This is a genomic window from Variovorax jilinensis, from assembly GCF_030316885.1.
Classification (GTDB): Bacteria; Pseudomonadota; Gammaproteobacteria; order Burkholderiales; family Burkholderiaceae_C; genus Variovorax; species Variovorax jilinensis.
Genome location: NZ_JASZYQ010000002.1, coordinates 561274 through 615760 on the forward strand (window position 1 = coordinate 561274; position 54487 = coordinate 615760).

The window sequence follows — 54487 nt, forward strand, 5'->3', positions numbered from 1 at the left end:
AGCGCCTTCGGGCGGCCGGGCGGCGCTCATGGCGCCGGCTCCGCGAGGAAGGCCTTCACGATCGGCGCCAGGATCGCGACGATCTCGTCGGCCTCGGCCACGCTGAGGATCAGCGGCGGCACCAGCCGGATCACGCTGTCGGCCGTGACGCTGAGCAGGAGGCCGGCGTCGCAGGCGCGGTTCAGGATCACGCCGCAGGGCCGGTCGAGCTCGATGCCGAGCATCAGGCCCTGGCCGCGCACTTCCTTCACGCCCGACAGGCCCGCGAACTCGCGCTCGAGCGCCGCCTTGAGGTGGGCGCCGACCTTGGCCGCGTTCTCGAGCAGGCCCTGCTCTTCCATGATGCGGATGGTCTCGATGCCGGCGCGCATCGCCAGCGGGTTGCCGCCGAAGGTGGTGCCGTGGTTGCCGGGGCCGAAGATGTTGGCGGCCTTGGGGCCGGCCACCACCGCGCCGATCGGCACGCCCGAGCCCAGGCCCTTGGCCAGTGGCATGACGTCGGGCTTGATCCCGGCCCACTGGTGCGCGAACCACTTGCCGGTGCGGCCCATGCCGCACTGCACCTCGTCGATCATCATGAGCCAGTCGCGCTCGTCGCAGAGCGCGCGCACCTGGCGCAGGTATTCGAGCCGCATCGGATGGATGCCGCCTTCGCCCTGGATGGTCTCGAAGAACACCGCGACCACGTTGGGATTGCCCTCGGTGGCCTTCTTGAGCGCCTCGATGTCGTTGAGCGGCACGCGGATGAAGCCCTCGACCAGCGGGCCGAAGCCGGCCTGCACCTTGGGATTGCCGGTGGCCGACAGCGTGGCGATGCTGCGGCCATGGAAGGCGGCCTCGTAGACCACGATCTCGGGCCGCTCGATGCCCTTGTCATGGCCGAACTTGCGCGCCAGCTTGAGCGCCGCCTCGTTGGCCTCCAGGCCGGTGCAGCAGAAGAAGGCATTGGTCAGGCCCGAGAGCTCGGTCAGCTTGGTGGCGAGCTTCTCCTGGCCGGGCACGTGGTAGTAGTTCGAGCTGTGGATCAGCTTGGAGATCTGGTCCTGCAGGGCAGGCACCAGTTCGGGGTGGTTGTGGCCCAGCGTGTTGACCGCGATGCCGCCCAGGCCGTCGAGGTAGGCGCGGCCGTTGGTGTCCCAGACTCGGCAGCCCTGGCCGTGCGACAGCGCGATCGGGAGGCGACCGTAGGTGTTCATGACGTGGGGCGACGAGGGGGCGGCAGGGGCGCTCATGCGGATCTCCGGAAAAGGGAACGCGGATTCTAGGCGGCCGGTCTCCCCGCGGCGGTGAGGATTCCGCATCACTGCAATGCCCCCTGGCCTGTCGCCCGGGGGACCGCCGGATAGAATTGTTGTGCGGCGCAGCATCTGCCCTGCACACTTCACGTATCCGATGGTTTCTCCCACCGCCAAAGAAATATTCATCCAGGGCATCACCCAGGATGGCCGCACCTTCCGTCCGAGCGACTGGGCCGAGCGCCTGGCGGGCGTGATGTGCTCTTTCCGGCCCGGCGGGCCGCAGCCCGGCAGCCACCTGAACTACTCGCCGTGGTGCGTGCCGACGGTCATCAACGGCATCAAGTGCGTGGTCGTGAACAGCGAACTGCGCAATGCCGAGCCGATGGCCTGGGATTTCTGCGTCAATTTCGCGCGAGACAACGGGCTGCAGGTGGCCGAGGCCTGCCTGGTGCCTGAAGATCCGACCCGGAAATAGGGCAGAAACCCGGCGGCACGCGCGACCCGCGCACCCAGCCCTGAATCGGGCGCCCATGAAAAAACCGCCCGAAGGCGGTTTTTCACTTTGCTGCAGCGCACCCCGATCAAACGGCGGACTGGAGAACCAATCCGTGCTTAATGCCTGAAAACGTCAGGCGGCGGCCTTTTCGGGCGCGAGGGCCAGGGCCTTGACCTTGGCCGACAGGCGGCTCTTGTCGCGGGCTGCCTTGTTCTTGTGGAAGATGCCCTTGTCGGCGACGGTGTCGACGATGCTCTGGGCCTTCGCGAAGAGTTCTGCCGCCTTGGTCTTGTCGCCGGCCAGCACGGCCTTCTCGACATTCTTCACGGCGGTACGGTATTTGGAGCGCAGCGAGGTGTTCGCGGCGTTGAGCTTGACGTCCTGGCGGACGCGTTTACGGCCCGACGCGAGGCGCGGGTTCTTCTTCTTGGGCTTGGCGGATGCCATGTTCAGTGTTCCTTGAGGGTTTGGGGATGATGCAGCAAAGCCCTCCATTATAGGCGAGCCGCGCGGGTCCGCCAGCGGGGCCCCGGCTTACACCCTGCGGCACATACACTTCTGCCCCGTGTCCCTGTTCAAATCCGCCTCCACCGTCTCGCTGCTGACCCTCGCCTCGCGCGTGACCGGCCTCGTGCGCGACGTGCTCATGACCTCGGTTTTCGGCGTCAGCGCGATGACCGACGCCTTCTACGTCGCCTTCCGCATCCCGAACCTGTTCCGGCGCATCTTCGGCGAGGGCGCCTTCAGCCAGGCCTTCGTGCCGGTGCTCGCGTCCAGCAAGGCCGAACATGGCGATATCGGCGCCAAGGCGGTGGTCGACCACGTCGCGACCCTGCTGACCTGGATCCTCGTGGTGGTGTGCGTGCTCGGCGTGGTCGGCGCGCCGCTGCTCGTCTGGTCCATGGCCAGCGGCCTCAAGCAGGACCCGCACGGCTTCGAGGCCGCGGTGGTGATGACGCGCTGGATGTTCCCCTACATCGGCTTCATGTCGCTGGTGGCGCTGGCCGGCGGCATCCTCAACACCTGGCGCAGGTTCGCGGTGCCGGCGGTCTCGCCGGTGCTGCTGAACCTGTGCCTGATCGCGGCCATCGTCTTCGGCGCGCCGCTGTTCGGCCGCTGGGGCATCGAGCCGATCTACGCCCAGTGCGTCGGCGTGATGGTCGGCGGCCTGTTGCAGCTCGCGATCCAGATTCCGGCGCTGCGCGGCCTGGGCATGCTGCCGCGCATCGGTGCCAGCTTCGGCGCCCTGCGCGCGGCCTGGGCCGACCCGACCACCCGCCGCGTCGGCCGGCTCATGCTGCCGGCGCTGATCGGCGTCAGCGTGGCCCAGATCTCGCTGTTGATCAACACCCAGATCGCCTCCCACCTGGCCACCGGGAGCGTCAGCTGGATCACCAACGCCGACCGCCTGATGGAGTTTCCGACCGCCATGCTCGGCGTCGCGCTCGGCGTGGTGCTGATGCCGCAGCTCGCGGGAGCCCGCGCGGCCCGGGACGACGATCGCTATTCGGCCATGCTCGACTGGGGCCTGCGGATCGTGGTGCTGCTGTCGGTGCCGTGTGCGCTGGCGCTGCTGGTGTTCTCGCGCCCGCTGGTGGCGGTGCTGTTCCACAACGGCGCCTTCGATGCGACCAGCGTGCAGCGCACCAGCGTGGCGCTGATGGGCTACGGCGTGGGCTTGGTGGGCCTGGTGGCGATCAAGGTGCTGGCGCCGGGCTACTACGCCAAGCAGGACACGCGCACGCCGATGCTGATCGCGGTCGGCGTGCTGGTGCTGACGCAGGTGCTCAACGTCTTCCTCGTGCCGCTCCTGCAGCATGCGGCGCTCACGCTCACGATCAGCATCGGTGCGCTGGTCAATGCGCTCTGGCTGCTGTTCGGCCTGATCCGGCGCGGCAGCTACCGCCCGGCGCCGGGCTGGGGCCGCTTCGTGCTGCAGGTGCTGGTCGCCACCGCGGTGCTCGGTGCGCTGCTGGTCTGGGGCGACCGACACTTCGACTGGATCGGCCTGCAGGCGCACCGGCTGCAGCGCATCGGGCTGCTGGCGGCGCTGATCGCGGGCGCCGGGCTGCTCTATTTCTCGGTGCTGGCGCTCACGGGACTGAAGCTGCGCAGCTTCATGCGCCGATGAGCGGATCGCGCCGCTCGCGCTCTCGCCTTGACGGTCCCTGCGCGCTCCTCTACAAAGCCACATGACGTTCAGCTACTCGACGCCCACCGCCCTGGAGTATTTCGAATCGCTCGTGAAGAGCGACGAGCAGTTCCCGCTGCTCGAGGCGGCCGCCAGCCTGGCGCAGGACGAATACCCCGAGCTCGACGTCCAGCAGGTGCTCGGCGATGTCGACCAGTTGCTCGCGCGCCTCAAGCGCCGGCTGCCGGCCGACGCGGCGCCGCTGCACCGCCTGCGCTCGCTGAACCAGTTCTTCTTCCACGACCTGAGCTTCGGCGGCAACGTCAACGACTACTACGACCCCGACAACAGCTATCTCAACGCGGTGCTGCGCACGCGGCGCGGCATCCCGATCTCGCTCGCGGTGCTGTGGATGGAACTCGCGCAGGGCCTCGGGCTGCAGGCGCGCGGCGTCGGCTTCCCGGGCCATTTCATGCTCAAGGTCACGCTGCCCAAGGGGCAGGTGGTGATCGATCCGTTCACGGGCAAGTCGCTCTCGCGCGAGGAGCTCGGCGAGCGGCTCGAGCCCTACAAGCGCAGCAGCGGCCTGGTCGGCGAGTTCGACGTGCCGCTGGGCCTGTACCTGCAGCCGGCGACGCCGCGCGAGATCATCGGCCGCATGTTGCGCAACCTGAAGGAAATCCACCAGGCCCAGGAAGACTGGCCGCGCGCCATCGCGGTGCAGGACCGCCTGATCGCCTTGCTCCCCGAGGCCTGGGGCGAGCACCGCGACCGCGGCCTCGCGCATGCCGAGCAGGGCAACAGCGCGCTCGCGGTGCGCGACCTCGAGACCTACCTCGCTCATGCCGAGGAGGCGCTCGACCTCGATGCGATCGCCGAGAAGGTCGCCGTCCTGCGTCGGGCGGCATCCTGATGGAGCCGGTCAAGGCGCCGCTGGCCGACCTCGGGACCCTGCACCAGTTTCACGGTGTCCAGCCGGTGCTGCCGGTGGCCGACGCGGCCCGTGCCGCGCGCTACTTCTGCGACGTGCTGGGCTTCGAGCTCGATTTCATCGCGGGCGAGCCGCCCAGCTACGCGCGCGTCAAGAAGGGCGACCGCAGCTACGGCGACCCGGTCTACCTGCGCCTGTGGCAGTGCGGCCGGCGCGAGGCCAGTCCCTGGCGTGGCGAGATCGTGATCCACGTCGGGCAGGACGTCGACGGCCTGCACGAGGCCTACGTCAAGCGCGGTGTCGCCGTGGTGGAGCCGCCCACGTCCCAGCCCTGGGGCCTGCGCGAGTTCGCCATCCGCGAGCCGGACGGCCACATCCTGCGCTTCTGCGGATATCTCTAGCTCGGCGCCGACGGCGACCCCGCCAGCCCGAACTGCCGCCACGCGCGGCGCAGCTGCGTATCGGAACCGAAGCCCGACATCTCTGCCGCCCGCGTGACGTTGGCGCCCGACTGCAGCGCGAGCTGGGCGGTCGCCAGCCGCAGCCGACGCAGGTAGGCCAGCGGCGCCACCCCGGCATGCTCGACGAACAGCCGCGTCAGGTGCCGCGGCGAGGTGTGGGCGAGCTCGGCCATGCGCGGCACGGTCCATGCGGCCTGGGGCTGTTCGCTGACCGCGTCCTGCACCCGGTGCAGCGCTGCATGCAGATGGTTGCGATGGGCCAGGAAGGGCGACAGCTCGGGATCGTTCGGCCCGCGCCGCGTCGCCACCACCATGGTCTGCGCCACGCGGGCCGCCATCGACTCGCCGCAGACCTCCCCGATGCGGTGCAGCATCAGGTCGATGCCGGTGGTCACGCCGGCGCTGCTGTAGAGCGGCGAATCGCACACGAAGACCCTGTTGGCGACCACGTCGCAGCGCGGCTCGACCTGCCGCAGCTCGTCGAGGTGGTGATGGTGCGTGGTGGCGCGGCGGCCCGCGAGCAGCCCCGCATGCGCCGCCAGCAGCGTGCCGGCGCAGACCGTGACCAGCTCGAGCCGTCCGGCCTCGAGCCGCAGGCCGCGCAGCCAGTGCAGCAGGGCCCGCGCGGGCGCGCCGTCGACCGCGATGCTGCTGCCCGGCAGGCCGACCAGCACCACCCACGTCGGGCCGACCTCGGCCGCCGGCAGCGGCTGCAGCCCGGCGAGCCGCACGCCGACCGAGGTGGTCGACTCGGGTTCCGGGCTCGCGAACACCAGCTCGAAAGGTGGCGGTAGGCCGGCCGCCGCGCGCAGCTGGTTGGCGATGCGCAGCGCTTCGGCCGGGCCGGCCCAGTCGAGGATCAGGCTGTGGGGCAGCAGCGCGAAGACGACCCGGATCGGGACGGCGGCATGGCCCCCGCGCTCTCCCGCTGCGTGGGGGTCGCTGCCCCCAGAGGGTGCAGGCCGCCCGGGGGCGGCCCGGCGCCAGCCTAGGCCCGCGTCCATGCGAAGTCCATCTGCCGCGCGGTGCGCAGCGCGAGCGCCTCGCCGGCCAGGCGGGCCACCAGGTGCAGGCTCATGTCGATGCCCGCCGTGATCCCGGCCGAGGTGACGATGCGCCCCTCGTCGACCCAGCGCGGGCCTTCCTTCACCGCGAGCGCGGGAAAGCGCCGGCGCAGGTCGGCGATGTCTTCCCAATGGGTGGTGACCGCCTCCCGCTGCAGCAGGCCGGCGGCCGCCAGCAGGAAGGCGCCGGTGCAGACCGAGGCGGTGATGCGGGTTTCGCGGCCCGCGGCGGCGATCCAGGCCAGCGTCTCGCTGCACGCCATCTCGGCATCGACCACGCCGCCCGGGACGACCAGCACATCGGCGGTCGGCGCGGTGGCGAAATCGTGGTCGGGCATCACCGTGAGTCCGGCTCGCATGCGGACGGGCGTCACCGTGCGCGCGACGCAGATCACCTCGAAGGGTGGCGGTGCCTCCGGCGCGCCGCGCAGCGCCATCCGGCTCGCGGTCGTGAAGACCTCGTAGGGGCCCGCGAGATCGAGCGCCTCGACCTCGTCGAAGGCGAGGATGGCGACGCGCAGCGGCCGATCGGCGTTCATTGCGCGGCCTGCGGGCCGTCGAGCAGTCGCTCCAGCGCCCGTTCGACGCCGCACACCGTCGCGAAGCGGCCATCGAGCACCGTGGCGGTTCGGGCCCGGATGTCGGCCGCGGAGAGCGGCCGGCCGTCGGGCTGAACCATGTCGAAGGTGAGCGTGGCGTCGGTCACGTAGTCGACCTGCCAACCCAGGTCCGAGGCGTGGCGCGCCGTGGTCTCGCAGCACTGCTCGGTGCGGATGCCGCTGATCGTGACCCGTTCGATGCGCTGGCGCGTGAGCCAGACGTCGAGTCCGGTGCCCACCAGCGCGCTGTGGCGGCTCTTGGTGAAGCTGGCCGTGGCATCGAAGGCGGCCAGCCCCTCGATCGGCCGAACGTGGCCGGATTCGACCGCGAAAGGGTTGCCTGCCACCGTGGGACCGTCGACGTGGAAGACCCGCACGATCGGTGCGCCGGCGGCCGCGAAGCCATCGATCAGCGCGTTCTGCGCCGCCAGATAGTCGTTGGCGAGCCGGTCGTCGAAGTAGGGGCGGTGGCGGAACGACTCCTGGGCGTCGATCACAATCAGACAGCTCTTCATGGGTGCAGGCTCCTTGTCGAGAGAGGGATGATGCGCTCGATTGTCAACGCACGCCGCCGTACCGTCCGGCCCTGCCACGGACCGGAATCGATCAATTCAAGACATGAAACCGCGCTAGACCAGCGCGGCTGCCTTCAATTCCTTCTTGAGGTAGGCATAGAAAAGCGGCGCTGCCACCAGCCCGGCCGGGCCGTACACGGCCTCGGCGACGAACATCACGGCCAGCAGTTCCCAGACCGACATCTGCGTGCGGCTGCCGACCACCTTGGCGTTGATCAGGTATTCGGCCTTGTGGATCAGGATCAGGAAGGCCAGGCAGACCGCTGCAGTGAGCGGCGACACCGACAGGCCGACCAGCGTGATCACGGCGTTGCAGATCAGGTTGCCGACGATCGGCACCAGCCCGGCGACGAAGGTGAGCGTGATCAGCGCCGGCGTGTAGGGCAGCTCCATCTGCCACAGCGGCAGCAGGAACAGCAGGAAGATGGCGGTCAGGAAGGTGTTGAAGGCCGCGATCCAGAACTGCGCCGCCACGATCTGGCCAAAGGCCTCGCCGAACAGCACGATGCGCGCGCGCAGCTCGCGCGCCAGCGGCCGGCGCGAAGGCGGCTGGATGGCCACCGCCGCGAGCGAGCCGACGATCAGGCCCACGTAGGCGAACAGCAGGCCACCGAGCCAGGCGCGGCCGGTCAGCGCGAGGGAGCCGGCCTGCGCGCGCAGGTAGCCCGCGACGACGCGCTGCACCTCGGCCGAGCCCTCGGGCAGGTAGGCGCCGATGTCGGGCGGCAGCTTGAGCCGCAGCTCGAGCACGGTGCGCGCGATGTAGTCGAGCAGTTCCTTGTACTGCTCGGGCGCATTGAGAACGAACTCGCGCGCCTCGGAGAAGCCCAGCACCAGCAGCCCCACGGGTGCCAGCATCACGAGCGTGGCGGCCACCACGCGCGGAAAGGGCGCGGCCGCGGACCAGGTCGGGTCGTTGGCGCTGAGCTTGCGGCGCCGGCGCAGGCCGGCGTCGAGCAGCCGCACGATCCAGCGCGTGCCGAGGAAGCCGATGCAGACGCACAGCAGCCCCGGCAGCAGCCCCTGCCACATGACGAGCAGCAGCGCCCCGGCGATCAGCAGGTAGCTCGCCGTGACGATGGAACGCGAGGTCGGGGGGGCGGTGGCGATCACGCGGCGGGGCGCTTCAGCCGACCACCACCGCGGCGCCGGCACCGCGCTCGGCAATGACGCCGATGCGATGCACCGATTCGCCGGCCGCCCGCAGCGTCGCTGCGCAGGCCTCGGCCTCGGCTTCGGAAATGACGACCACCATGCCGATGCCGTTGTTGAAGGTGCGGTTCATCTCGATGTCGTCGATGCCGGCCACCTTCTGCAGCCAGGCGAACAGTTCGGTCTGCGGCCAGCTGCCCTTGCGGAGGTGGGCAGCCGTGCCTTCGGGCAGCACGCGCGGGATGTTCTCGAGCAGGCCGCCGCCGGTGATGTGGGCCAGCGCCTTGATCGGGTGCTTGCCCAGCGCCTCGAGAACCGGCTTCACGTAGAGGCGGGTCGGTGCCATCACCGCGTCGCGGAAGGGCTGGCCGTCGAGCGTGGCGGGGAGGTCGGCGCCGGCGCGTTCGATCACCTTGCGCACCAGGCTGAAGCCGTTGGAATGCACGCCGGACGAGGCCAGGCCCAGCACCACGTCCCCGGGCTTCACGTCCTTGCCCGTGAGGATCAGCGACTTCTCGACCGCGCCCACCGCGAAGCCGGCCAGGTCGTATTCGCCGGCCGGGTACATGCCGGGCATCTCGGCGGTCTCGCCGCCGATCAGCGCGCAGCCGCTGAGTTCGCAGCCGCGGGCGATGCCGCCGACCACCGCCGCTGCGGTGTCGACGTCGAGCTTGCCGCAGGCGAAGTAGTCGAGGAAGAAGAGCGGTTCGGCGCCCTGCACCAGCACGTCGTTGACGCTCATGGCCACCAGGTCGATGCCGACCGTGTCGTGCTTGTTCCATTCGAAGGCCAGCTTGAGCTTGGTGCCGACGCCGTCGGTGCCGCTCACCAGCACCGGCTCCTTGTAGCGCTTGGGCACCTCGAACAGCGCGCCGAAGCCGCCGATGCCGGCCAGCACGCCCTCGCGCATCGTCTTCTTCGCCAACGGCTTGATGCGGTCGACCAGCGCGTCACCCGCATCGATGTCGACGCCGGCGTCCTTGTAGCTGAGCGGGGTTTGGGAGTTGGAGTTCATGGGCGGGCCGGGCTGAATGGCTGGGGGCTGAAGAAGGGGGAGGGCGAAGGAGGAGGACAATGAGGCCGGCAACCGATCTGGGCGGGCCGATAGAATTCGACACGATTTTAAGGGTGCCGCCAGCCCCCGCCCGGCTTGCCACTCCGTGTCCTGCGCCATTTCTTCATGAACCCTTCCTTCGCGTCGTCCGCGCTGTCCCTGCCGCCCCCGGCGGCCGCGGCATGAAGCAGCTCGCGCTCGACATCGGCCTGGCGACCGGGCCGAGCCTCGCGGGCTTCTTCGCCGGCCCGAACGAGCCGGCGCTGCGCCACCTGCAGCTGTGGGTCGGCGACGGACGCAGCCCGACCCTGCATTCGCCGGTCCCGACCTACCTGTGGGGCGAGGGCGGCAGCGGCAAGACGCACCTGCTTGGCGCGGTGCGCGGTGCGCTGCGGGAACAGGGTGCGAGCGTCGGCTGGCTCGATCCCGCCGCCGTCGACCCACCCGAGTTCGACGAACGCTGGAGCGCGGTGCTGCTCGACGACGTGCACCAATACAACGCGATCCAGCAGCACACGGCCTTCAACTGGTTCGTCAATGCCCAGAGCCTGCAGCGCGGCGTGGTCGCTGCCGGCGCGCTGCCGCCGGCCGACCTGCCGCTGCGCGAGGACCTGCGCACCCGGCTCGGCTGGGGTCATGTGTTCCACTTGCAGGTGCTGAGCGAGGCCGAGAGGCGCGCGGTGCTGCGCCAGGCGGCCGACGACCGCGGCGTGCTGCTGTCCGACGAGGTGCTCGACTACATGCTGCACCGCTTCAGCCGCGACCTCGGGAGCCTGATGGAGCTGCTGGCGCAGCTCGACGGCTATGCCCTGCAGACCCAGCGCGCCATCACCATCCCGCTGATCCGGTCGATGCTCGAAAACGAATAGGGCGATGCCCACTCTCCAATGATCAAGACTTTCATCGACAAACTCCTCGGCAAGTCCGGGGGCGCGGCCGCCACCGGCAAGGCCCGCTTCGGCAAGCGCCAGGAAGTGGCGGCCTCCGTGCACGGCATCGATCCCGCACTGGTCGACGAGCGCGCCAAGAACGTGGTGACCACGCTGCAGCAGGCCGGCTACGAGGCCTACGTGGTCGGCGGCGCGGTGCGCGACCTGCTGCTGGGCCTGCGGCCGAAGGATTTCGACGTCGCCACCAACGCCACGCCCGAGCAGGTCAAGAGCCTGTTCCGGCGCGCCTTCATCATCGGCCGGCGCTTTCGCATCGTGCACGTGGTGTATGGCCGCGGTCGCGAGCACGAGGTGATCGAGGTCTCGACCTTCCGCGCCTACATGGACAACGCCGGCGCCGAGCAGGTGGCCGGCAACGAGCGCACCAGCAAGGGCGAGCTCGCGGGCATGAAGCACGCGGTCGATGCCAGCGGCCGCGTGCTGCGCGACAACGTCTGGGGTCCGCAGGAAGAAGACGCGGCGCGCCGCGACTTCACGGTCAACGCGATGTACTACGACCCGGCCAGCCAGGTCGTGGTCGACTATCACAACGGCATCAAGGACGCCAAGAAGCTCACGCTGCGCATGATCGGCGACCCGATCACCCGCTACCGCGAAGACCCGGTGCGCATCATTCGCGCCATCCGCTTCTCGGCCAAGCTGGCGGCGCTCGGCTTCAAGCTCGAGCCCAAGACCGCGGCACCGCTGGTGGCGTCGGCCCGGCTCCTGTCGGACGTGCCGCAGAGCCGCCTGTTCGACGAGATGCTCAAGCTGCTGCAGACCGGTCATGCGGTGGCCACGGTCGCGCAGTTACGCAAGCTCGGCCTCGCGACCGGCATCTATCCGCTGCTCGACATCGTGGTCGAGCGCGCCGACCAGCCCTTCGTGCAGGCCGCGCTGCAGGACACCGACCGCCGCGTCGGCGAGGGCAAGCCGGTGGCGCCGAGCTTCCTGCTGGCCTGCGTGCTGTGGGCCGACGTGCGCGACGGCTGGGCCCAGCGCCTCGAGGGCCGGCACGGCCAGCGGCCGCAGGCCTCGTTCCCGGCGCTGCAGGACGCGATCGACGACGTCTTCAATGCGCGCATCGGCGACGTCTCGGGCCGCGGCAAGCTGGCGGGCGACATGCGCGAGATCTGGATGATGCAGCCGCGCTTCGACAAGCGCAGCGGCGCCACGCCCCACAGCCTGGTCGAGCAGGCGCGCTTCCGGGCCGCCTTCGACTTCATGCGGCTGCGCGCCGACGTCGGCGAGGTGAGCGAGGCGATCGCCGAGTGGTGGCAGGAGTTCAGCACCGCCGACGACCTGCGCCGCCAGGACCTGATGGACCAGGTGCGCGACGAGCAGCACAAGAAGACCCGCCAGCGCGTGCCCGCGCGCGCGCCGTCCGAGGCGCAGCCGGCCCCGCGCCGCGCCGCGGCGGCCGCGCCGGCCTTCGGCGATGAGGGCGAGGCCGATGACGACACCCGCGCCGTGCCGCCCGATGGCGAGGCCGTCGATGCGCCGCGCAAGCGTCGGCGTCGCCGCAAGCCGCGCACCGGTGGCGGTGGCGGCGGCGGCGGTGGCGCGGAGGGTGGCGAGGCCGGCGCAGCGGCCGGCGAATGAGCCTCCGGAGCGCCTTCGTCGCGGTGGGCGCCAACCTCGGTGAGGCCCGCGCCGCCGTGCTGCAGGCGATGGATGCGCTGGACGCCTTGCCGCAGACCCGCGTGGCCCGGCGTTCCTCGCTCTACCGCAGCGCGCCCGTGGATGCGGGCGGGCCCGATTTCATCAACGCCGTGGTCGAACTCGAGACCGGGTTGGCACCGCTGGCGCTGCTGGCCGAGCTCCAGCGGCTCGAGGCCGAGGCAGGGCGCGAGCGCCCCTACCGCAACGCGCCGCGCACGCTCGACCTCGATCTGTTGTGCCACGGCGACACGGTGCTCGACAGCGCCACCCTGACGCTGCCGCACCCGCGCATGAACGAGCGTGCCTTCGTGCTGCTGCCGCTCGCGGAAGTCGCGCCCGCTCAGGTCACGGCCCACCAGCTCGCACAGGTGGCCGGCCAGCGGATCGAGCGGCTGTAAGGGCGGCGGACGGCCCGCCCAGTACACTTGCGCGGATTTTTCACGATGGCGTCACAAGCATGTGCTTGGGGCTGCCGGGAACCCAGGAGAGCGCCATGTTCGGCAAGCTGCTGCCCCGCGAGGGGAATTTTTTTGAGATGTTCAACCAGCACGCCGACCGCATCGTCGAGGCCGCGCGCGCTTTCGAGCAACTGGTCGCCAACTACAACGACCTGCATCTTCGCGAGCAGTACAACCGCGACGTCGACAACGCCGAGCGCGCCGCCGACCGGGTCACGCACGACGTCAACCGGCTGATCCACAAGACCTTCATCACGCCGATCGACCGCGAGCAGATCCACAAGCTCATCAACACCATGGACGACGTGGCCGACCTGATCCAGGATTCGGCCGAGACCATGGCGCTGTACGACGTGCGCCACATGACGGACGAGATCACGCGGCTCACGGCGCTCAGCGTCAAGTGCTGCGAGCGGGTGAAGGACGCGGTCAAGTTCCTCGCGAAGATCGCCGACCCGGCCACGGCCGAGGCCGTGCTCAAGACCTGCGAGGAGATCGACCGCCTCGAATCCGACGCCGACCGCGTGATGCGCAGCGCCATGAGCAAGCTGTTCCGCGAGGAGCCCGACGTGCGCGAGGTGATCAAGCTCAAGGCCATCTACGAGCTGCTCGAGACCATCACCGACAAATGCGAAGACGTCGCCAACGTCATCGAGGGCATCGTCCTCGAGAACTCCTGATCCCCGGACGCTCGAATGGCAACGGTTCAGGTCGCCCTCTGGGTGGTGGTGGGGTTGGTCGTACTGGCGATCGCCTTCGACTTCATGAACGGCTTCCACGACGCGGCGAACTCCATCGCCACCGTCGTCTCGACCGGGGTGCTCAGGCCCGGCCAGGCCGTGGTCTTCGCGGCCTTCTTCAACCTGATCGCCATCTTCGTGTTCCACCTGAGCGTGGCGGCCACCATCGGCAAGGGGATCGTTGCGCCCGGCGTGGTCGACGTGCACGTGGTCTTCGGCGCCCTGATCGGCGCCATCAGCTGGAACCTCGTCACCTGGTACTACGGGATTCCGAGCAGCTCGTCGCATGCGCTGATCGGCGGCATCGTGGGCGCCGTGCTCGCCAAGGCGGGCTCCGGCTCGCTGATCGCCGCGGGCATCTGGAAGACCGTGGCCTTCATCTTCGTCTCGCCGCTGCTGGGCTTCCTGCTCGGCTCCTTCATGATGATCGTGGTCGCCTGGGCCTTCAGGCGCGCCACACCCTCGCGCGTCGACCGCTGGTTCCGCACGCTGCAACTGGTCTCGGCGGGCGCCTACAGCCTGGGCCACGGCGGAAACGACGCGCAGAAGACCATCGGCATCATCTGGATGCTGCTGATCGCGACCGGCTACACAGCCGCCGATGCCGCGCTGCCGCCGACCTGGACCATCGTCACCTGCTATGCCGCGATCTCGCTCGGCACCATGTTCGGTGGCTGGCGCATCGTGAAGACGATGGGGCAGAAGATCACCAAGCTCAAGCCCGTGGGCGGCTTCTGCGCCGAGACCGGCGGCGCGCTGACGCTGTTCCTGGCCACTGCGCTGGGCATCCCGGTGTCGACCACCCACACCATCACCGGCGCGATCGTCGGCGTCGGCTCGGTGCAGCGCGCCAGCGCGGTGCGCTGGGGCGTGGCGGGCAACATCGTCTGGGCCTGGGTGCTGACGATTCCGGCGTCCGCGTTCGTGGCTGCAATTGCCTACTGGCTGGGGCTGCAGATCTTCTAGGGCCAGCCAACGCCATTTCCGGCGATCGCGATGTCAGGTGGCGCCAACGGCCCCGACCGACGCGGCTATTGCGAGATCTTCCGCCCCTCTTCCACCTGGTGCTCGAAGTAGCGCTGGAAGCTGAAGGCGATGCTGGCCATGAGGATCGTGCTGCCGAAGAACAGGGAAAGCACCACGGCGCCAATCGTGAGCCAGCCGGTGTTGCCGGCCGCCGTGTCGGCGCCCGCGCCGGCGTTGTAGCGGGCATTCCATTTCTCGGGCGTCATGAGGCCGTAGACGATGGCGGTGAGGGCGCAGCCTGCGATCGTGAAGCCCAGCAGCGGGATCAGCGCCCAGCTGAGGCCATCGTCGACGCCGTGCAGGCGCACGCGCTCGATGCCGTAGAGGCCGAGCGCAGTCGGGATCGGAAGCAGCCAGCCCAGCATGCTGCCGAAACCGCGCAGGTAGAAGCAATGCAGGCCCAGCGGCCCGCCCAGGAAGGCCAGCCAGGCCGCGATGGTCTTGTTCTTCATTCCGGTCGCGTGGTGCTGCCTTCGCCCAGCGTCTTCTCCATCAGCACGACATCGCGCCATTCGCCGAACTTCCAGCCGCAGTCCTTGAAGACCCCGACGTGGCCGAAGCCCTGGGCGCGGTGCACGCCGATCGAGCCCGCGTTGGCGGAGTCGCCGATCACCGCGATCAGCTTGCGCACGCCCGCCGCCTCGGCCGCGTCTGCGAGCGCCGCCAGGAGCCTGGCGCCCAGGCCCTGGCCGCGCGCAGCCTCTGCGAGGTAGATCGAGTCCTCGGCCGAGAAGCGGTAGGCCGGGCGCGGCTTGAACCAGTTGCAGTACGCGAAGCCGAGCAGTTCGCCGTCGCGCTCGGCGACCAGGTAGGGCAGGCCCTTGGACAGCACGTCGGCGCGGCGCGAAGCCATGTCGGCAGCGCTCGGCGGCTCGGTCTCGAAGGTGCCTGTGCCGTGCAGCACGTGGTGGGCGTAGATGGAGGCGATGGCGGCGACGTCTTCGTCGCGGCTGGGACGGATCTGGATCATTCGGGGGCCTGGCGAGGCCAGAAATTGGGGAAAACGGGACTGCGGGCTATAATCGTGGGCTTTTCAGCGTGCGCTGGCCGGGTGGCCATGTCGCGTGTCTCGCGCTGGAAGAACACTGTGGGGCAGGCCTCTATCGGGTTTGCTGCACCCCCAAGGATAAATCATGGTCGTCATTCGACTCTCCCGCGGCGGTTCCAAAGGCCGTCCGTTCTTCAACATCGTCGTGTCGGACAAGCGCGTTCGCCGCGATGGCCGCTTCATCGAGCGCCTGGGCTTCTACAACCCGACCGCCAAGGAAAACGAGGAAAGCATCCGCATCGCGCAGGACCGCCTGACCTACTGGAAGAGCGTCGGCGCACAAGCCTCGCCCACGGTCACGCGCCTGATCAAGCAGGCCGCTGCCGCGGCCCCCAAGGCTGCGGCCTGAGCCTGCAAGCCAGGCGATGCTGCCCACGCTCGAAGCCGCCGAACTGCCGGCGGACGCGATCGAAGTAGGGCGCATCGCCGATGCCTGGGGCATCAAGGGCTGGTTCAAGGTCCTGCCCCACAGCGCCGAGCCCGAGGCGCTCTTCTCTTCCAAGCGTTGGTTGCTCCAGCCTCCGGGCGCCGCCGGCAACCAGGCGTTCAGGCTCGCGATCCGCGAAGCCAAGGAACACTCCGACGTCATCGTCGCCTCGTCCGAGGCGGTGCCCGACCGAAATGCGGCCGAGGCGCTGCGCGGGGCGCGCGTGTTCGTGCCGCGCTCCAGCTTCCCGACGGCCGGCGTCGACGAGTTCTACTGGGTCGACCTGATCGGTCTCGCGGTGGTCAACCGTGAAGGCGTGGCGCTGGGCAGCGTGCGCGAGCTGCTGGCCTCGGGGCCGCAGACCACGCTGGTGCTCGACGCCGTCGAGGACGGCAAGCCGGTCGAGCGCATGGTGCCGTTCGTCTCGGTGTTCGTCGACAAGGTCGACCTGGCCGGCCGCCTGATCACGGTCGACTGGCAGCCCGACTACTGAGCGCGACCGCGCTCCCGCTCCTTCCTCCGGCGCCCATGCGCTTCGACGTCCTCACGCTATTCCCCGAACTGTTCGCGCCCTTCCTCGCGAGCGGCGTCACGCGCCGCGCCTTCGAATCGAAGCAGGTCGAGGTCGTGCTGTGGAATCCGCGCGACTTCGCCGAGGGCAACTACCGGCGCGTCGACGACCGGCCCTTCGGAGGCGGTCCCGGCATGGTCATGATGGCCGAGCCGATGTCTGCCTGCCTCGATGCGGCGCTGGCGGCGCGTGGAGGTCCCGCGCCCGTGGTGCTGTTCTCGCCGACCGGCGAGGTGCTGCGCCACGCGACGGTCGAGCAGTGGTCGGCCGGCGACGGCGCGGTGCTGGTCTGCGGCCGCTACGAGGGCATCGACCAGCGCTTCATCGACGCCCGCGTCACCCACCAGCTGAGCCTGGGCGACTTCGTGCTCTCGGGCGGCGAGATCCCGGCCATGGCCTTGCTCGATGCGGTCGCGCGGCTGCAGCCCGGTGTGCTGGGCGACGAAGCCAGCCATGTGCAGGACAGCTTCAACCCGGCGCTCGACGGCCTGCTCGACTGCCCCCACTACACGCGGCCCGAGCAATGGCGCGGCGTGGGCGTGCCGGCGCCGCTGCTGTCGGGCCACCACCTGCAGATCGAGCGCTGGCGTCGCGACCAGCGGCTCGCGATCACGCAGGACAAGCGCCCCGAACTGATCGCGGCCGCCCGCCTCGCCGGCGCCCTGAACGCCGACGACGAGCGGGCGCTCAAAAAAAAGCTATAATCGTCGGCTCCCCGATCCTCTGGCCGGCCGCGCCCCATTTGCCACGCTCATGCATGGCGGATTCCCAGGGCGCCTTTTGTGTAGCGCGGACAAGATCGAATCCAGGAAAACATGAACCTCATCCAGACTCTCGAGCAGGAAGAAATCACCCGGCTCAACAAGCAGATCCCCGACTTCATGCCCGGTGACACGGTCATCGTCAGCGTGAACGTGGTCGAAGGCACGCGCAAGCGTCTGCAGGCCTACGAAGGCGTCGTGATCGCCAAGCGCAACCGCGGCCTCAACAGCGGCTTCATCGTGCGCAAGATCTCGAGCGGCGAAGGCGTGGAACGCACGTTCCAGACCTACAGCCCCCTGATCGCCAAGATCGAAGTCAAGCGCCGCGGCGATGTCCGCCGTGCCAAGCTGTACTACCTGCGCGAGCGCAGCGGCCGTTCGGCGCGCATCAAGGAAAAGCTGCCGGGCAAGGCCCCGTCGGCAGCGGCAGCCAAGTAAGCAGGGCGCCCCTTGGACATGCAGAAAGCCGCCGATCGAGGCGGCTTTTTGCATTGGTGCCGAAAATGCGGCCCCGCTTCGTGACTTTGTTCGACACCCCGCGGCGCGATGGCGGGGTTTTTGCGTTTTACTCAAGGGAACACCTGTCTTGAAGACCACCCCACCGCCCGCCATGCGCGCTTCGCCCGTCGAAACCATCAATGCCGTCGTCACGCCGGCATTGCGGTCCTTCGACCCGCGCTCGGTGCCCGCGACCGGGGTCGACAGCCACCTGCCCCCCGTCGATTCGCAGCGCATGGCCCCCAAGGCCCTGCGTGCGCGATTCGCCATGCCGCCCGTCTGGACGCCTGAACTGCGCAGCGAGCCGCGCATGTTCGACCGCGCGCCCGCGCAGGCCGCGGTGCTGGTGCCGATCGTGATGCACGACGAGCCGACCGTGCTGCTGACCGAGCGCAGCACGCAGATGACGAACCATTCGGGCCAGGTCGCGTTCCCGGGGGGGCGGGTCGATCCCGAGGACGCCAACATCTGTGCCGCGGCCCTGCGCGAGGCCTGGGAAGAGGTCGGCCTGTCGGCGACCTACATCGAGGTGCTGGGCAGCCTCTCCACCTACACCACGGTCACGGCCTTCGTCGTGACGCCGGTGGTGGCGCTGGTGCATCCGGGCTTCGAGCTCAAGCTCAATCCCTACGAGGTCGGGGACGCCTTCGAGGTGCCGCTGTCCTTCCTCATGAACCCGGCCAACCACCACCGCCATGCCTTCGCCGACCTCGAAGGCAGGTCGCGCGAGTGGATCTCGATGCCCTATCGCGACGGCCCGCACGAGCGCTACGTGTGGGGCGCCACGGCCGGCATGCTGCGCAATCTCTATCGCTTCCTGAGCGCCTGAAGCCGGTCCCCGACGGGGTTCTAGAATCCGCCGATGAGCTTCTTTGCGATTCTCTGTGCGCTGTTGATCGAGCAGGTCCGGCCGCTGGCCTACAACAATCCGGTGTATGGGGGCGTGCTCGCCTGGACGCGCTGGACCAGCCGCAACTTCGACGCCGGCAAGCCGCACCACGGCTGGATCGCGTGGAGCATCGCCGTGCTCACGCCGACGGCGCTGGCGCTCGGCGTGCACTGGCTGCTGATCTACACGCTCGGCCTGCCGTTCGCGGTGCTGTGGAGCATCGCGCTGCTCTACGTCACGCTGGGCTTTCGCCAGTTCAGCCACCATTTCACGGGCATCCGCGACGCACTCGACGAAGGCGACGAGGCCCTCGCGCGTTCCTTGCTGGCCCACTGGAAGCAGGTCGATGCCGCGGGCCTGCCGCGCAGCGAGATCGTGCGCCACGTGATCGAGCATTCGGTCATCGCGGCCCATCGCCACGTGTTCGGCGTGCTGGCCTGGTTCTCCATCCTCGCGGCGATCGGCCTCGGCCCGGCCGGCGCGGTCTTCTATCGCATGAGCGAGTTCGTCTCGCGCTACTGGGCCCACAAGAACGGTGCCTCGATGCAGCCGTCGAGCGTCTGGGTGCAGCAGGCGGCGGCGCGGGCCTGGAACGCGATCGACTGGCTGCCGGCGCGCATCACGGCGCTGGGCTTCGCGGTGGTCGGAAGCTTCGAGGAAGCCATCGACTGCTGGCGCAACGATGCGCGGCGCTTTCCGAACGGCAACGACGGCGTGATCCTCGCGGCCACCTCGGGCGCGGTCAACGTGAGCCTCGGCGGGGGCACGCTCAGCGCCGTGCCGGTCTCCGACGCGCTGTCGCGCGCCCAGGCCGGCGAATCCTTCGCCGGCGGCGCCGCGGTGGATGGCGGCAGCACGCCGGGGCGCGAGCCCGAGCCCTTCCACCTGCGCAGCGTGGTCGGCCTGGTGTGGCGCTCGGTCGTGATGTGGATGGTGCTGCTGGCCCTGCTGACGCTCGCCCGGCTGCTCGGATGAGCACCCGCTTCTGGAGCCCGCGGATCGCGGCGCTCGAGCCCTACGTGCCCGGCGAGCAGCCGCGCATCGCGAACCTGGTCAAGCTCAACACCAACGAGAACCCGTACCCGCCATCGCCGCGCGCGATCGATGCGATCCGGCGCGCCGCCGAGCAGGGCCTCGAGCGCTACCCCGATCCGGAGTCCACCGCGCTGCGCGAGACGATCGCCGCGCACCATGGCCTCGAATCCGCGCAGGTCTTCGCGGGCAACGGCTCCGACGAAGTGCTCGCGCACGCGTTCTTCGCCTTCTTCCAGCATGCGGGCGAGCCGCTGCTGATGCCCGACATCACCTACAGCTTCTATCGCGTCTATGCGCAGCTGTATCAGATCGATTGCGAACTGCAGCCGGTCGACGAAGCGCTGCGCATCGATGTCGATGCGCTGGCCGCGCGCGCCCGCGCGGGCCGCTGTGCCGGCATCGTGATCGCCAATCCCAATGCGCCGACGGGTATCGGCCTGCCGCTCGAGCGCATCGAGGCACTGCTCGAGGCCAACCCCGAGCGGGTGGTGCTGGTCGACGAGGCCTATGTCGACTTCGGTGGCCGGAGCGCGGTGCCGCTGATCGCGCGCCACCCGAACCTGCTGGTGGTGCAGACGCTGTCGAAGTCGCGTTCGCTGGCCGGCCTGCGCGTGGGCTTCGCACTCGGCCAGTCGCATCTCGTCGATGCGCTGCAGCGCGTCAAGAACAGCTTCAATTCCTACCCGCTCGACCGGCTCGCGAGCGCCGGTGCGGTCGCGGCGCTGGAAGACGAGGCCTGGTTCACCCAGACCCGCGACGCCGTGGTCGACACCCGCGAAGGGCTCGCATTGCAGCTCGAGGATCTCGGTTTCGAGGTGCTTCCTTCAGAGGCCAACTTCCTGTTCGTGCGCCATCCCGCGCACGATGCGGCCGCGCTCGCGGCCGGGTTGCGCACGCGCGCGGTGCTGGTCCGGCACTTTGTGCAGCCGCGCATCGCTCAATATCTGCGCATCAGCGTGGGCACGCGGGACCAGTGCGGGGTGCTGGTGGCGGCGCTCGGCGATATCCTGGCCGGCGCGTAGTCAATACCGCGTCTGGCTCAGCTCCGCGAACAGCTCGCCGTAGATCCGGTAGCGCGAGGCGCTGATGCTGCCTTCGTGCGTGGCCGTGGACACCTGCGCGATCACGCCGCAGCCCGGTTCATGCAGGTGGGTGCAGTTGTAGAACTTGCAGGCCGTGGCCTCGGCCGCGATGTCGGGCATCAGCTGCGCGAGCTGCATCGGCGCGATGTGGTGCAGACCGAATTCCTGGAAGCCCGGCGAATCGATCAGCGCCGTGCTGCGCGCCGCATCGACCCAGTACCAGGTGGTGCTGGTGGTCGTGTGCTTGCCCGAGTTGAGCGCCTGCGAGATCTCGCCCGTGAGCGCGCTGGCGCCCGGCACCAGCAGGTTGATCAGCGTGCTCTTGCCGGCGCCCGAGGGGCCCAGCACCAGCGTGACCTTGCCGGCCAGCAGCGCGTCCAGTTCGGCCCGGCCCGCGCCGACCTCGGCGCGCAGCGACATCGGCAGCACGCGATAGTCCATGCGGCGATAGGGCGCGAGGCGGCTCCAGGCGCGTTCGAAGGGCGTCGCCAGATCGCTCTTGTTGAGCGCGATCACCGGCGTGATGCGTTCGGCCTCGGCTGCGATCAGGGCGCGCGTGAGCTGTGTCTCCGAGAATTCCGGCTCGGCCGCGATCAGGATAAGGACCTGGTCCAGGTTGGCTGCAAAGGACTTGGTGCGGATCTCGTCGCGGCGGTAGAACAGATTCCTGCGAGGCAGCACCTTCTCGATCGTGCCCTCGTCCTCGGTCGCCTGCCAATGCACGCGGTCGCCGACCAGCGCCTGGCTCTTCTTGCCGCGCGGATGGCAGATCAGGCGCTCGCCTTCGGGCGTCTCGACCATGCAGTGGCGGCCGTGACTCGCGACCACCAGGCCCTCGCGCAGGGCGGCGCCGGCGTTGCCGCCGGGCTGCTGCTTAGCCAAGGCGGTGGCCCGCGCAGGCAAGGGGGTTCATGACAGGAGCGCGTCGGCCTGGGCCGCGCACTCGAAATCGGTCGCCGACAGGCCCTTGACGTCGTGGGTGTTGAAGCGCACGACACAGCGGTTGTAGTGCACCGACAGATCGGGGTGGTGGTCCTGCCGGTGCGCCACCAGCGCCAGCGCGTTGACGAAGGCGATGGTCTCGAAGTAGTTGGCGAAGGCGTAGGTCTTTTCGATCGCCACGTCGGCGCCGTCGCCCGTGAGCTTCCAGCCGTCGAGCCGGGCCAGGCTGGCCACGATCTCGGTGGCGCTCAGCGCGCGGCGCGGATGGCCCTTCCAGTCCTGGATCTTCAGCATGCTGCTCATGGTCGGCTCCGGTATCAGGCAGCCTGCATCCGGGCGAGGCGCTCGGAGGCGGGCGGATGCGAATAGTAGAACTTCACGAAGACCGGGTCGGGTGTGAGGGTCGAGGCGTTGTCCTTGTAGAGCTTGAGCAGCGCGGCCGAAAGGTCGGCCCCGCTGGTCTGGGCGATCGCGTAGGCGTCGGCCTCGAACTCGTGCTTGCGCGAGATCCGCACCGGCAGCGGTGCGATGAAGAAGCCGAACACCGGCATCACGAGCATGAACAGCAGGATCGCGAGCGCATCGTTCGGCGCCGCGAGGTTCGGCTGCACGCCCAGGCCGGTGTAGAACCAGGTGTGGGCCGAGAGCCAGCCCAGCAGCGCGAAGCCCGCCAGGCTCAGCGCGAACATCGCGGCCATGCGCTTCATCACGTGCTTGTGGCGGAAATGGCCGAGCTCGTGCGCGAGCACCGCCTCGACCTCGCCGGCATCGAGCTGGCGCAGCAGCGTGTCGTAGAACACCACGCGCTTGCTGGCGCCGAAACCCGTGAAGTAGGCGTTGGCATGCGCGCTGCGCCGGCTGCCGTCCATCACGAACAGGCCCTTGGCCGCGAAGCCGCAGCGCTGCATCAGCGCGTTGACCCGTTCCTTGAGCGCGATGTCGTCGAGCGGCTTGAACTTGTTGAACAGCGGCGCGATGAAGGTCGGATACACCAGCATCAGCAGCAGGTTGAAGCCCATCCAGGCGGCCCACGCCCACAGCCACCAGAGCTGGCCCGCGGCGCCCATGAGCCAGAGGATCAGCGCTGCGATCGGCAGGCCGATCAGAACGCCGAGCAGCACGCCCTTGACCGAATCGGCCAGCCACAGACGCCAGGTCATCTTGTTGAAGCCGAAGCGTTCCTCGAGCCTGAAGGTCTGCCAGAGCGTGAAAGGCAGTTCGGCCAGCGCGCCGATCAGCGTGAAGGCGGCCAGCAGCGCGAGCTGCTGCCACATGCCGCCGCCGAGCCAGTCGAGCAGCACGCGGTTGAGCAGGTCGAGGCCGCCGAACAGGGTCCAGGCCAGCAGCACGGCTGCGCCCCAGGCCATCTCGATCAGGCCGAAGCGGGTCTTGGCGACCGTGTAGTCGGCAGCCTTCTGGTGCGCGGCCAGCGTGATGGCCTGCTCGAAAGGCGCCGGCACCGCGTGCCGGTGGCGCGCCACATGGCGCACCTGGCGGCTGGCGAGCCAGAACTTGACGGCCAGGCCCGCGACCAGCGCGAGCGCGAAGGCCATCGTGAGGATGAGGGGAGCGGCAAGGGGCGTCGGCATGGCGGTCGAGTTTAGCCCCGGCCTCCGCGCGAGCGGCCGGCAGAGTCCCTGCCGGGCCATCGACGACAATCGACCGATGCCTGAATCCACCGACACGACCGCGCCCGCCACGCTCAAGAAGAGCGATCAGAACCTCGTCTGGCTCGATTGCGAGATGAGCGGCCTGGACCCCGAGAAAGAGCGCCTGCTCGAGATCGCGGTGGTCGTCACCGGCCCCGACCTGACCCCGCGCATCGAGGGACCGGTGCTCGTGATCCACCAGAGCGATGCCGTGCTCGACGCCATGGATGCCTGGAACAAGGGAACGCACGGGCGCAGCGGGCTGATCGACAAGGTCAAGGCCTCGGAGATCGACGAGGCCACGGCCGAGCGGCAGCTGATCGATTTCATCTCGCGCTACATCCCGAAGGGCGGTTCGCCGATGTGCGGCAACACCATCGGCCAGGACCGGCGCTTCCTGGTCAAGTACATGCCCAAGCTCGAGGCCTATTTCCACTACCGCAACCTCGACGTCAGCACGCTGAAGGAGCTGGCCAAGCGCTGGAAGCCGGCCGCCTACAACGGCTTCAAGAAGCAGCAGGCCCATACGGCGCTGGCCGACGTCCATGAGTCGATCGAGGAACTGGCCCACTACCGCGATACCTTCCTTCGTTTGCAGGATTAGGTAAAAACCCGAGTTCGTGCCATAATCGCAGGCTACGCTGAACAAGAGATTTTTATTCAGCGTTTTCTTGCATCTCCCTATCTTGCACATCGCGCCTGAGGTTTGAGGGCTTCCACTCGTTGGAACCCCACCCGAAAAGGCCGCAGCGAAGACGAAAGTCGAATGCTGAACGTCGTTGGATGGTTGATGTTTTTCACCACCCGACGGAGCGCCGCCCACGGCAGCGCTTGCGTTTGAGATTGAACAAATGACCGACGCTTTTGAAGCGCAGGGCGAATTCGCGCCTGTGCAATCCGATGATTTCGCAGTTTCCCCCGTGACCGACGTCGCGGGCGAATCGAACGCCGCCCCGGTGGCCACCGACACGTCCGTGCTCGAGGCCCTGGATGCGGTGGATACCACCCCCGCCGAACCCAAGCTGCCGAACGGCTTCGTGAAGCTGGGCCTCGCGCCCGAGCTGATCGCCGCCGTGGAAGACCTGGGCTTCACCCAGCCGACCACCGTGCAGGAGCAGGTGATCCCGCGCGCCATGACAGCAAGCGGCGGCGCCGGCCGCTTCGTCGACCTGATGGTCTCGAGCCAGACCGGCAGCGGCAAGACCGCCGCCTTCCTGCTGCCCGTGCTGCACACCCTGCTCCAGCGCCAGGCCGAAGCCGAAGCCGCCGCCAGGGCCGAGTTCCAGCGCCTGGCCGCCGAAGCCGCCGCCCGTGGCGAAGCGCCGCCCAAGAAGGCCAAGCGCAAGGACCCGACCAACACGCGCAACTTCAAGGCCGCCACGCCCGGCGCCCTGATCCTGTGCCCGACGCGCGAACTCGCGCAGCAGGTCGCCCATGATGCGATCGACCTGGTCAAGCATTGCCGCGGCCTGCGCATCGCGAGCGTGGTGGGCGGCATGCCCTACCAGCTTCAGATCGCCAAGTTGCAGAACGCCGACCTGGTGGTTGCCACGCCGGGCCGCCTGCTCGACCTCCAGCGCTCGATGCAGATCAAGCTCGACCAGGTCAAGTTCCTGGTCGTCGACGAGGCCGACCGCATGCTCGACCTCGGCTTCGCGGACGACCTCGCCGAAGTCAACCAGCTCACGATCGAGCGCCAGCAGACCATGATGTTCAGCGCCACCTTCGCGCCGCGCATCCAGCAACTGGCCCAGCGCGTGATGCGCGAGCCGCAGCGCGTGACCATCGACAGCCCGCAGGAAAAGCACGCCAACATCAAGCAGAGCCTGTTCTGGGCCGACAGCATGCAGCACAAGCGCAAGCTGCTCGACCACTGGCTGCGCGACACCACCATCAACCAGGCGATCGTCTTCGCGAGCACGCAGGTCGAGTGCGACGGTCTCGCCAACGACCTGCAGCAGGACGGCTTCAGCGCCGTCGCGCTGCACGGCGCGCTGAGCCAGGGCCTGCGCAACCGCCGCCTGATGGCGCTGCGCCAGGGCCAGGTGCAGATCCTGGTCGCGACCGACGTGGCCGCGCGCGGCATCGACGTGCCGACCATCACGCACGTCTTCAACTACGGCCTGCCGATGAAGGCCGAGGACTACACGCACCGCATCGGCCGCACCGGCCGTGCTGGCCGCGATGGCCTGGCGATCACCTTCGCCGAGCAGCGCGACCGCCGCCGCATCTTCGACATCGAGGCCTACACGCGCCAGCAGTTCAAGTCCGAGGTCATCCCGGGCCTCGAGCCGCAGCAGCGCGCGCCGCAATCGCGCCCGCAGGGCGACTTCGGTGGCCGTGGTGGCCGCGACAACTTCTCGCGCGATCGCAAGTTCGGCGGCGCCGGTGGTCATCGCGGTGGCAACGCGGGCGGCTACGGTGGTGGCGGCAGCAACTACGCGGGCGCCAGCGGCTTCAACGACCGCAATGCACGCGGTCCGGGCGCCGGCGCGCCGCGCGGCTTCCAGAACCCGGCCAACGCCGGTTTCGGCGGCGGCCGCGATGAAGGCGGCTACGGCCGCAAGCCGGGCTGGGGCGACAACGCGCCGCGCGGCAACTTCGGTGGCGGCCGTGGCGAGGGCTTCGCCCCGCGCGGCGGCGACGGCTTCGCACCGCGCGGCCATGCCGGTGGCCACGCCGGCCATGGCGGCGGCGGCAAGGTGTTCGTGCCGCGCGATGCGCAGAAGCCGCGCGGCTTCAAGCCCACGCGCTGACATTCAGGCGCGCGGTTCGTTCCGGACCGCATGGCGACAAAGATCGAGGCCCGCATTCGTGCGGGCCTTGTCGCATCTGAAGCCCGATAAGGGCTGGGAGGCTGCGGGAGATCGATCGCCGCCGTGCCCGCCCACGCACGCATGCAGGACCCGAACCCACCGATCGAGCGCACGGCTAAAATGTTTAGTTGTCAACTTTATCGGGAGAAGACATGAATCCAGCTTTCGAGGGACGCCATGCGGTCGTGACCGGCGCTGCGCGCGGCATCGGTGCCGAGATCGCGCGCACGCTGGCCGCGCAGGGCGCGCGGATCGGTCTGCTCGGGCGCGACCGCGCGGCGCTGGAGCGCGTGCGCGAGACGCTGCCGGGCGGCGGGCACGGCGTTGCCGCTGCAGACGTGGCGGACCCGGCCTCGGTGGCCGCGGCCTTCGAGGCGCTGCGGACGGACTGCGGCCCGGTGGCCATCCTCGTCAACAACGCGGGGCAGGCCGAGAGCGCGCCCTTCATGAAGACCTCGGTCGAGCTCTGGCAGCGCATGCTGGCGGTCAACCTCACGGGCAGCTTCCTGTGCGCGCAGGCCGCGCTGCCCGACATGCTCGACGCCGGCCGGGGCCGCATCGTCAACATCGCGAGCACTGCGGGCCAGAAGGGCTACGCCTACGTGGCCGCCTACAGCGCGGCCAAGCACGGTGTCATCGGGCTCACGCGCTCGCTGGCGCTCGAGCTGGCACGCAAGGGCATCACGGTGAACGCGGTGTGCCCGGGCTACACCGACACCGACATCCTGCGCGCCAGCGTCGCCAACGTGGTCGGCAAGACCGGGCGCAGCGAGGCCGATGCGCTGGCCGAATTCGCGGGAGTCAATCCGCAGCGGCGCATCGTGCAGCCGGCCGAGGTCGCGGATGCGGTGCGCTGGCTCTGCGGCGAGGCCGCCGCATCGGTGACAGGCCAGTCGATCTCGGTCGCCGGCGGCGAAGTGCAATGAGCGACGACCCGCACGATCCCTCGCGCGCGGCGCTCAGCGACGCCGAGGAGCTGGGCCACGAGGCCCGCGCCGGTCACGACGACCACGCGGTACTCAAGCTGTGGCTGCGCATGCTGGCCAGCACGACGCAGATCGAGGCCGAGATCCGCAAGCGGCTGCGCGAGCGCTTCGGCATCACCCTCGCGCGCTTCGACTACATGGCGCAGCTCTACCGCTACCGGGACGGACTCAAGATGCGCGTGCTCTCGCGCTACCTGATGGTGACCGGTGGCAACGTCACCGGCCTGACCGACGAGCTGGAGCGCGAAGGCGTGGTCTCGCGCACGCCGAGCCCGGACGACCGGCGCTCCTGGATCGTCAGCCTCACGGCCAAGGGCCGGCGCAACTTCGAGGCCATGGCGGCGGAGCACGAGCAGTGGATCCACGAGATGTTCGCGGGCCTCGACCTCAAGACCGTGCGCCAGCTGCACAGCCAGCTCGGCCAGCTGCGCGTGCACCTGATGCGCGGCGACGGCGCGGACGAGGCCGCGCCATGACCGCGGCGGCGCCCACGTTCCGCCGCGACAGGCCGATCCGCTTCTCGGACTGCGACCCGGCCGGGATCGTCTTCTATCCGCAGTACTTCGTGATGTTCAACGGCCTGGTGGAGGACTGGATCGACGCCCTCGGCATCGGCTACCAGCGGCTGATCGTGCAGCAGCGCGTCGGCCTGCCGACGGTGCGGCTCGAGGCCGATTTCCGCGCCGTGAGCCGCTTCGGCGACCGCGTCGCCCTGTCGCTCGCGGTGGAACGCCTGGGCGGCCGCTCGCTGACCCTGGCGCTGCAATGCACCGGCGTCGACGGCGAGCTTCGCATGCAGATGCGCCAGGTGCTCGTGACGACGTCGCTCGACACCCATCTCGCGATCGATGTTCCGGCGACGCTGCGCGACGCGATCCTGAGCGGCTCGCACTGATCGGGATCTCGTGCCGCGCCGCAGGGGTTGCGGCATGATCGACGTTCCGACCCTCAACGACCGAAAGCCCCGCATGGCACGCGACCAGAGCGCCGAGCCCGCCACCGATGTCGACCACAGGGCCGAAGCCCTGGCGAGCGCCTTCACCGAGCCAATGCCGAGCGTCGAGCAGCGCATGGCCGCCGGCAAGGCCCTGCGCGAACGTGTTCCGCGCGCCAGCCACGGCGCGTTCGAGCGCATGCCGAAGGTCGACCCGCTGGCGATCCTCGCGGCGCAGGCCACCAGCCGGCTCGCGGAGCTGGTGCCGGTGCGCCATGCGCGCATGCTTCAATCGCCGTTCGCCTTCCTGCGCGGCTCGGCCGCGGTCATGGCGGCCGACCTCGCAGGCAGTCCGGCCACCGGCCTGCAGGTGCAGGCCTGCGGCGACATGCACGTCGCGAACTTCGGCGTCTTCGCCTCGGCCGAGCGGCAGCTGGTGTTCGCGATCAACGACTTCGACGAGACCCGGCCCGGTCCCTGGGAGTGGGACGTCAAGCGGCTGGCGGCCAGTGCCTTCGTCGCGATGCAGCACCTGGGTGGCGACAAGTCCCAGCGCGAGGCGGCGGCCCGCGCCGCGGCCGAGAGCTATCGAATCCGCATGCGCCGCTACGCCGGCATGGGCCAGCTCGAGGTCTGGTACGACATGATCGACAGCAAGCGCCTGATCGAGTCACTGCCGCCGGGCCTTCGCGGTGCAGCCGGAGCGGTGCTCGACAAGGCCCGCCGCCGCACGCACATGCAGGTGCTCGACAAGATGACCGACCTGGTCGACGCGCAGCACCGCATCGTCGAGCAGCGCCCCTTCATCGTGCGCTCGGCCCTGACCTCGAAGGGGCGTCCAGTCGGCGAAGCCATCGGCCACTGCCTGGCCCAGTACCTCGACTCGCTCGCCCCCGAGCGCCGCCTGCTCCTGTCGCGCTACCGCGTGGTCGATGCGGCGCAGAAGGTGGTCGGCGTGGGCAGCGTCGGCACGCGCTGCTGGATCGTGCTGATGCGGGGCCGCGACGACGACGATCCTCTTTTCCTGCAGTTCAAGGAGGCGCAGGCGTCGGTGCTCGAGGCCTGGCTACCCGACGTGCCGGTGCCCGATGCGCCGACCAACCACGGCGAGCGCGTGGTGCGCGGGCAGCGACTGATCCAGGGTTCGCCCGACATCTTCCTGGGCTGGGGCGAGATCGACGGCGTGCATTTCTACATCCGCCAGCTGCGCGACATGAAGGGCGGCATGGACCTCGAGCCGGGCGAGACGACGCCGACCGGGCTCATCGAGTACACCCGGCTCTGCGGCTGGGCACTGGCGCTCGCGCATGCCAAGTCGGGCGACGCCGCGACGATCGGCGGCTATCTCGGCAAGTCGGACGTGTTCGACGATGCGCTGGTGGAATTCGCGACCGCCTATGCGGCGCAGACGCGCGCCGATCACGCCGCTTTCGAGGCGGCCGCGCGCGAGGGGTTGATCGAAGTGGCCGCGGTCGACAGGGCCTGAACACCGAAAGGCATGGCGGGGGGCGCCCGTCGATCCGCGGGCCCCGTGCAGCGCAGCGTGGGCATCGGACCTGCCGGATCCGGGCGAGTGCCACTTCGCGATTGCCGAAGGCTGGCTTCGGCATTCACTGATCCGCTCCGGGTTGTCGAGCGATAGAGTTCCGACGACCGCGCTTCGGGGCCTCGACCCGGCGGTCATTGCCACTCTGCCGGCCGCGCATGCGGTCCAGCCGGCGCATCGCTACTGCTCACCCATGAACGACCATCCAAGCCGCCACCTCGCCACCTTCGCCGCCGAGCTCTCGTTCGCGCAGATTCCCGAACCCGTGCTGCGGCGCGCCGAGGACCTGCTGCTCGACTGGCTGGGCTCGGTGCTGGCCGCGCGCGAGGCGAGGCCCGTGCGCAGCATCCTGCGCTTCGCCGAGGCCATGGGGCCCGCGGAGGGCGCGAGCGAGGTGCTGATCTCGCGCCGCGGCAGCTCGCCGGTCTTCGCGGCGCTGGTCAACGCCGCGGCCTCGCACTATGCCGAGCAGGACGACGTGCACAATGGTTCCGTGTTCCATCCGGCTGCCGTGGTCTTCGGGCCCGCCCTGGCCACTGCGCAGGCGCTGGGCGCCAGTGGCGCCCGCCTGCTGAGCGCGGTGGTCGCAGGCTACGAGACCGGAATCCGCGTCGGCGAATTCCTGGGCCGTTCGCACTACCGCACCTTCCACACCACGGCCACTGCCGGCACCCTGGCGGCCGCCGCGGCGGTCGGGCACCTGCTCGAACTCACGCCGGGCCAGATGCTTCATGCCTTCGGCTCCGCGGGCACGCAGTCGGCCGGCGTCTGGGAGTTCCTGCGCGACGCCGCCGATTCCAAGCAGCTGCATTGCGCCCATGCGGCGGCCAGCGGCCTGATGTCGGCGTGGCTCGCGAAGGACGGCTTCACCGGCGCGGCCCGGGTGCTCGAAGGCACGCAGGGCCTGGGCGTCGGCATGTCGACCGATGCCGACGCGTCGCGGCTCGTCGACGGCCTCGGCACCCGCTGGACCCTGGCCGAGACCTCGTTCAAGTTCCACGCCTCCTGCCGCCATACGCACCCGGCCGCCGATGCGCTGCTGCAGGTCATGAGCCAGCACGGGCTGCGGGCCGCCGACATCGAATGCGTCACGGCGCATGTGCATCAGGGCGCGATCGACGTGCTCGGTCGCGTGGGCGTGCCGTCCACGGTGCACCAGGCCAAGTTCTCGATGGGCACGGTGCTGGGCCTGATCGCGGTCAATGGCCGCGCCGATCTCGCGGGCTTCGATCGCGATTTCCTGGCGCCTGAAGTCGCGAGCCTGCGCGATCGGGTCCGCATGGAGCTCGACCCCGAGGTCGATGCGGCCTATCCGGCACGCTGGATCGGCAAGATCAGCCTGATCACCAGGGACGGCCGGCGCCTTTCGGGCCGGGTCGACGAACCCAAGGGCGACCCGGGAAATACGTTGAGCCGGACCGAGATCGAGGACAAGATGAAGCGCCTCGCGCAATACGGCGGGTCCGCCACGCCGCAGCAGACCCAGGCGCTGTGCGATCGGATCTGGTCGATCGCCGAAGCGCCGAATGTCGGCCGGATGATGGAAGACTGAAGAAACGGCCCGGGTCTTGTCGCTGCTCAGCGGGCCGATGTCGCCGTCGCCTGCGCGAGGTGGTCGAACAGCGCGCGCGCCGAGGCCGGCAATTGCTCGCGGCTGCGCGCCACGATCTTCAGTTCGCGCTCGGCCCAGCCCTCACCGAGCGCCACGGTCCGGATGCGCAGCGCCTTCGACAGCCGCTCCGCCGACGAGGCCGGCAGCACGCCGATGCCGACACCGGCCTCGATCATCAGGCAGATCGCCTCGAAGCTGCCGACCTGGATCCGCGGGCTGTAGCTTCGCCCCGCGAGCTCGGCCTTGCGCAACAGGAAGCGGTGGATCGCGCTGCCGTGCTGCAGTCCCACATGCTGCTCCTCCAGCGTGTCGACGAAGGACATGGCCGCCGCGTCCGCGAAGCGGTGCGTGGCCGGCACCACCAGCACCAGCTGGTTGCGTCCGAAGGGCAGGGCGTCGAAGTCACCGGTATGGACGTCGCCCGCGAGGATGCCGATATCCGCGCTGCCGTCGGCCACTGCCCGCACGATGTCTTCGCTGAGGTGTTCGCGCAGGTCGACCTGCACCGCGGGATGGCGGGCCAGGAAGCCGGCGAGTTGTTCGGGCAGGTATTCGGTGATCGAGGTGGTGTTGGCAAAGACCCGCACGTGGCCCTTGATGCCCTTGCCAAAATCCTGCATGTCGATGCGCAGGTGCTCCATCTGCTGCAGCACACGCCTGGCGTGAAAGAGCAATGCGTCGCCGGCGGCGGTGGTGCTGACACCCTGCGCCGTGCGGTGCAGCAGCTTGCCGCCGATCGCCTCTTCCATCTGCTTGATGCGGGTCGAAGCGGCGGCCAGCGAAAGGCAGGCCCGCTCGGCCCCGCGGGTCAGGCTGCGCGCCTCCACCACATAGGCGAAGAGCTTCAGGTCGAACAGGTCGAAGTGCAGGTTCACCGGCCCATTTTCGCGCGGCGCGATGCGGCGATGCCGAACGGGCTCAACGCGCGCGCAGCACCAGTGTCTGCACCGCCACGCCGATCGGTCCCTGTTCGTCGTACAGGCGCGACAGCGTGGTGCCCGCGCCGCCGGCATCGACCAGGGTCTCGGCGTTCAGGCCGATCCATTCGCCCTCGGGCGGCCGATGCAGATGCAGGCTCAGATCGGCGTTCGAGAACAGGAAGCCATCGATCGGCAGCACCCAGCTGAGCCCGTTGCCGAAATCGGCCGCGGCGGCCGCGCGCATGGCTGGCGAGTTGGGGATGCCGTCCACCAGCGGCAGCGCGAGCCGGAACCAGGCCGCACCGGGACCCGGCCGTGCGGCATCGCCCTGGGCGGCGAACGTCTGCAGGGCGTCGGCATGGAACGAGACGCCGTCGGGCAGGCCCGGGATGCGCAGCGGCTCGCTGCAATCGCGCGGCAGCGGCAGCAGCCGCGGCGCGATGGCCGCGGGCAGGTCGGATGGCAGCGTGAGTGCCTGGCTGCGCAGCATCAGCGCATGGGCGCGTGCCACCAGCGTCTCGCCTGCCAGCAGGTCGATGGTGACGCGCGAGGTCGAGCGGGCGGCCTGGGTGCTGCAGCGGGTGGCGAGCGGCGCCAGCGGCACCGGGCGGATCAGTTCGACACTGAGTCGCGCGAGCTGCCAGCCGGGCTCGGGCATGGCGCTCTCGGCCACGTGGGCGAGGAGCGCACTGGGTGCGCCGCCATGCTGCGCACGCGGGTCCCAGGGGCCGCGCGCGAGTTCGGAGGGGTGCCAGAGCTCGTCGACACGGCTGAAGACGGCGCGGGGGAGGGGGGCTGCGGTCATGGCGGGATTGTGCGGGTCGAAGCGCCCATGAAAAAAGCCTGCTACCGATGAGGCAGCAGGCTTTTCAAGAACCACGCGGGTAGGTTGGTGGTGGGCCCTGAGTGACTCGAACACTCGACCTACGGATTAAGAGTCCGCTGCTCTACCAACTGAGCTAAGAGCCCCTGATCGACATTTCTGTCATTCAGGCAATCCCACGATTATAGCCACAAGTTGAGCGCCCCGGGCTCAGGTGCGCTCAAAAATGCAGGCGATGCCCTGGCCGCCGCCGATGCACATCGTGACCAGGGCGTAGCGGCCCTGGATGCGCTCGAGCTCGTACAGCGCCTTGACCGTGATCAGCGCGCCGGTGGCGCCGACCGGGTGACCGAGCGAAATGCCCGAGCCGTTCGGGTTCACCCTGGCCGGATCGAGGCCCAGGTCCTGGGTCACGGCGCAGGCCTGGGCCGCGAAGGCCTCGTTGGCCTCCACCACGTCCATGTCGGAGGCCTTGAGGCCCGCCTTCTCGAGCGCCTTGCGCGATGCCGGCACCGGGCCGATGCCCATGTAGGCCGGGTCGACCCCGGCGAAGGCGTAGGCCACGACGCGCGCCAGCGGCTTGAGGCCGCGGCGTGCGGCCTCTTCCTTTTCCATCAGCACCACGGCGGCCGCGGCGTCGTTGACGCCAGAGGCATTGCCCGCCGTGACCGTGCCGTTCTCCTTGAGGAAGGCCGGCTTGAGCTTGCTCATGTCCTCGAGCCTGGCGTCGTTGCGCACGTGCTCGTCGGTGTCGAAGTACGTGGTGCCCTTGCGGGTCTCGAGCGGCACCGGAACGATCTGCGACTTGAAGTAGCCGTCCGCGATCGCCTTCTGCGCGCGCTGGTGGCTGGTGAGCGCGGTCTGGTCCTGGGTCTCGCGGCTGATGCCCCATTTCTTGGCGATGTTCTCGGCCGTGATGCCCATGTGGACGGTCTGGAACGGGTCGTGCAGCGCGCCGAGCATCATGTCGACCATCTTGCTGTCGCCCATGCGTGCGCCCCAGCGCGCGGTGAGCGAGGCGAAGGGTGCGCGGCTCATGCTTTCGGCGCCACCGCCGACCGCCACCTTGGCATCGCCGAGCTGGATGCTCTGCGCGGCGCTGACGATCGCCTGCAGGCCCGAGCCGCACAGGCGGTTGACGGTGAGTGCGGGCGTTTCCTGGGCGCAGCCGCCTTCGATCGCGGCCACGCGGGCCATGTACATGTCGCGCGGCTCGGTGTTGATCACGTGGCCGAAGACCACGTTCTCGACGTCCTTGCCGTCGACCTTGGCGCGCGCGAGCGCTTCGCGGGTGACCAGCGCCGCGAGTTTGGTGGGCGGCACGTCCTTCAGGCTTCCGCCGAAGGTCCCGATGGCGGTGCGAACGCCGCTGACGACAACCACTTCCTTCATGTCTCGACTCCTTGGGCAATCAAAGCTTCGATGATGCCACCGCAGCCGAAGAAGGCCCCGGCGGCGCTACCATGGCCGCCCGACCAAGGAGCCTGCCCATGACCGAATCCGCCATTCCTCCCCGCCACGTGGCGATCACCGGTGCCGCGGGCGCGCTCGGCAGCGCGGTGGTCAGGCGTTTCATCGACGACGGTGCACGCGTGGCGCTGATCGACCATCGGCTCGATCATCTGGCGGCCGTGTTTCCGGGCCTGGACCCCGCGCGCCACCTGCTGCTCGAGGCCGACGTGAGTTCCCTCGAATCGACGGCCGCGGCCGGCAGCCGCATCCTCGGCGCCTTCGGCCGGATCGATGCGCTGATCCACATCGCCGGCGGCTTCGAGATGGGCGAGCCGGTGCATGCGCTGAGCCGCGCGGCCTGGGACCGCATGATGAATCTCAACGCCTGGTCCTTCGTGGCCGTGACGCAGGCGCTGGTGCCCGCGATGATCGAGCGCAAGGCCGGCCGCGTGGTGGCCGTGAGTGCCAAGACCGCCAGCCGCGGCGCCGCCTCGATGGCCGCCTACATCGCCTCGAAGAGCGCGCTGCAGCGGCTGGTCGAGGCCTCGGCCGCCGAACTCGCGCCGCACGGCATCGCGGTGAACAGCATCGCGCCGAGCGTGCTCGACACGCCCGCCAATCGCCGCGCCATGCCCGACGCGGACTTCAGCCAATGGGTCGACACCGCGGTCGCGGCGCAGACCGTCGCCTTCCTGGCCTCGCCGGCGGCCGTCGCGCTGCACGGCCAGCATCTGGCACTGGACGCCTGAACGACGGTGTCCGGCCGTTCGGTGGGGGAGAATTCCGAGGGGGCGGCGGCTTCCGGGGCCGCCGGTGATCGATCAACCAGGGAGAGTTTTCATGAGATTCGATACGACCGCCGACGCACGTGCCGCGCGCAGCCGCAACATCACCCGGGCCGTCGGCGGCCTGCTGCTGGCGTTGCCGATGCTCGGCGCCGCGACGGCCGCAATGGCCCAGGCGCCATCACCTTCGCCGCGGCCCAGTTTCGACTGCGCGAAGGCCCGGCCCGATTCGGTCGACCTCAAGGTCTGCGCCGATCCGCTGATCGCCGCGCTCGATGCCGAGATGGCACGCCTCTACCGGCTCGCGACCGACAGCCGCGGCATCCGCAAATCCCAACCCGGCTGGCTGCGGCAACGCGACGCCTGCCATGCGAACGCCGACGAGGCGAACTGCCTGCGCGACAGCTACCTCGCGCGCATCGACGAGCTGCGCGCCCGCAGCAGGGCGGCACGCGCCAACCGCAACGGCATCAGCCTCGGTCCGTTCACCTACCGCTGCCAGGGCATCGACGGGCAGATCAGCGTGACCTTCGTCAACACCGACCCGGCCTTCGCACGCGTGCGCAACAAGGAGCGCGTGCAGGTGCTGCAACAGGAGATCAGCGGCAGCGGCGCGCGCTACGGCGACGCGGCGGGCGCCATGTTCTGGTCGAAGGGCCGTGGCGGCCTCTACCAGGCCGGTCCGGGGCTGCCGGAGGCGTCGTGCAAGGAAGAGCCGAGGCGTTGATGAAGCGGCGCGCGGCATGCGTCGGCCGCGCGGCAGAAACGGCGCTGCCCGCGTCGTTTTCACGAGGCGGGCAGCAGGATGGTTGGTGGAGAGGATGAGGATCGAACTCACGACCTCCGCATTGCGAACGCGGCGCTCTCCCAGCTGAGCTACCCCCCCAACGCAAGGCGGATTCTAACCAGAACGGGCTCGCCGGTGCGCGGCGCCGCACGGCCGTGCCAAGATGCGCGCCTCGTCGAACAAGGAAGAGGCTGCATGAACACGCAAGATCCCGCCTGGCTGGAGCGCATGTACAACAACCGCACGCTGGTGCCCGACCACGCTGCGAACCTCGCGCTGTGGGCCGCCGAGTCGGCCGCCACGCGCGCCGTTCTGCCGATGCATGCCGACCTGCGCTATGGCGACGGCCATGCCGAGACGCTCGACATCTTCCCGGCCCCGGTGCCCGATGCGCCGGCGCTGGTGTTCATCCACGGCGGCTACTGGCGAGCGCTCGACAAGAGCGACCATTCGTTCATCGCGCGTGCCTTCAACGACCGCGGCATCTGCGTCGTCGTGCCGAACTACGCGCTGTGCCCCGGCACCGCCGATCGGCCGGTCGCGATCCCCGACATCGTGATGCAGATGGTGCGGGCGCTGGCCTGGACCTACCGCCACGTCGCCGAACATGGCGGCGATCCGTCGCGCATCACCGTGGCCGGCCATTCGGTCGGCGGCCACATGGCGGCCATGATGCTGGGCTGCGACTGGCAGTCGGTGGCGCCGGACCTTCCCGTGCGGCTGGTGCGCAATGCGCTGTCGATCTCGGGCCTGCACGACCTGCGGCCGCTTCAGCGCGTGCCTTTCCTGGCCGGGACGATCCATCTTGACGATGCCGAGGCCCGGCGCCTGAGCCCGGCCCTGTGGCCGGCGCCGCCACGCGGCCAGCTCTATGCGGTCGCGGGCGCGGACGAGAGCGCCGAGTTCGCACGCCAGAACGCGTTGATCCAGGAGGCCTGGGGCCGCAACGTGGTGCCGGTCTGCGAGCTGCTGCCGGGCCACAACCATTTCAGCATCGTCGAGGCGCTGGCCGATCCTTCGAACCGGCTGCATCGCCTCGCGGTGCAGCTGCTGGAAAGCTGAGCGCAGGCCCTACATCAGGAGGTGTTCGCCGGCGTTGTCGCCGCCCAGCGTGACGTAGTTGACCTTGCGGATGTCCATGAGCTTGCGCCCGCCCGAATAGCTGATCGAGCTCTGGATGTCCTGCTCCATCTCGACCAGCGTGTCGGCCAGCTTGCCCTTGATCGGCTCGAGGATGCGCTTGCCCTCGACGTGCTTGTATTCACCCTTGTTGAAGTCGCTGGCCGAGCCGTAGTACTCCTTGAAGAGCGCGCCGTCGACCTCGACCGTCTGTCCCGGCGATTCCTCGTGGCCTGCGAACAGCGATCCGATCATCACCATCGAGGCGCCGAAGCGGATGCTCTTGGCGATGTCGCCGTGGTCGCGGATGCCGCCGTCGGCAATGATCGGCTTGGTCGCCACGCGTGCGCACCACTTGAGCGCCGACAGCTGCCAGCCGCCCGTGCCGAAGCCCGTCTTCAGCTTGGTGATGCAGACCTTGCCCGGGCCGATGCCGACCTTGGTGGCGTCGGCGCCCCAGTTCTCGAGGTCGATCACGGCCTCGGGCGTGCCGACGTTGCCGGCGATCACGAAGGTCTTCGGCAGCTTCTTCTTGAGGTAGCCGATCATGTTCTTCACGCTGTCGGCGTGGCCGTGCGCGATGTCGATCGTGACGTATTCGGGTTCGAGTCCGGCCTCGGCCAGCTGGTCGACCGTGTCGTAGTCGGGCTTCTTGACGCCGAGCGAAATGGAGGCGAAGACGCCCTGGGCATGCATGTCGCGCACGAACTGGACGTTGTCGAGGTCGAAGCGGTGCATCACGTAGAAGTAGCCGTTCTTCGCGAGCCAGGTGCAGATGGTCTCGTCGACCACCGTCTTCATGTTGGCAGGAACGGTCGGGATGCGGAAGCTGCGGCCGCCCAGCGTGACGCTGGCGTCGCATTCCGAGCGGCTTTCCACCACGCATTTGCGCGGCAGAAGAAGGATGTTGTCGTAGTCGAAAATCTGCATGCCAAGCTCCTTTGGATAAGGTGGATGAGCGCTTGGTCTGGCCGGTTCCCGAGGCGTTCTGCAAGGAAGAACGCGCGCAAAAAACCGGGCGCAAGAATCTTGGGCCCGGTGACTGATTTTACACGTCGGTCGCACGAGGAGGCCTGCGGCGCTTCGTATAACCCTCATACCCGCGGCTTTCTACAATCGACGGATGTTCACCGACCTCGCGGCCGCTGCAGACTCGCCGCTGCTCCAAAACCTCAATCCCGAGCAGCGTGCCGCCGTCGCGCTGCCGGCCGGCAATGCACTCATCCTCGCCGGCGCCGGTTCGGGCAAGACCCGCGTGCTGACCACCCGCATCGCCTGGCTGCTGCAGACCGGCCAGGTGTCGCCCGGCGGCATCCTGGCCGTCACCTTCACCAACAAGGCCGCCAAGGAGATGATGACGCGGCTGACCGCGATGCTGCCCGTCAACGTGCGCGGCATGTGGATCGGCACCTTCCACGGCCTTTGCAACCGCTTCCTGCGCGCGCACTGGAAGCTCGCCAACCTGCCGTCCACCTTCCAGATCCTCGACACGCAGGACCAGCTCTCGGCCATCAAGCGGCTGATGAAGCAGTTCAACGTCGACGACGAGCGCTTCCCGGCCAAGCAGACCCAGTGGTTCATCGCCGGCGCCAAGGAAGACGGCCTGCGTCCGCGCGACGTCGAGGTCCGCAGCGACGACGACCGCAAGAAGGTCGAGCTCTACCAGCTCTACGAGGAGCAGTGCCAGCGCGAGGGCGTGGTCGACTTCGGCGAACTGATGCTGCGCAGCTACGAGCTGCTGCGCGACAACGACCCGGTGCGCGAGCACTACCAGCGGCGCTTCCGCCACATCCTGATCGACGAGTTCCAGGACACCAACCGGCTGCAGTACGCGTGGATCAAGATGCTGTCGGGCAACACGGTCGAGGGCGGCCGCTTCGTGCCGGGCGACAACAGCGTGATCGCGGTCGGCGACGACGACCAGAGCATCTATGCATTTCGCGGTGCGCGCGTCGGCAACATGGCGGATTTCGTGCGCGAGTTCGATGTCTCGCACCAGATCAAGCTCGAGCAGAACTACCGCAGCTTCAGCAACATCCTCGACTCGGCCAATGCGCTGATCAGCCACAACACCCGGCGCCTGGGCAAGAACCTGCGCACCGACCAGGGCCCCGGCGAGCCGGTGCGGGTCTACGAGTCGACCAGCGACTTCGCCGAGGCGCAATGGATGGTCGAGGAGATGCGCCAGCTGGTGCGCGACGGCATCGACCGCAAGGAGATGGCGGTGCTCTACCGCAGCAATGCGCAGAGCCGCGTGATCGAGACCGCGCTCTTCAATGCCGCGGTGCCGTACCGCGTCTATGGCGGCCTGCGCTTCTTCGAGCGCGCCGAGATCAAGCATGCGCTGGCCTACCTGCGCCTGCTCGAGAACAAGGACGACGACACCAGCTTCATGCGGATCGTCAACTTCCCGCCGCGCGGCATCGGCGCCCGCAGCATCGAGCAGCTGCAGGACGCCGCGCGCGCGGCCGGCCGTTCGCTGCACGACGCGGTGAGCGCGGTCGGCGGCAAGGCCGGCGGCAACCTGTCGGCCTTCGTGGCGAAGATCGACGTGCTGCGCGAGCAGACCGAAGGGCTTTCGCTGCGCGAGATCATCGAGCTGGTGCTCGACCACAGCGGCCTGATCGAGCACTACAAGGCCGACCGCGAGGGCGCTGACCGGATCGAGAATCTGGAGGAACTGGTCAACGCCGCCGAGAGCTTTGTCACGCAGGAAGGCTTCGGCCGCGACGCGGTGGCGCTGCCGGTCGACGAGCTGCGCCAGTCGCCGGCCAGCCAGGGCATCGATCCGAATCGGCCGCTGATCGACGAGCCGCTCGCACCGGATGCCGAGACCGGCGAGACGCTGAGCCCGCTGGCCGCCTTCCTGACCCATGCGGCCCTGGAATCGGGCGACAACCAGGCGCAGGCCGGCCAGGACGCGGTGCAGCTCATGACCGTGCACGCGGCCAAGGGGCTGGAGTTCGACTGCGTCTTCATCACCGGCATGGAAGAGGGCCTGTTTCCGCACGAGAACTCGATGAGCGACAACGAAAGCCTCGAGGAAGAGCGGCGGCTCATGTACGTGGCGATCACGCGCGCGCGTCAGCGCCTCTACCTGAGCCATTCGCAGACGCGCATGCTGCACGGCCAGACCCGCTACAACCTCAAGAGCCGCTTCTTCGACGAACTGCCCGAGGGCGCGCTCAAGTGGCTGACGCCCAAGAACCAGGGCTTCGCGCCCTCGGCCTTCGGCTATGGCGGCGGCTACGCCAGCACGCGCGGCGGCGCGGGAGGCTTCAGCAAGGATTCATTCGCGAGCCCGCCGGTTCCGCCGCAGAAGACCGCACCCTCGCACGGCCTGCGCTCGGGCATGCAGGTGTTCCACAACAAGTTCGGCGAAGGCACCGTGACCGCGCTCGAGGGCACCGGCGACGACGCCCGCGCGCAGGTCAACTTCCCGCGCCACGGCGTGAAGTGGCTGGCGCTGTCGGTGGCGAAGTTGACGCCTGTCTGAGCCGGTACGACCGCCGTCCTTGCGGCCGGCGCAGCCAGGCCGACCTTCGCGAAATCCCGCGGAACCGGCTTCGCCGGGCCGCAGGGATTGCCCCCCGGCAGGGGGGTGGGCGGCTACACGCAGTGAGCCAACCTGGGGGGCGAGCCAATAATCCCGCGGAACCGGCTCCGCCGGGCCGCAGGGATTGCCCCCGGTCAGGGGGGTGGGCGGCTACACGCAGTGAGCCAACCTGGGGGGCGAGCCTATTCCGTGAAACTGTCGTGGAAGGTGAACCAGATGCTCGTGAAGAACATCGTGGCCATCACCAGTGCGCCGCCGATCATGAGACCGCCGCCGATCGCGGCCGCGCCTTCACCCACGCCCATGGCGCCGACCGCGACCAGCAGGCTCGCGAGCAGGCTCAGCACGATGCCCGCGCCGATGAAGACGCCGACCCAGACCAGCCCGAAGACCGTCAGCGCGCCGAAATTGCGAAAGCAGGCGACGAAGCTGAAGAACAGGCTCTTGGCCGGCGGTACGCGGTGCCAGTGGACCAGCGCCGGTGCATGCCAGAAGGCCAGCGAAAGCGGCAGGTAGAGGCCCATGGCGATCCACAGCGCCACCTGGAATTCGGTCGACTCGGCCAGTTCGCGCGTGAGCGGGCCGCCGAGCAGGTAGACCTTGGCGAACTGGCCGCCGTCGGCCAGCGCCGAGATCGCCATCACGGCCAGGAACAGCACGGCATACAGCGCGCCCAGCACGGCCATCGGCTTGGCGTCGCTGCGCACCGCGTTGAGCGCCGCCGCGAACACGGTGCCGGCGGGCGGCTTGTCGGGGCCCGCAGCCTGCTTGGCCGCGGCCATCAGGCCCAGCGTCATGGTCGGCAGCAGCATCAGTGCGATCGCGGCGCCGATCAGCGGCACCTGCGAGGCGATCGACACCACCGCCATGAAGAAGAAGAACAGCGAGATGAAGGCCAGCGGCTGGCGGGCAAAGGCCTTGAGCCCGGTGCGGACCCACAGCACGCCGGTACGGGCCGGCACGAGATTGAGTTTCATCGGATCCGGTCAGGCGGCCACGGGCTCGGCGCCAGGTTCATGGTCGAAGCGGGCGTGGGCGCGTTCGCGCAGCACGCGCTCGAAATGGGTCGGGTCGTGCGCCTTGAGCATGCTGGCCTCGCGCGGCAGGTGGAAGTCCCACAGGCGCGAGATCCAGAAGCGCAGCGCCGCGGCGCGCAGCATGGCGGGCAGCAATGCCCGCTCGGCGCCGGTCAGGGGCCGCACGCTGCCATAGGCCGCCAGCAATGCGGCGGCGCGGGTTTCGTCGTGGCGGCCGGTGGCCAGGTCGATGGCCCAGTCGTTGAGGCAGACCGCGAGATCGAACAGCCAGCTGTCGGTGCCCGCGAAGTAGAAGTCGAACACGCCGGTGAGGCGTGGCGCCTCGCGCCCGGCCGCGGTGTCGAACATGGTGTTGTCGCGGAACAGGTCGGCATGCACCGGGCCGCGCGGCAGGGCGGCATAGGCCGAGGATTCGGCGACGTGATTCTGGTAGGCGAGCTCGCTGCGCAGCAGCTTGGCCTGGGCAGCGTCGAGGTGCGGCAGCACCACCGGCGCCGTGTCGTTCCACCAGGCCAGGCCGCGCAGATTGGGCTGGACGCGCGGAAAGTCGCGGCCCGCGAGGTGCATGCGGGCCAGCAGGCGACCGAGTTCGGCGCAATGGGCGGCCGTGGGCGCCAGTTCGCTCTTGCCGGACAGGCGCTGGACCACCGCGGCCGGCTTGCCGGCCACCGTGTGCAGCAGCTCGCAGGGCGCGTTGGCCGGAATCGACAGCGGATGCCCCCGGGGCGGCGCGATCGCGGGGTCGGCCACCGGCTCGGGCACGGGGATGCCCCGGGCCGCGAGGTGCTTCATGAGGCACAGGTAGTAGGGCAACTGCTCGGCGCCGAGGCGCTCGAACAGCGTCAGGACGAATTCGCCCGATTCGGTGCTGGCGAAGTAGTTGGTGTTCTCGATGCCGCCTTCGATGCCCTTGAGCGCCTTGAGGGGGCCCAGTCCCAGGCGCTGCACGAGCGCGTCTGCCTCGTCGAAACCGACTTCCGTGAAAACCGCCACGCCGCGCTCAGAACTTGAAGACGTTCCACCAGACCCGCGAGCCGCCGTCATTGGCGTTGGCGTCGGACTGCCCCTGGCCGCGCGCGCGCTCCTCGGCATTGGGCATGACCTGGTAGGCGGCGCCGTTCTTGGGCTTGACCGTGATGTCCTGGGTCTGGCCACCGACCCGCAGTTCGTCGATGGTGGCGCCGCTGTCCTCGGTGTGGATGCGCTCGATCTTCTGGTTCTGTCGGCCTTCGGCCCTGTCGGCCGGGGGCTGCGCCTGGGCCGGCGCGGGCTGCGGGTTCTGGGCATAGACGGCAACGGCGGGCGCGGTGCAGGCCAGGGCCAGCAGGGCGAGGCGAACGAGGGGCAGGGCGGAGGACATGAACGGGATTGTAGGTCCGCGCCCGGCCCGCTGAAAGCCGCAGGGGCGCTTCTTTTGCGGCTTCCGGTGGCCCCCGCCGGGCACGGCAAAATGCCCCGATGACCGACAAGAAAACGCTGCTGCTCGTGGATGGATCGAGCTACCTCTATCGCGCCTTCCACGCGATGCCCGATCTGCGCGCCGTTCCGGGCGACAGCGGCAGCCCCGCCACGGGGGCCATCCGCGGGATGATCAACATGATGCAGGCGCTGCGCCGCGAGGTGCGGGCCGACTACGCCGCCTGCGTCTTCGACGCCCCCGGAAAGACCTTCCGCGACGACTGGTATCCCGACTACAAGGCCAACCGCTCGCCCATGCCCGACGACCTGCGCAGCCAGGTCGAGCCGATCCACCGCGTGGTGCGTCTGCTGGGCTGGCCCGTGCTGTGCGTGCCCGACGTCGAGGCCGACGACGTGATCGGCACGCTGGCGCGCACCGCCGCGGCCCAGGGCATCGAGGTGATCGTCTCCAGCGGCGACAAGGACCTGAGCCAGCTGGTCGACGAGCACATCACGATCATCGACACGATGAACGGCAAGAAGCGCGACGTGGCCGGCGTGACGGCCGAGTTCGGCGTGCCGCCGAACCTGATGATCGACTACCAGACGCTGGTCGGCGACACGGTCGACAACGTGCCCGGGGTCGCCAAGGTCGGTCCCAAGACGGCCGCCAAGTGGCTGCTCGAATACGGATCGCTCGACGGCCTGCTCGCCCATGCCGCCGAGATCAAGGGCCAGGCCGGCGAGAACCTGCGCCAGGCACTCGACTGGCTGCCGCAGGGCCGCCGGCTGGTCACGATCCGCACGGATTGCGAGCTCGGCGATCACGTGAGCGGCCTGCCCGCGCTCGATGCGATCGCGATCGGCCCGCAGCAGGTCGATGCGCTCAAGGACTTCTACGAGCAGTTCGGCTTCAAGAGCCTGGTGAAGACGCTCGAGGCGCATGCGGTGCCGCCCGAGCTGATCGAGGAGAACAAGAAGCGCAAGGGCCCCGAAGGCGGCACCGACCTGTTCAGCGAGCCGGCCATGGCAGCCGCCGAGAAGGTCAGCAACCTGGCCTACGACACGGTGATGAGCTGGGAGGCTTTCGAGCCCTGGCTGGCGAAGATCGAGGCTGCAGAGCTGGTCGCGCTCGACACCGAGACCACCTCGCTCGACGAGATGCGCGCCGAGATCGTCGGACTGAGCTTCAGCGTCAAGCCCGGCGAGGCGTGCTACATCCCGCTGGCGCACGACTATCCCGATGCGCCGGTGCAGCTGCCGCGCGACGAAGTGCTGGCTCGGCTCAGGCCCTGGCTCGAGAACGGCGCCGCGAAAAAGCTCGGCCAGCACGTCAAGTACGACCGCCATGTGTTCGCCAACCACGGCATCGAGGTCGAGGGCTACGCGCACGACACCATGCTGCAGAGCTACGTGCTCGAGGTGCACAAGCCGCACGGCCTGGCGAGCCTGGCCGAGCGCCACCTGGGCCGCAGCGGCATCGACTACGAGGATCTCTGCGGCAAGGGCGCGCACCAGATCTCGTTCAGCCAGGTGGCGATCGACAAGGCGGCGGAGTATTCGTGCGAGGACTCCGACCAGACGCTGGACGTGCACCTGGCCCTGTGGCCGCAGCTCGAGGCCGACGAGAAGCTGCGCTTCATCTACGCGCTCGAGATGGATTCCAGCGAGACGCTCTACCGGATCGAACGCAATGGCGTGCTGATCGATGCGGCCCAGCTGGCGGCGCAGAGCAACGAGCTGGGCAAGCGCATCATGGCGCTCGAGCAGGAGGCCTACGAGCTCGCGGGCCAGCCCTTCAACCTCGGCTCGCCGAAGCAGATCGGCGAGGTGTTCTTCACCAAGCTCGGCCTGCCCGTGATCAAGAAGACGCCGAGCGGCGCACCCAGCACCGACGAGGAGGTGCTCGAGAAGCTGGCCGAGGATTTCCCGCTGCCGGCGAAGATCCTCGAGCATCGCGGCCTGTCGAAGCTCAAGGGCACCTACACCGACAAGCTGGGCCTGCTGGCCAACCCGCGCAGCGGCCGCGTCCACACGCACTATGCGCAGGCGGTGGCCGTCACCGGCCGGCTGTCGAGCAACGATCCGAACCTGCAGAACATCCCCATCCGCACGCCCGAAGGCCGGCGCGTGCGCGAGGCCTTCGTCGCGCCCGCGGGCCACGTGATCGCGAGCTCCGACTACTCCCAGATCGAGCTGCGCATCATGGCCCACATCAGCGGCGACGAATCGCTGCTGCGCGCTTTCAAGGAGGGCATCGACGTGCACCGGGCCACGGCGGGCGAAGTCTTCGGCGTCGCGGTCGACCAGGTGTCGAGCGAGCAGCGGCGCTATGCCAAGGTGATCAACTTCGGCCTGATCTACGGCATGAGCAGCTTCGGCCTGGCGCGCAACCTCGGCATCGAGACCAAGGCCGCCGCCTCCTACATCGAGCGCTACTTCGCGCGCTACCCCGGCGTGAAGATCTACATGGACGAGACCAAGGCACTGGCCAAGGAACGCGGCTACGTCGAGACCGTGTTCGGCCGCCGGCTCTACCTGCCCGAGATCAACTCGCCCAACGGCCCGCGCCGCGGCGGCGCCGAGCGTGCCGCGATCAACGCGCCGATGCAGGGCACGGCGGCCGACCTCATCAAGCTCAGCATGGTCGAGGTGCAGCGTGTGCTCGATGCCGAACGGCGCGGCACGAAGATGATCATGCAGGTACATGACGAACTCGTGTTCGAGGTGCCGGAAGGCGAGGTCGAATGGGTGCGCACCGAAGTCCCGCGCATCATGGCGGGCGTGGCAGATCTCAAGGTACCGCTCCTGGCCGAGATCGGCTTCGGGCCGAACTGGGACCAGGCGCACTGAGCGCGCCGACATGCGCCTTCGCCACATCGAGGTCTTCAACGCGATCATGCTCACGGGCAGCGTGAGCGCGGCGGCGCGGCTCATCAACATCACGCAGCCGGCCGTGAGCCGCACGCTGCAGCATGCCGAGATCCAGCTCGGCTTCCCGCTGTTCCAGCGCACCAAGGGGCGGCTCGCGCCGACCAACGAGGCGCTCGCGCTCTATCCGCACATCGAGCGCCTGTTCGCGCAGCTCGACGAGGTGCAGCGCCTGGCGGCCAACCTGCGCACCGCGAGCGACGCGGGCGAGCTGCGCATCCTCAGCGTGCTGGCGCTCAGCTACGAGGTGCTGCCGCGCGCCCTCAAGCGCTTTCGCGAGCAGCATCCGGCGATCGCGGTGACGCTCGAATCGCTGCATTCGCCGCAGATCATGTCGGCGCTGCTGCTGCAGGAGGCCGACGTCGGGTTTGCCTTCAGCCCGGTGGTGCATCCCTCGCTCACGCAGGAGGCGCTGGCCGACAGCCGCATCGTCTGCATCGCCCCCAGGGGGATGCTGCCGCGCGCACTGCTGCGCAACGGCTCGGTGGCGCTGCACGATCTCGTGAAGCTGCCGGTGGTGGGGCTCGACAGCCGAGATCCGGTGGGCACCAGCCTGAGCCAGGCCTGCCGCCAGGCCGGGGTCGGCTTCCAGGCGGTGGTCACGGTCCAGACCTACCACGCAGCACTCGCGATGGCGCACCACGGGCTGGGCGTGGCGCTGGTCGACGGCTGCACCGCGTATTCGGCCGATCGCGACAAGGTCGACGTGCTCACGCTCGAGCCGCACATCCCGGTGCCGATCCGCGCGCTGCGTTTTGCGGGCCGACCCGACTCGGTGGCGGTGCGCAGCATCACGCGCTTCATGCGCGAGGCGATCGAGGAGATGAAGTAGGGCGCTGCGCTGGCTGATGGCGCGGGCGGTCCGCCCAGAAGCCTTTCCTGTCAGGCGCCGAGCGCCTGCGACACCCGCTGCGCCGACCCGAAGGCCAGCGTGAACCCGAGCGCCCCGTGGCCGGTGTCGAAGAGCATGTTGGCGGGCGCGCCATCGAGCCGCCCGACGATCGGCACGCCCGTGGGCGTGGCTGGACGCATGCCGGTCCAGGGCTGCAGCGACTCGAAGCGGCCGGCCTGCGGGAACACGGCGCGCGTGGCCGCGACCAGGGTTTCGATGCGCCCGGCCGGGATGCTCGCGTCGTGGCCCACGAGCTCGGCCATGCCGGCCACCCGCAGCCGGGAGCCGATGCGCGCGAACACCACCTTGCGGCTGCTGTCGGTCACGTTAACGGTGGGCGCCGCGCCCGCCGCCGGGTCGACTTCCAGCGTGATGCTGTAGCCCTTGAGCGGGTAGACCGGCAGGTAGGCGCCGAGCTCGCGGCCGAGCCGGTGCGAGGCGGTGCCGAGCGCCATCACGAAGGCGTCGCCCTCGACCGCACCGGCAGTGGTGCGGACCGCGGCGATGCGGCCGTCGCGCCGGTCGAATCCGTTGATCTCGGTACCGAGCAGGAAGCGAACGCCGCGCGCGCGCAGCGCCTGTTCGAGCGCGACGCAGACCTTGAGGCAGTCGGCCGCGCATTCGCTCGGGGTGTGGATGGCGCCGGCGATCTGCGAGCGATAGCTTGCAAGCGCGGGCTCGATCGCGATGCATTCGTCGGCGTTCACGAGCCGCTGCTGGCTGCCCATGCCGCGCTGCAGCTCGAGCTGGCGCTGGGCTCCCGCCAGGCCGTCCGCGCTCGCGTACAGCACCAGCTTGCCGGTGGCCGAGAAGTCGCAGTCGGGCGCGATGTCGGCGCGCATGGCCTCGAAGCCGGCCCGGCTGCGCGCAGCGAGTGCGAGCAGTTCCGACGTGGTGGCGCGCGATCGGTGGCCGTTGCAGGCGGCCAGGAACTGCAGCGCCCAGCGCCACTGCAGCGAATCGAGTTGCGGACGCAGCTTGAGCGGCGACGTGGGCGACAGCAGAAGTTTGGGCAGCTGCTTCCAGATCGACGGATCGGCCAGCGGCTGTACATACGAATAGCTGAGCTGCGCGCCGTTGCCGCCGCTCGCGCCGGCACCCGGCGCGGCGCGGTCGATCACGCTGACGTCGAAGCCGTCGCGCTTGAGCTGCCAGGCGCAGGCCAGTCCGACGATGCCGGCCCCGAGCACGACGACGTGCATGAGATTCACTCCCTCAGTTGGATACCGTCCGACTCTAGATCGCCGCGGCCTTGGCGGGAAATGCCTAAAGCGCGGCCACCCATAGCCAAATCGAATGGACGCGTCCGCCCATGAGTTTTGGGCATGACCCGGCGTGCAAAAGGAATTGTGACTGCCGCATGAATGCTTTCTACACTTCGGCTTTCCCACCTCACCCAAAGAGCTCGCATGAAGCATTCCAATCTGATGGCCGCCGTCCTGCTCGTGGTCGCCGCCAGCGGCGCCCACGCCGCCGACACCCTCGCCAAGATCGCCGACAGCGGCAAGATCACGCTGGCCTATCGAGAATCGTCCGTGCCTTTCAGCTATCTCGACGGCTCGGGCAAGGCGGTGGGCTTCTCGGTCGAGCTGTCGAATGCCGTGGTCGATGCGGTCAAGAAGAAGCTCAACAAGCCGAACCTCGAGGTGGCGCTGATGCCCGTGACCTCGCAGAACCGCATCCCGCTGATCAGCAACGGCACGGTCGATCTCGAGTGCGGCTCGACCACCAACAACACCGCGCGCGGCAAGGACGTGAGCTTCGCGATCAACCACTTCTACACGGGCACGCGGCTGCTGGTGAAGAAGTCTTCCAACATCAAGAACTACGCCGACCTCTCCAAGAAGACCGTGGCCAGCACCACCGGCACGACCAACGCGCTGGTCATGCGCAAGTACAACACCGACAAGAACCTCGACATGGACATCGTGCTTGGCAAGGACCACGCCGACGCCTTCCTGCTGGTCGAGAGCGATCGCGCGGTGGCCTTCGCGATGGACGACATCCTGCTGTTCGGCCTGATCGCCAATGCCAAGAACCCCGGCGACTACGAGGTGGTCGGCGACGCGCTGCAGGTCGAGCCCTACGGCTGCATGCTGGCCAAGGACGACCCGGCGTTCAAGAAGCTGGTCGACGACACCTTCGTCGGGCTCATGAAGAGCGGCCAGTTCGAGAAGATGTACAACAAGTGGTTCATGCAGCCGATTCCGCCCAAGAACGTGCCGCTGAACCTGCCGATGAGCCCGCAGCTGCGCGAGAACATCGCGTCGCCGAGCGACAAGCCCGCGACCTGAGCCGGCGGCAACGCGCCTCATCGACCACCGGCCGCCACGCCCCGCCGTGCTCGCGACGCACACCGTCGGCATCCTGGGCGGCATGGGACCGGCCGCGGGCGCGGATTTCGCGCGCCTGTTCGTCGAGGCCTGCGCCGGGCAGTTGCGCGCGCGCGGGCTGCCGGTTCGCGACCAGGCCTTTCCCGAGCACTGGATCGCGCAGGTGCCGGTGCCGGACCGCAGCGGTGCGCTCGAATCGACCGTCCTGGGCGGTCACCAGCCGCTCGAGCCCATGCTTCAGGCGCTCGGCCGGCTGGCCGCGCTGGGCAGCCGCGCCGTTGCCATCGCCTGCAACACCGCCCACGCCTGGCACGGCACGCTGCAGGCGCGTTTTCCGCAGATCGAGGTGCTGCACGTTGCGCGCGAGGTGGCGGCGCACCTGGCGGCGCGCGGCGTGCGCGACGCTGCGCTGATGGCCACCGAGGGCACCTACCGGGTCGGCCTCTACGAGCAGGCGATGGCGGCGGCCGGCATCGCCTGCCATCTGCCGCGTGCGGACGAGCGCCTGTTGCTGATGCGCGGCATCTACGAAGGGGTCAAGGCTGGCGACATGGCGCTCGCACGTGCCTGCTTCGGCCAGGTGGCGCGCCAGCTCGCCGAACGCCATGGGCCGGCGGCCCTGGTCATGGGCTGCACCGAGATCCCGCTGGGCCTGCAGGGCGACGCTGCCACCAAGGGGTTGCCGCTGCTCGATCCGGCCCGGGTCCTGGCCGGTGCGCTGGCCGCCCGGGCCTACAGCGAGGTGCAGTTGCCGATGGCCGCTTGACACGGTTGCTAAGATGAACGCAGCCTTGAAAGCCGTCCGCTGGACGGCTTTTGCTTTTCGCCATTCTTGTGCCTGTCATGAACCTGTTAGCCATCATCGCCGCGACCCTGGTCGCCGGCATCGGAAGTGTCTGGATCGCCGCTCTGCTGCTGCGCGTGGGTGTTCGCAGCGGCTCGGGCGGGGTCAATCCGCAGCATTTGTTGAGCCTCGCCGCCGGCGCGCTGCTCGCCACCGCCTTCATGCATCTGCTGCCTGAAGCCTTCGAAAGCCGGATCGCGCCCGGCGTGCTGTTCGGCGTGCTGCTGTTCGGCCTGGTGTTCTTCTTCCTGCTCGACAAGGCCGAACTCTGGCACCACGGGCACGAGCACCACCAGGGCGACGCGCACGGGCATGCGCATGACCACGGCGCCGACTCTTCGCATTCGCATGGCCATTCGCATGCGGCCCATGCGCATGCGCCGCGCACCGGCGGGTGGGCCGTGCTCACGGGCGACAGCGTGCACTGCTTCGGCGACGGCATCCTGATCGCCTCGGCCTTCATCGCCGACCTGCGGCTCGGCCTGGTGGCGGCGATCGCGGTCCTGGCGCACGAGGTGCCGCATCACATCGGTGATCTGGTCGTGCTGCGCCAGAGCTCACCCAACCATCGTGCTGCGCTGGTCAAGGTCTCGCTGGCGGGCACCATGACGGCGCTCGGTGGGCTGGTCGGGTGGTGGCTGGTCGACCAGCTGCACGGCTGGCTGCCGTACTTCCTGGTGCTGGCGGCCAGCAGCTTCGTCTACGTGGCGCTGGCCGACCTGATCCCGCAGCTGCAGAAGCGCCTGCCGGCGCGCCAGACCGCGCTGCAGATCGCGTGGCTGGTGGCCGGCATCCTCCTCGTCACGCTGGTGAGCCGGCTGGCGCACGGCGAGCACGACCATGCGCATGACCACGCGCACGAGGACGGGCATTCGCACGAGGAAGCGCCGGGCCACAAGCACTGAGCGCGCCGGCGAGCTTCATGGACACGCGGGCTCCTTTCTGACAAGCTTGTTGTCCCTTCGCCGAAGAGGCAGATTCGGCGCCGCACCCACACTCGGGTGCATCATCAGCCGACGCATCAAGCAAGGAGCCCCCACATGAGCAGCGCCGAATCTCCGCGGTCCGGTCCATCCGGCAAGCCCGCGCCCGCCGTGCAGGAACCCAAGATCGACGAAACCGAAGCCGAGTTCGAGGCCGACGACCTCGAAGGCGCCGAAGACGACCCCGAGGCCGCCGACGAGCTGTCGGAAGAAACCGGCATCGATCTCACGGACGCCAGCGAACTCGACGCCGACAACGTGCCGGCCGACGAGGAATTCGACCGCGTGATGCAGGCGCCGGACTAGCGGGCCACGGAGGGCGCCCGGGCCCTCAGTCTTCGAGCGTGAAGCCGACCTTGAGCGTGACTTGCCAGTGGCCGATCTTGCCGTCGACCACATGGCCGCGGGTCTCGGTGACCTGGAACCACTGGATGTTGCGGACCGACTCGCTGGCCTTGGCGATGGCGCGGCGCACCGCGTCGTCGCTGCTGGTCGGTGAGGAGCCCGTGAGCTCCAGAAGCTTGTAGACGTGATCGGACATGGCGTGTCTCCTTCAGGAGCACGCATGTTGACACGTCCGAGGCGGTTGCGCGCCTGCCTATACTTCCGGCACATGCGCCCCACCCGATTTGCCGCCCGCAGCATTGCCTCCTTGCTCTTGATCGTGTCGATGGCCGCCCTGTTGGGCGGTTGCTATGCGCCGGTGCGCCTCATGCCGACGCCCGTGAGCTTCTCCAACGGCGACGTCGATCCGTTCGAGAAGATCGGCGAAAAGCTCCGCACCACGGAAGTGCCCGTGCTCTTTGCCACCAACCGGCTGGCGCTGATCGAGCATCCCGATCCGATCTACACCATCGTGCCGACCGACGACCTGAGCATGGGCATCGCGCACGTGCGCGTCGGCGACGAGACCCTCGACTGGGACACGCTGCACCGGCTGTCGACCAGCGCCGATCCCGACGAGCGTCCGATCGTCCACCTCGAGCAGCTCGAGCAGATGGCCAAGCTGCGCCCCAACGAGGAAGTGAAGAATTCGCCCGAGGCCAAGGCCTTCTTCGCGATGGTCAACAAGGCCCTGGCGGCAAGCCCCAACTCGGAACTGCTGATCTACCTGCACGGCTCCAACAACACGGTGCCGCGTGCGGCGGCGCAGGCCGCGCAGTTCCGCCACTTCACAGGGCGGCGCATGGTGGTGCTGGTGTTCATGTGGCCGTCGGCCGGCTCGATCCTGCGCTACCTCACGGACGTCAGCAACGCCGCGCGCACGGTCGAACCCTTCTCGCGCATGGTCGAACTGCTGGCCGAGAACACCACGGCCTCGAAGATCGACGTGCTGGCCTACAGCGCCGGCGCCCAGGTGCTGAGCCCGGCGCTGCAGCGGCTCGGCAATCCGCGCGACGGCGAGACGCGCGCCCAGCTGCAGCAGCGCCTGCGCCTCGGCCAGATCTACTTCGCCGCCCCCGACATCGATACCCGCCGCTTCGTCAACGAGCTGACCGGCTACATCGACATCGTCGAGCGCGTGAGCATCGCGGCCAACCTCAACGATTCGGTGCTGCGGTTCGCCGCGATGGTCGGTCGCGCCTCGCGCGCGGGTCGGCCCGACGTGACGGAGCTCGACGAGGAGCAGACGCGCTTCCTGGTCGAGGCCTCGCGCAAGCTTCGCTTCGACCTGATCCGGGTCGATCCCAACGACATCCCGAACCTGCCCGTGAGTTCGCACGACTTCTGGTACGACGACCCCTGGGTCAGCGGCGACATGCTCGCGCAGTTCCTGCTGAACGCGGCGCCGCTGCGGCGCGGGCTCGACGAGCAGACGACGCCGGGCGGGGCCCGCTACTGGCGCTTCCCGGCCGACTTCAAGGAACGCATCTACCGGCTCTTCGGCGCCGCCAGCTAGGGTTTCGGGGCGGGCTTCGGTTCGCCGCTGTACTTGGTCACGCTGTCGGCCGTGACCTCGTAGCCGCTCACGCCCATCATCGAGTCGTTGCGCACGGTCTGCATGCGGCCCGAGACCCACACGGTGTCCATGGCGCGGAACTTCGCGCCCTGCTTCGGCCGCACGTGCAGGATCTGGTTGGCCGGCGGCGGCGGCGTGTGGATGCAGGCGCCGAAGTAGGGCACCAGCAGGAATTCGGTGACCTCGCCCTTGACCTCCTCGAGCGGCACGATGAATCCCGGGATGCGGATGTCGACGCCGTTCAGCGCCGGATTGGTGGGCGCGTTGTTCGAGACTTCCTGCAGCTTCATGAGCAGCTCGCTGGCGCGCGGGTCGCTGTCGTCGAGCTTGCTCAGGTCGATGCCCTTGAGTTCCTTCATGGGATCCCAGTCCTTGGGCACCAGCTCTTCCCAACCGATCGTGCGGGGCTGGCCCGGTGCCGGCTTGGCGGCCGGCGCCGTCTTGCCGCCGAGCGGCTGGGTCGGCGACGTGGCTTGCGGCGCCGGGCCGGCGGCCATTGCACCCGCGGCCAGCAAGGCTGCGGCAAGGGCGATGAAGCAGGGGCGAAGGGTCATGGTCATATCCTCGGTGAAAGGCCGTCGGCCAGCGACAGCCGGTAGGCGCGCACGCCCGGCAGCAGGCTCGCGATCCAGCCTGCGGCAAGCAGGCTCGCGAGCAGCATCCATTCGTTGGCGGTCGGGGCCGACAGCTGCAGCGCGATGCCGTACTGCGCCTGCAGCCACGGCGACAGACCCGCGATGCCGAGCACCGCGAGCACCACGCCGAGTGCGATGCCCAGCACGGTGACGAAGGCGCCCTCGAGCGCCAGCAGCGCGAGCACGTGGCGAAGGCTGGCGCCCACGGCGCGCAGCACGGCCAGCTCGCGCCGCCGCTCGCCGAGGCCGGCCATCACCACCGATACCAGCCCCGCGAGGCTCACCAGCGCCACCAGCGCCGACATCAGCAGCAGTGCGTTCTCGGCCACGCCGACCACGCGCCAGAGCTCGTCGAGCGCGACGCCGGGGAGGATCGCCATCAGCGGTTCGGGCGCATAGGTGGAAACCCAGCGCTGCACCGCGAACACCGCGGCGCGGTTCTTGAGCCCGACCAGTGCGGCGGTCACGGTCTTGGGCGCGATATCGAACTTGCGCACCTGCTCGGCCGGAATCTTCAGGCCCGGCATCGGCGCGCCGCCCATCCATTCGAGATGGATGGCTTCCATCGCCTCGAGCCCGATGTGGACCGTGCGGTCGACCGGCGTGCCCGTGCGCGCCAGCACGCCGACCACGGTGAAGGGCTTGTCGGCATGTTCGGCGCCGCCCAGCTCGCCGCTGCCGTGGGCCAGCGTGATGCGGCTGCCCACCCGGTAGCCGAGC

General features: G+C 69.1%; 57 protein-coding genes and 2 tRNA genes (1 of these 59 cut by a window edge). 34 read left to right on the plus strand and 25 right to left on the minus strand.

Annotated elements, in window-relative coordinates:
* Positions 1-26: 26 nt before the first annotated feature.
* Complete coding sequence (locus QTH87_RS09695) at positions 27-1232, minus strand: aspartate aminotransferase family protein (protein ID WP_286608702.1); 1206 nt, start codon at positions 1230-1232, stop codon at positions 27-29.
* 160 nt (positions 1233-1392) lie between these two features.
* Here QTH87_RS09695 and QTH87_RS09700 point away from each other — a divergent pair, with 160 nt between their 5' ends.
* Positions 1393-1713, plus strand: a complete 321-nt coding sequence (locus QTH87_RS09700; RefSeq protein WP_286608703.1) for a DUF3579 domain-containing protein — start codon at positions 1393-1395, stop codon at positions 1711-1713.
* A gap of 153 nt (positions 1714-1866) precedes the next feature.
* Here QTH87_RS09700 and rpsT read toward each other — a convergent pair whose 3' ends face one another.
* Positions 1867-2181 carry a 30S ribosomal protein S20 gene (gene rpsT / locus QTH87_RS09705; protein ID WP_286608704.1) on the minus strand — a complete coding sequence of 105 codons (315 nt, stop codon included), beginning with the start codon at positions 2179-2181 and terminating at the stop codon, positions 1867-1869.
* Between the two features lie 118 nt (positions 2182-2299).
* Between rpsT and murJ the strand changes: the two genes are divergently transcribed.
* The 3 genes from murJ (at position 2300) to QTH87_RS09720 (ending at position 5197) form a co-directional block, all read left to right on the plus strand.
* On the plus strand, positions 2300-3865 hold the full coding sequence (gene murJ, locus QTH87_RS09710) for a murein biosynthesis integral membrane protein MurJ (protein WP_286608705.1): 1566 nt from the start codon (positions 2300-2302) through the stop codon (positions 3863-3865).
* Between the two features lie 61 nt (positions 3866-3926).
* Positions 3927-4778, plus strand: coding sequence for a SirB1 family protein (locus QTH87_RS09715; RefSeq protein ID WP_286608706.1), 852 nt, complete (start codon positions 3927-3929; stop codon positions 4776-4778).
* Complete coding sequence (locus QTH87_RS09720) at positions 4778-5197, plus strand: bleomycin resistance protein (protein ID WP_286608707.1); 420 nt, start codon at positions 4778-4780, stop codon at positions 5195-5197. Before QTH87_RS09715 ends, QTH87_RS09720 begins: the two co-directional genes overlap by 1 nt.
* On the opposite strand, the gene QTH87_RS09725 is transcribed toward QTH87_RS09720, so the two are convergent.
* The 5 genes from QTH87_RS09725 to purM all read right to left on the minus strand — a co-directional run bounded on the left by QTH87_RS09725 (position 5194) and on the right by purM (position 9662).
* Positions 5194-6261 carry a GlxA family transcriptional regulator gene (locus tag QTH87_RS09725; RefSeq protein WP_286608708.1) on the minus strand — a complete coding sequence of 356 codons (1068 nt, stop codon included), beginning with the start codon at positions 6259-6261 and terminating at the stop codon, positions 5194-5196. The genes QTH87_RS09720 and QTH87_RS09725 overlap by 4 nt on opposite strands.
* A complete protein-coding gene (locus QTH87_RS09730; RefSeq protein WP_286608709.1) occupies positions 6246-6860 on the minus strand; it encodes a DJ-1/PfpI family protein in 615 nt (204 codons plus the stop codon). The genes QTH87_RS09725 and QTH87_RS09730 overlap by 16 nt, the downstream gene beginning before the upstream one ends.
* On the minus strand, positions 6857-7435 hold the full coding sequence (locus QTH87_RS09735; protein WP_286608710.1) for an isochorismatase family protein: 579 nt from the start codon (positions 7433-7435) through the stop codon (positions 6857-6859). The genes QTH87_RS09730 and QTH87_RS09735 overlap by 4 nt, the downstream gene beginning before the upstream one ends.
* 114 nt (positions 7436-7549) lie before the next feature.
* Entirely contained in the window at positions 7550-8608 is a 1059-nt protein-coding gene (locus tag QTH87_RS09740; protein WP_286608711.1) for an AI-2E family transporter, read from the minus strand.
* Between the two features lie 13 nt (positions 8609-8621).
* The gene (purM, locus tag QTH87_RS09745) at positions 8622-9662 is read right to left on the minus strand and encodes a phosphoribosylformylglycinamidine cyclo-ligase (protein ID WP_286608712.1); all 1041 of its coding nucleotides are present in this window, start codon (positions 9660-9662) and stop codon (positions 8622-8624) included.
* A gap of 221 nt (positions 9663-9883) precedes the next feature.
* On the opposite strand from purM, the gene hda reads away from it, so the two are divergent.
* The 5 genes from hda to QTH87_RS09770 all read left to right on the plus strand — a co-directional run bounded on the left by hda (position 9884) and on the right by QTH87_RS09770 (position 14456).
* Positions 9884-10570, plus strand: a complete 687-nt coding sequence (hda, locus tag QTH87_RS09750) for a DnaA regulatory inactivator Hda (RefSeq protein ID WP_286608713.1) — start codon at positions 9884-9886, stop codon at positions 10568-10570.
* A gap of 18 nt (positions 10571-10588) precedes the next feature.
* Positions 10589-12232, plus strand: coding sequence for a polynucleotide adenylyltransferase PcnB (pcnB, locus tag QTH87_RS09755; protein ID WP_286608714.1), 1644 nt, complete (start codon positions 10589-10591; stop codon positions 12230-12232).
* Entirely contained in the window at positions 12229-12690 is a 462-nt protein-coding gene (gene folK / locus QTH87_RS09760) for a 2-amino-4-hydroxy-6-hydroxymethyldihydropteridine diphosphokinase (RefSeq protein ID WP_286608715.1), read from the plus strand. The genes pcnB and folK overlap by 4 nt, the downstream gene beginning before the upstream one ends.
* Before the next feature lie 95 nt (positions 12691-12785).
* Positions 12786-13430: a DUF47 domain-containing protein gene (locus QTH87_RS09765; RefSeq protein ID WP_286608716.1), complete on the plus strand. Its 645-nt coding sequence runs from the start codon at positions 12786-12788 to the stop codon at positions 13428-13430.
* Between the two features lie 15 nt (positions 13431-13445).
* Complete coding sequence (locus tag QTH87_RS09770) at positions 13446-14456, plus strand: inorganic phosphate transporter (protein ID WP_286608717.1); 1011 nt, start codon at positions 13446-13448, stop codon at positions 14454-14456.
* Positions 14457-14521: 65 nt separating this feature from the next.
* Here the strand turns inward: QTH87_RS09770 and QTH87_RS09775 are convergent, their stop codons facing one another.
* Positions 14522-14968, minus strand: a complete 447-nt coding sequence (locus QTH87_RS09775; RefSeq protein WP_286608718.1) for a TM2 domain-containing protein — start codon at positions 14966-14968, stop codon at positions 14522-14524.
* The gene (locus QTH87_RS09780; protein ID WP_286608719.1) at positions 14965-15486 is read right to left on the minus strand and encodes a GNAT family N-acetyltransferase; all 522 of its coding nucleotides are present in this window, start codon (positions 15484-15486) and stop codon (positions 14965-14967) included. Before QTH87_RS09780 ends, QTH87_RS09775 begins: the two co-directional genes overlap by 4 nt.
* A gap of 163 nt (positions 15487-15649) precedes the next feature.
* Between QTH87_RS09780 and rpsP the strand changes: the two genes are divergently transcribed.
* The 7 genes from rpsP (at position 15650) to hisC (ending at position 20767) form a co-directional block, all read left to right on the plus strand.
* Positions 15650-15913, plus strand: coding sequence for a 30S ribosomal protein S16 (gene rpsP, locus QTH87_RS09785; protein ID WP_028248676.1), 264 nt, complete (start codon positions 15650-15652; stop codon positions 15911-15913).
* Between the two features lie 16 nt (positions 15914-15929).
* Complete coding sequence (gene rimM, locus QTH87_RS09790) at positions 15930-16484, plus strand: ribosome maturation factor RimM (RefSeq protein ID WP_286608720.1); 555 nt, start codon at positions 15930-15932, stop codon at positions 16482-16484.
* Between the two features lie 35 nt (positions 16485-16519).
* Positions 16520-17266 (plus strand): tRNA (guanosine(37)-N1)-methyltransferase TrmD, encoded by a 747-nt coding sequence (trmD, locus tag QTH87_RS09795; protein ID WP_286608721.1) that lies wholly within the window; start codon positions 16520-16522, stop codon positions 17264-17266.
* Positions 17267-17377: 111 nt separating this feature from the next.
* Positions 17378-17761, plus strand: a complete 384-nt coding sequence (rplS, locus tag QTH87_RS09800; protein WP_286608722.1) for a 50S ribosomal protein L19 — start codon at positions 17378-17380, stop codon at positions 17759-17761.
* A gap of 172 nt (positions 17762-17933) precedes the next feature.
* On the plus strand, positions 17934-18650 hold the full coding sequence (locus QTH87_RS09805; protein WP_286609061.1) for a CoA pyrophosphatase: 717 nt from the start codon (positions 17934-17936) through the stop codon (positions 18648-18650).
* A gap of 33 nt (positions 18651-18683) precedes the next feature.
* Positions 18684-19685, plus strand: a complete 1002-nt coding sequence (locus QTH87_RS09810; RefSeq protein WP_286608723.1) for a CobD/CbiB family protein — start codon at positions 18684-18686, stop codon at positions 19683-19685.
* A complete protein-coding gene (hisC, locus tag QTH87_RS09815) occupies positions 19682-20767 on the plus strand; it encodes a histidinol-phosphate transaminase (RefSeq protein ID WP_286608724.1) in 1086 nt (361 codons plus the stop codon). Before QTH87_RS09810 ends, hisC begins: the two co-directional genes overlap by 4 nt.
* Here hisC and rsgA read toward each other — a convergent pair whose 3' ends face one another.
* The 3 genes from rsgA to QTH87_RS09830 form a co-directional block, all read right to left on the minus strand.
* A complete protein-coding gene (gene rsgA, locus QTH87_RS09820) occupies positions 20768-21628 on the minus strand; it encodes a ribosome small subunit-dependent GTPase A (RefSeq protein WP_286609062.1) in 861 nt (286 codons plus the stop codon). It abuts the gene before it with no gap.
* Positions 21629-21736: 108 nt separating this feature from the next.
* Complete coding sequence (locus QTH87_RS09825; RefSeq protein ID WP_286608725.1) at positions 21737-22072, minus strand: 4a-hydroxytetrahydrobiopterin dehydratase; 336 nt, start codon at positions 22070-22072, stop codon at positions 21737-21739.
* A 14-nt stretch (positions 22073-22086) separates the two neighbouring features.
* Positions 22087-23358 carry a M48 family metallopeptidase gene (locus tag QTH87_RS09830; RefSeq protein WP_286608726.1) on the minus strand — a complete coding sequence of 424 codons (1272 nt, stop codon included), beginning with the start codon at positions 23356-23358 and terminating at the stop codon, positions 22087-22089.
* A gap of 76 nt (positions 23359-23434) precedes the next feature.
* On the opposite strand from QTH87_RS09830, the gene orn reads away from it, so the two are divergent.
* The 7 genes from orn (at position 23435) to QTH87_RS09865 (ending at position 31252) form a co-directional block, all read left to right on the plus strand.
* On the plus strand, positions 23435-24022 hold the full coding sequence (gene orn / locus QTH87_RS09835) for an oligoribonuclease (RefSeq protein WP_286608727.1): 588 nt from the start codon (positions 23435-23437) through the stop codon (positions 24020-24022).
* Between the two features lie 247 nt (positions 24023-24269).
* Positions 24270-26174 (plus strand): DEAD/DEAH box helicase, encoded by a 1905-nt coding sequence (locus tag QTH87_RS09840; RefSeq protein ID WP_286608728.1) that lies wholly within the window; start codon positions 24270-24272, stop codon positions 26172-26174.
* 212 nt (positions 26175-26386) lie between these two features.
* Positions 26387-27160, plus strand: a complete 774-nt coding sequence (locus tag QTH87_RS09845; protein ID WP_286608729.1) for an SDR family NAD(P)-dependent oxidoreductase — start codon at positions 26387-26389, stop codon at positions 27158-27160.
* Complete coding sequence (locus QTH87_RS09850) at positions 27157-27696, plus strand: MarR family winged helix-turn-helix transcriptional regulator (protein ID WP_286608730.1); 540 nt, start codon at positions 27157-27159, stop codon at positions 27694-27696. Before QTH87_RS09845 ends, QTH87_RS09850 begins: the two co-directional genes overlap by 4 nt.
* Positions 27693-28115 carry an acyl-CoA thioesterase gene (locus QTH87_RS09855; RefSeq protein WP_286608731.1) on the plus strand — a complete coding sequence of 141 codons (423 nt, stop codon included), beginning with the start codon at positions 27693-27695 and terminating at the stop codon, positions 28113-28115. Before QTH87_RS09850 ends, QTH87_RS09855 begins: the two co-directional genes overlap by 4 nt.
* 34 nt (positions 28116-28149) lie before the next feature.
* On the plus strand, positions 28150-29640 hold the full coding sequence (locus QTH87_RS09860; RefSeq protein ID WP_286608732.1) for a DUF2252 domain-containing protein: 1491 nt from the start codon (positions 28150-28152) through the stop codon (positions 29638-29640).
* A gap of 253 nt (positions 29641-29893) precedes the next feature.
* Entirely contained in the window at positions 29894-31252 is a 1359-nt protein-coding gene (locus tag QTH87_RS09865; RefSeq protein ID WP_286608733.1) for an MmgE/PrpD family protein, read from the plus strand.
* Positions 31253-31278: 26 nt separating this feature from the next.
* Here QTH87_RS09865 and QTH87_RS09870 read toward each other — a convergent pair whose 3' ends face one another.
* From QTH87_RS09870 to bktB, 4 genes are all read right to left on the minus strand, one after another.
* A complete protein-coding gene (locus QTH87_RS09870; RefSeq protein WP_286608734.1) occupies positions 31279-32187 on the minus strand; it encodes a LysR family transcriptional regulator in 909 nt (302 codons plus the stop codon).
* A 43-nt stretch (positions 32188-32230) separates the two neighbouring features.
* Entirely contained in the window at positions 32231-33037 is an 807-nt protein-coding gene (locus QTH87_RS09875) for a thioesterase family protein (RefSeq protein ID WP_286608735.1), read from the minus strand.
* Between the two features lie 88 nt (positions 33038-33125).
* A tRNA-Lys gene (locus QTH87_RS09880) sits at positions 33126-33201 on the minus strand.
* A 64-nt stretch (positions 33202-33265) separates the two neighbouring features.
* Positions 33266-34447, minus strand: coding sequence for a beta-ketothiolase BktB (gene bktB, locus QTH87_RS09885; RefSeq protein WP_286608736.1), 1182 nt, complete (start codon positions 34445-34447; stop codon positions 33266-33268).
* A gap of 98 nt (positions 34448-34545) precedes the next feature.
* Here bktB and QTH87_RS09890 point away from each other — a divergent pair, with 98 nt between their 5' ends.
* Together QTH87_RS09890 and QTH87_RS09895 are read left to right on the plus strand one after the other, a co-directional pair.
* Positions 34546-35256 carry an SDR family NAD(P)-dependent oxidoreductase gene (locus QTH87_RS09890; RefSeq protein ID WP_286608737.1) on the plus strand — a complete coding sequence of 237 codons (711 nt, stop codon included), beginning with the start codon at positions 34546-34548 and terminating at the stop codon, positions 35254-35256.
* A 91-nt stretch (positions 35257-35347) separates the two neighbouring features.
* On the plus strand, positions 35348-36019 hold the full coding sequence (locus tag QTH87_RS09895) for an MliC family protein (protein WP_286608738.1): 672 nt from the start codon (positions 35348-35350) through the stop codon (positions 36017-36019).
* 83 nt (positions 36020-36102) lie between these two features.
* Here QTH87_RS09895 and QTH87_RS09900 read toward each other — a convergent pair.
* Positions 36103-36178 (minus strand) — tRNA-Ala (locus tag QTH87_RS09900).
* Positions 36179-36274: 96 nt separating this feature from the next.
* Between QTH87_RS09900 and QTH87_RS09905 the strand changes: the two genes are divergently transcribed.
* Positions 36275-37141, plus strand: a complete 867-nt coding sequence (locus QTH87_RS09905) for an alpha/beta hydrolase (RefSeq protein WP_286608739.1) — start codon at positions 36275-36277, stop codon at positions 37139-37141.
* A gap of 9 nt (positions 37142-37150) precedes the next feature.
* Here the strand turns inward: QTH87_RS09905 and QTH87_RS09910 are convergent, their stop codons facing one another.
* Positions 37151-38128 (minus strand): GMP reductase, encoded by a 978-nt coding sequence (locus QTH87_RS09910; protein ID WP_286608740.1) that lies wholly within the window; start codon positions 38126-38128, stop codon positions 37151-37153.
* Positions 38129-38321: 193 nt separating this feature from the next.
* Here QTH87_RS09910 and QTH87_RS09915 point away from each other — a divergent pair, with 193 nt between their 5' ends.
* A complete protein-coding gene (locus QTH87_RS09915) occupies positions 38322-40694 on the plus strand; it encodes a UvrD-helicase domain-containing protein (RefSeq protein WP_286608741.1) in 2373 nt (790 codons plus the stop codon).
* 242 nt (positions 40695-40936) lie between these two features.
* Here the strand turns inward: QTH87_RS09915 and QTH87_RS09920 are convergent, their stop codons facing one another.
* From QTH87_RS09920 to QTH87_RS09930, 3 genes are read right to left on the minus strand one after another with little or no spacing between them, the layout of a single operon-like run.
* Complete coding sequence (locus tag QTH87_RS09920; RefSeq protein ID WP_286608742.1) at positions 40937-41731, minus strand: BPSS1780 family membrane protein; 795 nt, start codon at positions 41729-41731, stop codon at positions 40937-40939.
* Between the two features lie 9 nt (positions 41732-41740).
* Positions 41741-42784, minus strand: coding sequence for a homoserine kinase (locus tag QTH87_RS09925; RefSeq protein WP_286608743.1), 1044 nt, complete (start codon positions 42782-42784; stop codon positions 41741-41743).
* Positions 42785-42791: 7 nt separating this feature from the next.
* Positions 42792-43151 (minus strand): hypothetical protein, encoded by a 360-nt coding sequence (locus QTH87_RS09930; RefSeq protein WP_286608744.1) that lies wholly within the window; start codon positions 43149-43151, stop codon positions 42792-42794.
* A gap of 98 nt (positions 43152-43249) precedes the next feature.
* On the opposite strand from QTH87_RS09930, the gene polA reads away from it, so the two are divergent.
* Both polA and QTH87_RS09940 read left to right on the plus strand, forming a co-directional pair.
* The gene (polA, locus tag QTH87_RS09935) at positions 43250-46042 is read left to right on the plus strand and encodes a DNA polymerase I (protein WP_286608745.1); all 2793 of its coding nucleotides are present in this window, start codon (positions 43250-43252) and stop codon (positions 46040-46042) included.
* 10 nt (positions 46043-46052) lie between these two features.
* Positions 46053-46952 (plus strand): LysR family transcriptional regulator, encoded by a 900-nt coding sequence (locus QTH87_RS09940; protein WP_286608746.1) that lies wholly within the window; start codon positions 46053-46055, stop codon positions 46950-46952.
* A gap of 50 nt (positions 46953-47002) precedes the next feature.
* Here the strand turns inward: QTH87_RS09940 and QTH87_RS09945 are convergent, their stop codons facing one another.
* Positions 47003-48214: a D-amino acid dehydrogenase gene (locus tag QTH87_RS09945; protein WP_286608747.1), complete on the minus strand. Its 1212-nt coding sequence runs from the start codon at positions 48212-48214 to the stop codon at positions 47003-47005.
* Positions 48215-48421: 207 nt separating this feature from the next.
* On the opposite strand from QTH87_RS09945, the gene QTH87_RS09950 reads away from it, so the two are divergent.
* From QTH87_RS09950 to QTH87_RS09965, 4 genes are all read left to right on the plus strand, one after another.
* Positions 48422-49306, plus strand: a complete 885-nt coding sequence (locus QTH87_RS09950; RefSeq protein ID WP_286608748.1) for a transporter substrate-binding domain-containing protein — start codon at positions 48422-48424, stop codon at positions 49304-49306.
* 46 nt (positions 49307-49352) lie between these two features.
* The gene (locus tag QTH87_RS09955; protein ID WP_286608749.1) at positions 49353-50111 is read left to right on the plus strand and encodes an aspartate/glutamate racemase family protein; all 759 of its coding nucleotides are present in this window, start codon (positions 49353-49355) and stop codon (positions 50109-50111) included.
* Between the two features lie 77 nt (positions 50112-50188).
* Entirely contained in the window at positions 50189-51094 is a 906-nt protein-coding gene (locus QTH87_RS09960) for a ZIP family metal transporter (protein ID WP_286608750.1), read from the plus strand.
* Positions 51095-51229: 135 nt separating this feature from the next.
* Positions 51230-51478 (plus strand): hypothetical protein, encoded by a 249-nt coding sequence (locus QTH87_RS09965; protein WP_286608751.1) that lies wholly within the window; start codon positions 51230-51232, stop codon positions 51476-51478.
* Between the two features lie 25 nt (positions 51479-51503).
* Here the strand turns inward: QTH87_RS09965 and QTH87_RS09970 are convergent, their stop codons facing one another.
* Positions 51504-51713, minus strand: a complete 210-nt coding sequence (locus QTH87_RS09970; RefSeq protein WP_286608752.1) for a dodecin — start codon at positions 51711-51713, stop codon at positions 51504-51506.
* Positions 51714-51842: 129 nt separating this feature from the next.
* On the opposite strand from QTH87_RS09970, the gene QTH87_RS09975 reads away from it, so the two are divergent.
* Entirely contained in the window at positions 51843-53072 is a 1230-nt protein-coding gene (locus tag QTH87_RS09975) for an alpha/beta hydrolase (RefSeq protein WP_286608753.1), read from the plus strand.
* On the opposite strand, the gene QTH87_RS09980 is transcribed toward QTH87_RS09975, so the two are convergent.
* Entirely contained in the window at positions 53069-53686 is a 618-nt protein-coding gene (locus QTH87_RS09980; protein ID WP_444812764.1) for a DUF3299 domain-containing protein, read from the minus strand. The two genes, QTH87_RS09975 and QTH87_RS09980, sit on opposite strands and share 4 nt — an antisense overlap.
* Positions 53687-53688: 2 nt before the next feature.
* A protein-coding gene (locus QTH87_RS09985) for an ABC transporter permease (RefSeq protein WP_286608755.1) crosses the window boundary here: on the minus strand, positions 53689-54487 show its 3' portion. It continues 464 nt past the right edge of the window; 799 of the gene's 1263 nt are visible here — the last part of the coding sequence; its start codon lies off the right edge, out of view — the gene reads right to left on this strand; its stop codon occupies positions 53689-53691.

Coding starts and splice junctions, on each gene's coding strand:
- QTH87_RS09695 (WP_286608702.1), bottom strand. CDS start 1,232: ATGAGCGCCCCTGCCGCCCCCTCGTCGCCCCACGTCATGAACACCTAC.
- QTH87_RS09700 (WP_286608703.1), top strand. CDS start 1,393: ATGGTTTCTCCCACCGCCAAAGAAATATTCATCCAGGGCATCACCCAG.
- rpsT (WP_286608704.1), bottom strand. CDS start 2,181: ATGGCATCCGCCAAGCCCAAGAAGAAGAACCCGCGCCTCGCGTCGGGC.
- QTH87_RS09715 (WP_286608706.1), top strand. CDS start 3,927: ATGACGTTCAGCTACTCGACGCCCACCGCCCTGGAGTATTTCGAATCG.
- QTH87_RS09720 (WP_286608707.1), top strand. CDS start 4,778: ATGGAGCCGGTCAAGGCGCCGCTGGCCGACCTCGGGACCCTGCACCAG.
- QTH87_RS09725 (WP_286608708.1), bottom strand. CDS start 6,261: ATGGACGCGGGCCTAGGCTGGCGCCGGGCCGCCCCCGGGCGGCCTGCA.
- QTH87_RS09730 (WP_286608709.1), bottom strand. CDS start 6,860: ATGAACGCCGATCGGCCGCTGCGCGTCGCCATCCTCGCCTTCGACGAG.
- QTH87_RS09735 (WP_286608710.1), bottom strand. CDS start 7,435: ATGAAGAGCTGTCTGATTGTGATCGACGCCCAGGAGTCGTTCCGCCAC.
- purM (WP_286608712.1), bottom strand. CDS start 9,662: ATGAACTCCAACTCCCAAACCCCGCTCAGCTACAAGGACGCCGGCGTC.
- hda (WP_286608713.1), top strand. CDS start 9,884: ATGAAGCAGCTCGCGCTCGACATCGGCCTGGCGACCGGGCCGAGCCTC.
- pcnB (WP_286608714.1), top strand. CDS start 10,589: ATGATCAAGACTTTCATCGACAAACTCCTCGGCAAGTCCGGGGGCGCG.
- folK (WP_286608715.1), top strand. CDS start 12,229: ATGAGCCTCCGGAGCGCCTTCGTCGCGGTGGGCGCCAACCTCGGTGAG.
- QTH87_RS09765 (WP_286608716.1), top strand. CDS start 12,786: ATGTTCGGCAAGCTGCTGCCCCGCGAGGGGAATTTTTTTGAGATGTTC.
- QTH87_RS09770 (WP_286608717.1), top strand. CDS start 13,446: ATGGCAACGGTTCAGGTCGCCCTCTGGGTGGTGGTGGGGTTGGTCGTA.
- QTH87_RS09775 (WP_286608718.1), bottom strand. CDS start 14,968: ATGAAGAACAAGACCATCGCGGCCTGGCTGGCCTTCCTGGGCGGGCCG.
- QTH87_RS09780 (WP_286608719.1), bottom strand. CDS start 15,486: ATGATCCAGATCCGTCCCAGCCGCGACGAAGACGTCGCCGCCATCGCC.
- rpsP (WP_028248676.1), top strand. CDS start 15,650: ATGGTCGTCATTCGACTCTCCCGCGGCGGTTCCAAAGGCCGTCCGTTC.
- rimM (WP_286608720.1), top strand. CDS start 15,930: ATGCTGCCCACGCTCGAAGCCGCCGAACTGCCGGCGGACGCGATCGAA.
- trmD (WP_286608721.1), top strand. CDS start 16,520: ATGCGCTTCGACGTCCTCACGCTATTCCCCGAACTGTTCGCGCCCTTC.
- rplS (WP_286608722.1), top strand. CDS start 17,378: ATGAACCTCATCCAGACTCTCGAGCAGGAAGAAATCACCCGGCTCAAC.
- QTH87_RS09805 (WP_286609061.1), top strand. CDS start 17,934: ATGCGCGCTTCGCCCGTCGAAACCATCAATGCCGTCGTCACGCCGGCA.
- QTH87_RS09810 (WP_286608723.1), top strand. CDS start 18,684: ATGAGCTTCTTTGCGATTCTCTGTGCGCTGTTGATCGAGCAGGTCCGG.
- hisC (WP_286608724.1), top strand. CDS start 19,682: ATGAGCACCCGCTTCTGGAGCCCGCGGATCGCGGCGCTCGAGCCCTAC.
- rsgA (WP_286609062.1), bottom strand. CDS start 21,628: ATGGTCGAGACGCCCGAAGGCGAGCGCCTGATCTGCCATCCGCGCGGC.
- QTH87_RS09825 (WP_286608725.1), bottom strand. CDS start 22,072: ATGAGCAGCATGCTGAAGATCCAGGACTGGAAGGGCCATCCGCGCCGC.
- QTH87_RS09830 (WP_286608726.1), bottom strand. CDS start 23,358: ATGCCGACGCCCCTTGCCGCTCCCCTCATCCTCACGATGGCCTTCGCG.
- orn (WP_286608727.1), top strand. CDS start 23,435: ATGCCTGAATCCACCGACACGACCGCGCCCGCCACGCTCAAGAAGAGC.
- QTH87_RS09840 (WP_286608728.1), top strand. CDS start 24,270: ATGACCGACGCTTTTGAAGCGCAGGGCGAATTCGCGCCTGTGCAATCC.
- QTH87_RS09845 (WP_286608729.1), top strand. CDS start 26,387: ATGAATCCAGCTTTCGAGGGACGCCATGCGGTCGTGACCGGCGCTGCG.
- QTH87_RS09850 (WP_286608730.1), top strand. CDS start 27,157: ATGAGCGACGACCCGCACGATCCCTCGCGCGCGGCGCTCAGCGACGCC.
- QTH87_RS09855 (WP_286608731.1), top strand. CDS start 27,693: ATGACCGCGGCGGCGCCCACGTTCCGCCGCGACAGGCCGATCCGCTTC.
- QTH87_RS09860 (WP_286608732.1), top strand. CDS start 28,150: ATGATCGACGTTCCGACCCTCAACGACCGAAAGCCCCGCATGGCACGC.
- QTH87_RS09865 (WP_286608733.1), top strand. CDS start 29,894: ATGAACGACCATCCAAGCCGCCACCTCGCCACCTTCGCCGCCGAGCTC.
- QTH87_RS09875 (WP_286608735.1), bottom strand. CDS start 33,037: ATGACCGCAGCCCCCCTCCCCCGCGCCGTCTTCAGCCGTGTCGACGAG.
- bktB (WP_286608736.1), bottom strand. CDS start 34,447: ATGAAGGAAGTGGTTGTCGTCAGCGGCGTTCGCACCGCCATCGGGACC.
- QTH87_RS09890 (WP_286608737.1), top strand. CDS start 34,546: ATGACCGAATCCGCCATTCCTCCCCGCCACGTGGCGATCACCGGTGCC.
- QTH87_RS09895 (WP_286608738.1), top strand. CDS start 35,348: ATGAGATTCGATACGACCGCCGACGCACGTGCCGCGCGCAGCCGCAAC.
- QTH87_RS09905 (WP_286608739.1), top strand. CDS start 36,275: ATGAACACGCAAGATCCCGCCTGGCTGGAGCGCATGTACAACAACCGC.
- QTH87_RS09910 (WP_286608740.1), bottom strand. CDS start 38,128: ATGCAGATTTTCGACTACGACAACATCCTTCTTCTGCCGCGCAAATGC.
- QTH87_RS09915 (WP_286608741.1), top strand. CDS start 38,322: ATGTTCACCGACCTCGCGGCCGCTGCAGACTCGCCGCTGCTCCAAAAC.
- QTH87_RS09920 (WP_286608742.1), bottom strand. CDS start 41,731: ATGAAACTCAATCTCGTGCCGGCCCGTACCGGCGTGCTGTGGGTCCGC.
- QTH87_RS09930 (WP_286608744.1), bottom strand. CDS start 43,151: ATGTCCTCCGCCCTGCCCCTCGTTCGCCTCGCCCTGCTGGCCCTGGCC.
- polA (WP_286608745.1), top strand. CDS start 43,250: ATGACCGACAAGAAAACGCTGCTGCTCGTGGATGGATCGAGCTACCTC.
- QTH87_RS09940 (WP_286608746.1), top strand. CDS start 46,053: ATGCGCCTTCGCCACATCGAGGTCTTCAACGCGATCATGCTCACGGGC.
- QTH87_RS09945 (WP_286608747.1), bottom strand. CDS start 48,214: ATGCACGTCGTCGTGCTCGGGGCCGGCATCGTCGGACTGGCCTGCGCC.
- QTH87_RS09950 (WP_286608748.1), top strand. CDS start 48,422: ATGAAGCATTCCAATCTGATGGCCGCCGTCCTGCTCGTGGTCGCCGCC.
- QTH87_RS09960 (WP_286608750.1), top strand. CDS start 50,189: ATGAACCTGTTAGCCATCATCGCCGCGACCCTGGTCGCCGGCATCGGA.
- QTH87_RS09965 (WP_286608751.1), top strand. CDS start 51,230: ATGAGCAGCGCCGAATCTCCGCGGTCCGGTCCATCCGGCAAGCCCGCG.
- QTH87_RS09970 (WP_286608752.1), bottom strand. CDS start 51,713: ATGTCCGATCACGTCTACAAGCTTCTGGAGCTCACGGGCTCCTCACCG.
- QTH87_RS09975 (WP_286608753.1), top strand. CDS start 51,843: ATGGCCGCCCTGTTGGGCGGTTGCTATGCGCCGGTGCGCCTCATGCCG.
- QTH87_RS09980 (WP_444812764.1), bottom strand. CDS start 53,686: ATGACCCTTCGCCCCTGCTTCATCGCCCTTGCCGCAGCCTTGCTGGCC.